Origin of the sequence: Breznakia blatticola, assembly GCF_004365815.1 — a bacterium.
Lineage (GTDB): Bacteria > Bacillota_I > Bacilli_A > Erysipelotrichales > Erysipelotrichaceae > Breznakia > Breznakia blatticola.
This window is the reverse complement of the sequence record NZ_SODD01000002.1, coordinates 1-57,671: the sequence shown is the minus strand read 5'-3', so window position 1 is coordinate 57,671 and position 57,671 is coordinate 1. Positions and strand designations below refer to the sequence as shown.

At 33.7% G+C, this 57,671-nt stretch carries 55 protein-coding genes (1 of these 55 running past the window's edge); 8 read left to right on the top strand and 47 right to left on the bottom strand.

The window, feature by feature from the left end; all coding sequences use genetic code 11:
- From EDD63_RS01075 to EDD63_RS00895, 37 genes are all read right to left on the bottom strand, one after another.
- On the bottom strand, positions 1 to 748 hold the 5' portion of the coding sequence (locus tag EDD63_RS01075; protein WP_279586072.1) for a TIM44-like domain-containing protein. 146 nt of this gene lie to the left of the window's left edge; only the first 748 of its 894 coding nucleotides appear in the window; the start codon lies at positions 746 to 748; its stop codon lies beyond the left edge, outside the window.
- A gap of 70 nt (positions 749 to 818) precedes the next feature.
- Complete coding sequence (locus tag EDD63_RS01070) at positions 819 to 1,664, bottom strand: LCP family protein (RefSeq protein ID WP_134167599.1); 846 nt, start codon at positions 1,662 to 1,664, stop codon at positions 819 to 821.
- Between the two features lie 3 nt (positions 1,665 to 1,667).
- Positions 1,668 to 1,976, bottom strand: a complete 309-nt coding sequence (gene trxA, locus EDD63_RS01065) for a thioredoxin (RefSeq protein ID WP_134167597.1) — start codon at positions 1,974 to 1,976, stop codon at positions 1,668 to 1,670.
- Entirely contained in the window at positions 1,973 to 2,809 is an 837-nt protein-coding gene (locus EDD63_RS01060) for an HAD family hydrolase (RefSeq protein WP_134167595.1), read from the bottom strand. The genes trxA and EDD63_RS01060 overlap by 4 nt, the downstream gene beginning before the upstream one ends.
- Before the next feature lie 94 nt (positions 2,810 to 2,903).
- Complete coding sequence (gene nagB, locus EDD63_RS01055) at positions 2,904 to 3,620, bottom strand: glucosamine-6-phosphate deaminase (protein ID WP_134167593.1); 717 nt, start codon at positions 3,618 to 3,620, stop codon at positions 2,904 to 2,906.
- Between the two features lie 89 nt (positions 3,621 to 3,709).
- Entirely contained in the window at positions 3,710 to 4,762 is a 1,053-nt protein-coding gene (locus tag EDD63_RS01050) for an HAAS signaling domain-containing protein (protein WP_134167591.1), read from the bottom strand.
- Complete coding sequence (locus EDD63_RS01045) at positions 4,743 to 5,087, bottom strand: PadR family transcriptional regulator (protein ID WP_134167589.1); 345 nt, start codon at positions 5,085 to 5,087, stop codon at positions 4,743 to 4,745. Before EDD63_RS01045 ends, EDD63_RS01050 begins: the two co-directional genes overlap by 20 nt.
- 110 nt (positions 5,088 to 5,197) lie before the next feature.
- A complete protein-coding gene (locus EDD63_RS01040) occupies positions 5,198 to 6,025 on the bottom strand; it encodes a tRNA 2-thiocytidine biosynthesis TtcA family protein (RefSeq protein ID WP_134167587.1) in 828 nt (275 codons plus the stop codon).
- Between the two features lie 7 nt (positions 6,026 to 6,032).
- The gene (gene murB, locus EDD63_RS01035; RefSeq protein WP_134167584.1) at positions 6,033 to 6,935 is read right to left on the bottom strand and encodes a UDP-N-acetylmuramate dehydrogenase; all 903 of its coding nucleotides are present in this window, start codon (positions 6,933 to 6,935) and stop codon (positions 6,033 to 6,035) included.
- Between the two features lie 145 nt (positions 6,936 to 7,080).
- Entirely contained in the window at positions 7,081 to 8,688 is a 1,608-nt protein-coding gene (locus EDD63_RS01030) for a glycosyl hydrolase (protein WP_134167582.1), read from the bottom strand.
- On the bottom strand, positions 8,675 to 12,559 hold the full coding sequence (locus EDD63_RS01025; protein WP_134167579.1) for a fibronectin type III domain-containing protein: 3,885 nt from the start codon (positions 12,557 to 12,559) through the stop codon (positions 8,675 to 8,677). The genes EDD63_RS01030 and EDD63_RS01025 overlap by 14 nt, the downstream gene beginning before the upstream one ends.
- A 345-nt stretch (positions 12,560 to 12,904) precedes the next feature.
- Positions 12,905 to 15,154: a hypothetical protein gene (locus tag EDD63_RS01020; RefSeq protein ID WP_134167577.1), complete on the bottom strand. Its 2,250-nt coding sequence runs from the start codon at positions 15,152 to 15,154 to the stop codon at positions 12,905 to 12,907.
- Positions 15,155 to 15,167: 13 nt separating this feature from the next.
- Positions 15,168 to 15,992 carry an ABC transporter ATP-binding protein gene (locus EDD63_RS01015; protein WP_166667498.1) on the bottom strand — a complete coding sequence of 275 codons (825 nt, stop codon included), beginning with the start codon at positions 15,990 to 15,992 and terminating at the stop codon, positions 15,168 to 15,170.
- Between the two features lie 37 nt (positions 15,993 to 16,029).
- Complete coding sequence (locus EDD63_RS01010) at positions 16,030 to 17,205, bottom strand: hypothetical protein (RefSeq protein ID WP_134167573.1); 1,176 nt, start codon at positions 17,203 to 17,205, stop codon at positions 16,030 to 16,032.
- A 275-nt stretch (positions 17,206 to 17,480) separates the two neighbouring features.
- The gene (locus EDD63_RS01005) at positions 17,481 to 18,365 is read right to left on the bottom strand and encodes an ROK family protein (RefSeq protein ID WP_134167571.1); all 885 of its coding nucleotides are present in this window, start codon (positions 18,363 to 18,365) and stop codon (positions 17,481 to 17,483) included.
- A gap of 100 nt (positions 18,366 to 18,465) precedes the next feature.
- Positions 18,466 to 18,666, bottom strand: coding sequence for a hypothetical protein (locus EDD63_RS01000; protein ID WP_134167569.1), 201 nt, complete (start codon positions 18,664 to 18,666; stop codon positions 18,466 to 18,468).
- A gap of 36 nt (positions 18,667 to 18,702) precedes the next feature.
- Positions 18,703 to 19,488, bottom strand: a complete 786-nt coding sequence (locus tag EDD63_RS00995) for a pseudouridine synthase (protein WP_134167567.1) — start codon at positions 19,486 to 19,488, stop codon at positions 18,703 to 18,705.
- Between the two features lie 295 nt (positions 19,489 to 19,783).
- Entirely contained in the window at positions 19,784 to 21,286 is a 1,503-nt protein-coding gene (locus EDD63_RS00990) for a phytoene desaturase family protein (protein ID WP_166667497.1), read from the bottom strand.
- On the bottom strand, positions 21,283 to 21,876 hold the full coding sequence (locus EDD63_RS00985) for a TetR/AcrR family transcriptional regulator (RefSeq protein WP_134167563.1): 594 nt from the start codon (positions 21,874 to 21,876) through the stop codon (positions 21,283 to 21,285). The genes EDD63_RS00990 and EDD63_RS00985 overlap by 4 nt, the downstream gene beginning before the upstream one ends.
- A gap of 267 nt (positions 21,877 to 22,143) precedes the next feature.
- Complete coding sequence (locus EDD63_RS00980) at positions 22,144 to 22,560, bottom strand: hypothetical protein (protein WP_134167561.1); 417 nt, start codon at positions 22,558 to 22,560, stop codon at positions 22,144 to 22,146.
- A gap of 489 nt (positions 22,561 to 23,049) precedes the next feature.
- Complete coding sequence (locus EDD63_RS00975; protein WP_279586073.1) at positions 23,050 to 24,525, bottom strand: recombinase family protein; 1,476 nt, start codon at positions 24,523 to 24,525, stop codon at positions 23,050 to 23,052.
- A gap of 216 nt (positions 24,526 to 24,741) precedes the next feature.
- Complete coding sequence (locus tag EDD63_RS00970; protein ID WP_134167557.1) at positions 24,742 to 25,539, bottom strand: S1 family peptidase; 798 nt, start codon at positions 25,537 to 25,539, stop codon at positions 24,742 to 24,744.
- A gap of 81 nt (positions 25,540 to 25,620) precedes the next feature.
- Positions 25,621 to 26,259 (bottom strand): hypothetical protein, encoded by a 639-nt coding sequence (locus EDD63_RS00965; protein WP_134167555.1) that lies wholly within the window; start codon positions 26,257 to 26,259, stop codon positions 25,621 to 25,623.
- Positions 26,260 to 26,527: 268 nt separating this feature from the next.
- Positions 26,528 to 28,135 carry a 23S rRNA (uracil(1939)-C(5))-methyltransferase RlmD gene (gene rlmD / locus EDD63_RS00960; RefSeq protein ID WP_134167552.1) on the bottom strand — a complete coding sequence of 536 codons (1,608 nt, stop codon included), beginning with the start codon at positions 28,133 to 28,135 and terminating at the stop codon, positions 26,528 to 26,530.
- The gene (locus tag EDD63_RS00955; protein ID WP_166667496.1) at positions 28,132 to 28,965 is read right to left on the bottom strand and encodes a YihY/virulence factor BrkB family protein; all 834 of its coding nucleotides are present in this window, start codon (positions 28,963 to 28,965) and stop codon (positions 28,132 to 28,134) included. Before EDD63_RS00955 ends, rlmD begins: the two co-directional genes overlap by 4 nt.
- A 43-nt stretch (positions 28,966 to 29,008) precedes the next feature.
- Complete coding sequence (locus EDD63_RS00950) at positions 29,009 to 29,398, bottom strand: Inorganic pyrophosphatase (RefSeq protein WP_424945036.1); 390 nt, start codon at positions 29,396 to 29,398, stop codon at positions 29,009 to 29,011.
- A 105-nt stretch (positions 29,399 to 29,503) separates the two neighbouring features.
- Positions 29,504 to 29,950 (bottom strand): thioredoxin domain-containing protein, encoded by a 447-nt coding sequence (locus EDD63_RS00945; RefSeq protein WP_134167548.1) that lies wholly within the window; start codon positions 29,948 to 29,950, stop codon positions 29,504 to 29,506.
- Complete coding sequence (locus tag EDD63_RS00940) at positions 29,947 to 31,080, bottom strand: glycerate kinase family protein (protein ID WP_134167546.1); 1,134 nt, start codon at positions 31,078 to 31,080, stop codon at positions 29,947 to 29,949. Before EDD63_RS00940 ends, EDD63_RS00945 begins: the two co-directional genes overlap by 4 nt.
- Positions 31,081 to 31,134: 54 nt before the next feature.
- Positions 31,135 to 32,085, bottom strand: coding sequence for a 3'-5' exoribonuclease YhaM family protein (locus EDD63_RS00935; RefSeq protein ID WP_134167544.1), 951 nt, complete (start codon positions 32,083 to 32,085; stop codon positions 31,135 to 31,137).
- Positions 32,072 to 34,060, bottom strand: coding sequence for a glycosyltransferase (locus EDD63_RS00930; protein WP_134167542.1), 1,989 nt, complete (start codon positions 34,058 to 34,060; stop codon positions 32,072 to 32,074). Before EDD63_RS00930 ends, EDD63_RS00935 begins: the two co-directional genes overlap by 14 nt.
- Positions 34,038 to 35,108, bottom strand: coding sequence for a lysylphosphatidylglycerol synthase transmembrane domain-containing protein (locus EDD63_RS00925; protein ID WP_134167540.1), 1,071 nt, complete (start codon positions 35,106 to 35,108; stop codon positions 34,038 to 34,040). The genes EDD63_RS00930 and EDD63_RS00925 overlap by 23 nt, the downstream gene beginning before the upstream one ends.
- Before the next feature lie 9 nt (positions 35,109 to 35,117).
- Entirely contained in the window at positions 35,118 to 36,125 is a 1,008-nt protein-coding gene (locus tag EDD63_RS00920; RefSeq protein ID WP_134167538.1) for an LTA glycolipid anchor biosynthesis glycosyltransferase, IagA/BgsA family, read from the bottom strand.
- Positions 36,126 to 36,188: 63 nt separating this feature from the next.
- Positions 36,189 to 37,208, bottom strand: coding sequence for an adenosine deaminase (gene add, locus EDD63_RS00915; protein WP_166667495.1), 1,020 nt, complete (start codon positions 37,206 to 37,208; stop codon positions 36,189 to 36,191).
- 108 nt (positions 37,209 to 37,316) lie between these two features.
- Positions 37,317 to 39,947 (bottom strand): bifunctional acetaldehyde-CoA/alcohol dehydrogenase, encoded by a 2,631-nt coding sequence (gene adhE / locus EDD63_RS00910; RefSeq protein WP_134167534.1) that lies wholly within the window; start codon positions 39,945 to 39,947, stop codon positions 37,317 to 37,319.
- Positions 39,948 to 40,146: 199 nt separating this feature from the next.
- On the bottom strand, positions 40,147 to 40,890 hold the full coding sequence (locus EDD63_RS00905) for an ABC transporter permease (protein WP_134167532.1): 744 nt from the start codon (positions 40,888 to 40,890) through the stop codon (positions 40,147 to 40,149).
- The gene (locus tag EDD63_RS00900) at positions 40,883 to 41,791 is read right to left on the bottom strand and encodes an ABC transporter ATP-binding protein (RefSeq protein ID WP_134167530.1); all 909 of its coding nucleotides are present in this window, start codon (positions 41,789 to 41,791) and stop codon (positions 40,883 to 40,885) included. The genes EDD63_RS00905 and EDD63_RS00900 overlap by 8 nt, the downstream gene beginning before the upstream one ends.
- A 122-nt stretch (positions 41,792 to 41,913) precedes the next feature.
- Positions 41,914 to 42,849: a LysR family transcriptional regulator gene (locus EDD63_RS00895; RefSeq protein ID WP_134167527.1), complete on the bottom strand. Its 936-nt coding sequence runs from the start codon at positions 42,847 to 42,849 to the stop codon at positions 41,914 to 41,916.
- 286 nt (positions 42,850 to 43,135) lie between these two features.
- Here EDD63_RS00895 and EDD63_RS00890 point away from each other — a divergent pair, with 286 nt between their 5' ends.
- The 7 genes from EDD63_RS00890 to EDD63_RS00860 all read left to right on the top strand — a co-directional run bounded on the left by EDD63_RS00890 (position 43,136) and on the right by EDD63_RS00860 (position 49,142).
- A complete protein-coding gene (locus EDD63_RS00890; protein WP_166667494.1) occupies positions 43,136 to 44,737 on the top strand; it encodes a DEAD/DEAH box helicase in 1,602 nt (533 codons plus the stop codon).
- Positions 44,738 to 44,827: 90 nt separating this feature from the next.
- Positions 44,828 to 45,367, top strand: a complete 540-nt coding sequence (locus EDD63_RS00885; protein WP_134167523.1) for a DJ-1/PfpI family protein — start codon at positions 44,828 to 44,830, stop codon at positions 45,365 to 45,367.
- A 132-nt stretch (positions 45,368 to 45,499) separates the two neighbouring features.
- Entirely contained in the window at positions 45,500 to 46,234 is a 735-nt protein-coding gene (locus EDD63_RS00880) for a sigma-70 family RNA polymerase sigma factor (RefSeq protein WP_134167521.1), read from the top strand.
- A complete protein-coding gene (locus EDD63_RS00875) occupies positions 46,231 to 46,989 on the top strand; it encodes an anti-sigma-I factor RsgI family protein (protein WP_134167519.1) in 759 nt (252 codons plus the stop codon). Before EDD63_RS00880 ends, EDD63_RS00875 begins: the two co-directional genes overlap by 4 nt.
- A gap of 73 nt (positions 46,990 to 47,062) precedes the next feature.
- Entirely contained in the window at positions 47,063 to 47,845 is a 783-nt protein-coding gene (locus EDD63_RS00870; protein ID WP_134167517.1) for an anti-sigma-I factor RsgI family protein, read from the top strand.
- 162 nt (positions 47,846 to 48,007) lie between these two features.
- Complete coding sequence (gene zupT / locus EDD63_RS00865) at positions 48,008 to 48,814, top strand: zinc transporter ZupT (protein ID WP_134167515.1); 807 nt, start codon at positions 48,008 to 48,010, stop codon at positions 48,812 to 48,814.
- 76 nt (positions 48,815 to 48,890) lie between these two features.
- Positions 48,891 to 49,142, top strand: a complete 252-nt coding sequence (locus tag EDD63_RS00860; protein WP_134167513.1) for a kinase to dihydroxyacetone kinase — start codon at positions 48,891 to 48,893, stop codon at positions 49,140 to 49,142.
- A gap of 52 nt (positions 49,143 to 49,194) precedes the next feature.
- On the opposite strand, the gene EDD63_RS00855 is transcribed toward EDD63_RS00860, so the two are convergent.
- From EDD63_RS00855 to EDD63_RS00820, 8 genes are all read right to left on the bottom strand, one after another.
- On the bottom strand, positions 49,195 to 49,734 hold the full coding sequence (locus EDD63_RS00855; protein WP_134167511.1) for an ECF transporter S component: 540 nt from the start codon (positions 49,732 to 49,734) through the stop codon (positions 49,195 to 49,197).
- 111 nt (positions 49,735 to 49,845) lie between these two features.
- Positions 49,846 to 50,136: a hypothetical protein gene (locus tag EDD63_RS00850; protein WP_134167509.1), complete on the bottom strand. Its 291-nt coding sequence runs from the start codon at positions 50,134 to 50,136 to the stop codon at positions 49,846 to 49,848.
- A gap of 17 nt (positions 50,137 to 50,153) precedes the next feature.
- Positions 50,154 to 50,831: an ABC transporter ATP-binding protein gene (locus EDD63_RS00845; protein ID WP_134167507.1), complete on the bottom strand. Its 678-nt coding sequence runs from the start codon at positions 50,829 to 50,831 to the stop codon at positions 50,154 to 50,156.
- 4 nt (positions 50,832 to 50,835) lie between these two features.
- Positions 50,836 to 52,233 (bottom strand): ABC transporter permease, encoded by a 1,398-nt coding sequence (locus EDD63_RS00840; RefSeq protein ID WP_134167505.1) that lies wholly within the window; start codon positions 52,231 to 52,233, stop codon positions 50,836 to 50,838.
- Between the two features lie 61 nt (positions 52,234 to 52,294).
- Positions 52,295 to 53,377 carry a sensor histidine kinase gene (locus EDD63_RS00835; protein WP_134167503.1) on the bottom strand — a complete coding sequence of 361 codons (1,083 nt, stop codon included), beginning with the start codon at positions 53,375 to 53,377 and terminating at the stop codon, positions 52,295 to 52,297.
- Positions 53,365 to 54,036: a response regulator transcription factor gene (locus EDD63_RS00830; RefSeq protein WP_134167501.1), complete on the bottom strand. Its 672-nt coding sequence runs from the start codon at positions 54,034 to 54,036 to the stop codon at positions 53,365 to 53,367. The genes EDD63_RS00835 and EDD63_RS00830 overlap by 13 nt, the downstream gene beginning before the upstream one ends.
- Before the next feature lie 119 nt (positions 54,037 to 54,155).
- Entirely contained in the window at positions 54,156 to 54,362 is a 207-nt protein-coding gene (locus EDD63_RS00825) for a hypothetical protein (protein ID WP_134167499.1), read from the bottom strand.
- Positions 54,356 to 54,802: a hypothetical protein gene (locus EDD63_RS00820; protein ID WP_134167497.1), complete on the bottom strand. Its 447-nt coding sequence runs from the start codon at positions 54,800 to 54,802 to the stop codon at positions 54,356 to 54,358. Before EDD63_RS00820 ends, EDD63_RS00825 begins: the two co-directional genes overlap by 7 nt.
- Positions 54,803 to 54,952: 150 nt before the next feature.
- Here EDD63_RS00820 and EDD63_RS00815 point away from each other — a divergent pair, with 150 nt between their 5' ends.
- Complete coding sequence (locus EDD63_RS00815) at positions 54,953 to 55,429, top strand: helix-turn-helix domain-containing protein (protein WP_134167495.1); 477 nt, start codon at positions 54,953 to 54,955, stop codon at positions 55,427 to 55,429.
- 63 nt (positions 55,430 to 55,492) lie between these two features.
- On the opposite strand, the gene EDD63_RS00810 is transcribed toward EDD63_RS00815, so the two are convergent.
- Positions 55,493 to 56,143 carry a nucleoside/nucleotide kinase family protein gene (locus EDD63_RS00810; protein WP_134167493.1) on the bottom strand — a complete coding sequence of 217 codons (651 nt, stop codon included), beginning with the start codon at positions 56,141 to 56,143 and terminating at the stop codon, positions 55,493 to 55,495.
- A 51-nt stretch (positions 56,144 to 56,194) separates the two neighbouring features.
- On the bottom strand, positions 56,195 to 57,586 hold the full coding sequence (locus tag EDD63_RS00805) for an alpha-amylase family glycosyl hydrolase (protein ID WP_134167491.1): 1,392 nt from the start codon (positions 57,584 to 57,586) through the stop codon (positions 56,195 to 56,197).
- Positions 57,587 to 57,671 lie beyond the last annotated feature (85 nt).

Sequence of the window (57,671 nt, the reverse complement as noted above, 5' to 3'; positions counted from 1 at the left end):
CTTTTGTTTTAACACCTGCTTTGCGAATAAACTCAAAGCGATAATAACGTTCTTCTAAGCGATTTGGATTTCCAAACAGAACTTTTCCTGTCGTATCATCAACTGTATAGTCCGTACAAAATGCATGTACTTGAACCGTTAAGACCTCTTGGTCTCCATCGACTCTAAAATCAGCGATTTTCACATCACGTACTTCTTGGTTATCCAACTTATTTGTAATTTGTTTTGCAATGTATTCTTCCATTTGTTTATTGTGCATATTAAATAGTGCATTACTTTCAAATGGACGAACCGTATGCCAGTGTTTTGCTTCCCACGCTTCTTGTAAAGTTACATATAACTCGCCAACCCATCCTCTAAATTTCTCAGCTGAGAAATTCGGATCAATTGCTTGTACTTTCGCAATTGCACTAGCTTCATCCACAGATGTTTGTTGTCTTTGATATGGATGTGACGATGTTCCTTGTACTTTACCTTTTCGCATCTGGTAAAGAAATAATGCAATTACCAAAAAGATGATAACTTGCCAAATCCCTCCACCAAAGAATGGAAACATAAAGAAACTGGAACCGCCACCGCCGCCACCGTAGCTTCCACCACCAGACCAGCCTCCGCCAGATCCGCCAGAACCACCGCCGCCAAAACCACCAGTGTTTCCAACTTCTGCATGAAGATTTGCGGTAAATAAAAATACGATTGTCACAGTAAGACCAAGTACCCAAAATATTTTCTTATTTTTCATTTTCATTGTTTAGTTCCTCTAACATGATTCTATTATAAACCGAAATGTGCGAAAACATCAAAAAAGTTGCAGGCTCTTATTCCTGCAACATTTCTTTTGTTTGTTCAAGCCATGTTTCATCTATATAGAAAAGCCATGATTCTTGTCCTGCATATGGCTCGTAAAATAAACCACCCACACCTTCAGCAACACTTTGATTTAAGCTAAATTCATGAAATGCCATATCTGCATATCCTGTAATATCCCACAAACCAAAGTCTGTATCCGATATTTTCGTGACATCTTGATAAAAGTTAAACATCTTTGGTACACCTGCACTTTTCACAGTCGATACCATAGCTTTAATCACTTCTTGTTGGCGTCCAGCTCTTGCAAAATCACTATCACTTTTTCTATGTCTAGCATAAGCTAACGCATTTTTACCATCCATATGTTCTTTGACACCTTCTGTGAAACAATAGCTATCTGCTTGATCGTTTTCATCTTGCTCGCAAAATGTTGCGGTTGGCGTCAAATCAATCCCATCAAGTGTATCCACTAAAGAAATCATCTTTGTGAAATCCACTTCTACATATTTATCTATTTTTATATCGAACAATAATTCTACTGTTTCGATAGTTCCCTCTATTCCTGCATATGCATGTGCATGATTTATTTTATCTTCACGTTCAACTGCTGGTATGTATACATATGAATCACGAGGAATGGAAATTAGATCCACTATTTTGTGATCCTTATTTACATGAGCAAGCAACAAGGAATCCGATCGTGAGACACTTTCTCCTTCTCTTGCATCAACTCCAACAATTAAAACATTAAGGTTTCCAGAAGTGGAAACCCTAACTTTATAAATTCCATACACGCATGCTACAAGAAGCAAGAAAACGATAAGTATTTTACCTATCCTTTTCATTACTTTCATATTTTATTTTCCTTTATTAATGAATTCGATTAATTGAGGTTTTGCTTGGAAACCTACAGTTGTCGCAAACTCTGTACCATTTTTAAATAATACTAATGTTGGAATTGACATAACATTATAGTTTTGCGCAATTGTTGGATCATTATCAACATTCAATTTGATAATTTTTACTTGATCTTGAAGTTCGTTTTGTACTTCTTCTAATACAGGTGTTTGCATTTTACATGGTCCACACCAGTCAGCATAAAAGTCAACTAATACTAATCCTTGTTCAATTTCTTTTTCAAAGTCACTACCTGATACAATTTTCATAATAATTCCTCCTCCTTATCATTGAAAAATTCTACGATTCCATCGCTATCATTACTCGCTGTTGTATAATTTGCGACATCTTTTACAATATCCATCGCATTGTCCATTGCCACTGAATATGTTACAACTTCCAACATTGACAAATCATTTTCACCATCGCCAAATACAACAACTTCATCTTCATTCCAATTGTTGATTTCCATCAACTTTTGTAACGCATGTCCTTTACTTACACCATCCGGCATAATTTCTAGCCACTCAGGTAAAGCACGACCCATCCAATAGTCATATTGGAATGTTTCGTCTTTTAATGTTTCCAATAAAGCTTCAATTTTATCGCTACGATTGTACACACAGATCTTATTAACTTTTTGTGTAACTTGATCAATTGAGTCAATAAAGAAGAACTCACGATTACGCATTCCCTCCATATTGCTATTTTGTGTAATATAGTATGATTCTTTGACACCCTCAGGCAACATAATAAAGACATCTTCATCCCCCATAATGAGGATTTCACAATGGTATTTTTGCAGGGTTCTTACAATTTCAGCAAGTTCTTCATCGTGCATTTTACGAATAATCTTATGACTATCATCTTTATAGTTATATAAAGCTACACCATTGGATTCAATAAGCATCCCGTTATGTTGCTCAAGTTGAATTGCTTCAGCTGCATCTTTCATACGACTTTTGGTTCTACCACTTGCCAATACAAGAGTGACACCTTTCTTCTCTGCAAGCCAATTCAATTTCTCTTTTGTTGGAATTGATACAATTTTATCACTTGTCAACAATGTACCATCCAAATCCATAACCACTGCTTTTACCATATTCGTATTATACCACCTATCATTATTTCATGCGAACGTAATGCCACAAAAGTTAATAAAAAAGGAAGTATTTTATAACTTCCCTAAACATATTTTATAATTTGCTTGCTGCTGCTTCATCAACAAATACGACACAGTCATCGTGTTTTTGTAAAATTGAAGCTGGCATATCTTCTGTGATTGGTCCATTTTTCATTGCAGCAACTGCATCAGCTTTTCCTTCACCTGTCGCAACAAGTAAGATTTTTTTCGCTTTCATGATTGTTGCAATACCCATTGTGATTGCTTTTTTAGGAACTAAGTCCATGTTTCCATCAAAGAAACGTGCATTATCTTCAATTGTTTTTTCTTGTAAATCGACAATGTGTGTTAATGAATCAAATGAAGTTCCTGGTTCATTAAATCCAATGTGTCCGTTACGTCCAATACCTAATACTTGGATATCTACTGAAACATCAGACATTGCTTTTTCATAAGCATCACAGTCGGCTTGTGTATCACCATAAGGTAGGTGTGTATTTGCTGGATTAATGTCAATGTGATCAAACAATTGTTTGTGCATAAATGTTTCGTAACTTTCTGGGTGATCTTTCGGAATCCCAACATATTCATCTAAGTTAAATGAACTTACATCTTTATAAGAAACATTTCCTGCTTTATAATCTGCGATCATTTCGTTGTATAATCCGATTGGACTTGAACCTGTTGCTAATCCTAAAACTGCATTTGGTTTATTTACAACAACATCTTTCATTACTTCATAAGCTTTTTTTGCTACTTCATTGCTATCTTTACATACGATAATTTTCATTTTCTTCATCCTCCACTATTTATGTATTGCATCCTTGCACAACAACTATAATATATTACTCATTTAAAAACAACCAACTGGCAAGAACTTTATGCAATTTGCTTATTTTTTGCACGATAGTACATGTATGTTTTAACAATTGCAATAGCAATACCTACACAAGCACCAATAATTGCAATCGTTGTGAAAACTAGGATAATCGAATTTTCAAACCCACGATTTCCAACACGCATAAATGCATTAAGATCTATATCATGTTTTGCAACATAGCTAAAAAATGTGTTACTAAAAATCTTAGGTTGTCCTAATATATATAGCCATGAAAATAATCCAACTACATGACTTATGATACTTACGATACAAACTTTGATATTCCAATGGCGATAGATTAGCTTCACAATAGATTCAACCATTGAGATTGCCATCATAATTACAAGCATGGGTACAAGTACACTAACAAATGATTTTGCAAATATTTCGGTTTGAAGTAAACCATCTTCATAAATTGCAACTTCGAAAGGTAAGTAATTACCAAAAATCAAAATCACAGCAACAATAAAGATCACACCAATAATTAATTCTGCAATAATATCTGCTAATGGAATAGACTTTGTTTTCTCTTTTGGAACTTCAGGTAAATCATCAACACTCCAATCCACTTCCCCTTTTTTTAGACTTGTTCTTTCATAAATAACAAATCCAACGGTTGTCCAAACTAATGCTTGTACAACTGCAGAAGCACTTAATCCAATCGCATGTCCAATAACTTTTTTAAAAACTAATGCTGCACTTAATGTTTGTTGATCAACAGCTAACACTTGGAAAACTCCTTGAATTGCACCAATGATTGCAAGTGCAATTGCCACAACTGGAATCACAATCTTCATAACATGAATATAGTCTTCATAGATTGCTGGTGATATTAAATATTTAGGTTTTTGTCGATACTCTTCAGCTAGTTTCGCAGGATTTCCCATGCTATACAGTACTTCTTTAATATTTTCGTCACTTGCATCATCTGCCAACATATCATAAATATTCGCTTCTAATTCTTTACACACATCTTCGCGTTCACTTTCTGGTAAACGTCGTACTACATCATACACATATCGTTCAATACGATTATTTTTCTTCTTGTTCATGAATAATTCCCTCCATACTTTGTTGCATCAAATTCCATTCGTTGACCAATTCTTGAAACAAGCGTTCTCCTTCACTACTGATCACATAGTATTTACGTGGTCGACTTTCACTTGTATCCCATTCATTTTGTAACACTCCTTGTTTGTCGAGTCTTCTTAAAAGTGGATACAGTGTATTTGCTTCAATCTCTATTCCTTTTTGTTTCAACGTTTGCAATAATTCATATCCGTATTGGGGTTTATGTAGACATCCCAATACTGCCATAATTAAACTTCCCCTACGTAATTCGGTAATATAACTTGCAAGTAAGTCTTTTGTACTCATAGTTTCACCTCACAATCACAGTATACTGTGTGACACACACTATTGTCAATAATACATTATTATAAATTTAAAATGAACACAAAAAAACTGCTAACAAAATTGCTAACAGTCTATTTATCATTATACGTATCTAGGAATGAAACTTCATGTTCATCATCATAATATGCAAGTACTTTATCTAGGTTTACATTACTCATACTATGAAAGATATTACTTTCAATGTATGGGTTACTTTGATGTAGTTCTTTAACCAATTGTTTCACTTCTTTTCTTTTACTACTATGCTCGTGATCCGCTTTTTCAATATCTTCCGTAAACCTGCATGCACATTGTAAGAACTCCATTCCTACATAATCTTTCCATGCAAGAATATCATCTTCTCTAACTAAATACAGTGGACGTATCAATTGCATCCCTTTAAAGTTTGTTGCGTGTAATTTTGGCATCATGGTACGCACTTCACCTGCATAAAACAGATTCATCAAAGTTGTTTCAATGACATCATCATAATGATGTCCCAATGCAATTTTATTGCATCCTAATTCTTTGGCAAAGCGATATAAATAGCCTCTACGCATTCTTGCACATAAGTAACATGGATTTTTCTCAATATGTTCGACAGACTCAAAAATCTTTGAATCAAAAATTTCAATTGGAATTTCTAAACGTTTCGCATTATGAACAATCATTTCTCTGTTTGCTGGTGAATACCCTGGATCCATCACTAAGTATTTTACTTCAAAAGGTATCGCACTAAAACGTGCTAAAAGTTGAAAGCACTTTGCCATAATCATGCTATCTTTTCCACCAGAAATACAAACTGCAATCACATCATGTTCTTCAATCAGTTTGTAATCACGTATTGCTTTCATAAATTTGGAAAAAACATCTTTACGATATGTTTTTAATAAACTATTATTCATCTCTTTTGCGTTCATAAAACTCCTATTTTAGTATTCGTACTTCTTCTTCTAAACATATTCCACTATGTTCTTTCACTGTTTTCTTAATGTGTTCAATTAGTTCAATGAACTCTTCATACGTTGCACCATCATGATTGACCACAAAACCTGCATGTTTATCTGATACCATCGCTCTTTTTAAGACAAAACCCTTTAAACCTGCTTCATCAATTAGTGCGCTAGCATATCCTCCAACGGGTCGTTTAAAAGTACTACCTGCACTTGGTTTATCTAATGGTTGTTTGCTTTGACGTTTTTCCCATAACTCATCCATACGTGCACGTATTGTATCTGCTTTTCCTGTTTCTAATTGAATCGAAATCTCTAAAACAATTTCAGGCGTACCACTCAAACGTGAGTGACGATAGGCAAATTCCATTTCTTCATTTGTATATTCATGAAAATTTCCGTCTTCATCAACCGTAATACATGTTGCAAGTACATCTTTTAGTTCTCCACCATAGGCTCCTGCATTCATAAAAGTCGCACCACCAACACTTGCTGGTATTCCATAGGCAAACTCTAAACCTGTAAGTACTTGATTATATGCGTACTCACAAACATCCCAAAGCATTGCACCTGCTTGTGCAAATACTTTTTGATTTTCATGCCAAATTTGATGCATATGTTTTTTCAAATAAATAATGATTCCATCATATCCATCATCACTCACTAATACATTACTTCCATTTCCTAAAATAAAATATGGAATATCACAAGCCTTTGCTTGTTGAATTAGCATTTTTACTTCCTCTTTTGAACGAGGTGCACAAAAAAATGTGGCATTTCCACCAATATGTAATGTTGTATATTCTTTTAAAGAAACTTGTTGTTCATAATCAAGATTATGTGCATCAAGATAGTTTTTAAATGTTTCTATTTGCATAATTTCATTCCTTATATATCGCTATCTTAATATAGATGATTTTCACTGTTTACGCAACGAAAAAGACTATTAATTCACATAACACGTATAATCACAAAAAAAGAATCAATACATTATAAATATATATGTACTGATTCTTGACGAATTAAAGTAATTCTCTTTTTCTTTTATATAATATGTATCCAACCAATAGCATACTACAACCCATTAATCCAACATAGAGTTCAAATTGAGTTGTATCTGCAGTCGATACTGATTTAGCATTTACATTATCATCTTTTGCAATTGCTGGTAGATTTATTTCATCTTGGATATCAGATGTAGAATGATCTTTATTTGGTTTTTGAGATTCTTGATCATCACTTGGTTTGTTTGGTTTATTTTCACTTGGTTCATCAACCTTTTTTACAGCTTTATATGCAAGTTGTAGACGGTTGCACATATCATCAATACGTACTTGCTCGCTAATTTCGACTTCCAAAGTAAAGGAAATTGCTTCTTGTAAGATCAACTCAAAATCACTAGTATTTACATAATTAGCATAATCGTCATTTGCTTTTAACTGCTGTGATTTTTCAATCCATGTCTCTAAATCTTTATAATATCCAATTTGGGTAAAATATGTATCACCTGTCATTGCACTACTATTTTTTGGATTACCTAACGATTTATAGAATTTACCTAGATTTGTGAGCGAACCATTTGCTTCATCATATAATGCAGTTGCTCCTCCTTGTTGGTCATTTATACCAAATGAGAACCATGCATATCGTTCCACATATGCTCTTTCATCCATACCACGAATTGTTGTTTCCATGTACTCTTTTGTATAACTTTCGTTTTCAAAGTTACCAGGACGATATCCACCCCAATCCGCAGCAAGGCTATATTCAGTTACCCATATTGGTTTTTTCCACTTTTCGTAAGCTTCATCAATTACCTCAAAAAGAAGATTGGCCATATTTGCATCTCCCCAATCAAAGTATACGTGAATTGGAATGAAATCAATCTCATCCATATCAATACCTTCTAAGTACTCTAAAAACCAAGCACTTTCCGTAGGTTTCCAAGTCACAACAGGAGCTCCAATGCGTAAGCCACTTTCCGTAAAATGATGTTGATATGCAATCGCTTCTTTGGGAGATAAATTTGCTTGGACTGCAAGATCTGGTTCATTAAATCCTAATACCGTATGATATGTACTAGACATTTCTTTCAACCACGTTTCACTACCTGTATAATTACTCCAAATCATTGGAATATAATCTAGCGTACTTGTTTCTGGCAAACTGGGTTCTTTATCCCAATTGTAATACCATGAAAGCTTTAAATCGTCTGGTTGTACACCTTTTGCGATTCCTAAACCTTTTTTTGAAACCGCAAAACTTCGTTGATTGGACAACAAGCGAAATGCATCATCACTAATTGCAATCACTTGAATCGTATGAACATTTACCTCAGTTGTATAATACTCAACTTTGTAGATATCTTTATCTTTATGAGGCAGTGTATCTACTAATGCACCATCAACATACACTTCATATGAGTCAATTGATAATTGTCCATCCTGCAAACCTTTAAAACTAATTTGAATAGGCCCAGCTGGCAACAATTGATCGACACTTGGTGTTATGATTGCTTCATGTTTCCATGCTTCTAAAGGATTGGTATCGTTTGTTTTTGCATGTACTTTACCAAATGGCAAAGTACATACAATACATAACACAATAAGTAGTAATTTAATCCTTTTCATGTTTTCTAATTCCTACGAATGCAATTAGTGCACCTAATAACATAACTCCATAGAAAATCACGTTTGTTTCATCACCTGTTTTTACTCCATCAGCTGCGATTGATGGTAGTTTTGTTGTATCTTTTGGATTTACAGGATCTTTTGGATCTACAGGGTCTTTTGGATCTACAGGGTCTTTTGGATCCACAGGTTTTGATGTATCTACAACTAATTGATCAATTGCCGCACGCAACACTGGTACCATTGCATCCACATCGGCTTGCACTGCCCAGTCTTCACCTTTTTCAATATATAGTTCATGTGCAGCAGTAAACGCTTCTTCAAATATTGCCCATGTTTCTGAAGTATATGTACCATTTATGGCTTTTGCTTCTTCATATACTTTTGCAAGTTCACTTAAATCTACATCACCTGCATCATTCATCGGTTGCGTACCTTCTACGGTAATGATTTTTCCATCTTTATGGCTGAATGTATTAGCAATTCCATCTTTGTAGTTTAAAAGGAATACACGACGCCATCCATATCCAAACGTATTTGTTTTTTCGTCAAACCCGCTACTTACTTCATCACCAACATTATTTACAATATGGTTGATTTTCTGTAGGACTCCGCCATCTTTCCATTCTTTAGCAAATGATTGCATACATGCATTTTCAATAAGTACACCCGGTTTGTTTGGAACTTCAATTCCACTATCCAATTGAATTTGCACCTCACTTGAATCATATGTTGGTCCTGTGAAAATAAATACATTATAAATACCTAAACCAACTGCATAGTGATTGTTTACTTTGTTAGCAACTTTATATGATGCATATCCATTGGTTGTTCCTTTGTGGTTCGTCCATGCATCTTGACTGATTGGATCATACGCCGTTTCGTTTTGATAGAAGTATGTCGCTCCATTTTCACCATTCCAAAGTGTCGTATACTTTTGGAAATGTTCATTGAATAGTGCATAACATGTTACATTATCACCGTTTACAATTAATCCATGATTTGATTCATTTCCATCCCATGCCACACCTGCACCGTGATCTGCACGCCAAATCCAGAAATGATCACCGATCACATGATCACTATTGATAATTAATGCATCATCAGCTTTCGTAAGTTGATCTGTAGTACCTCCAACACGGAAGAATAAATCAGCTAATAGTGTAGGTTGATCTTCATGACTTGTATGTTTTCCTTCTTCTCCAACAACTAACAGTGTTTTCGAATGTGCTCCTGCATCAAAAATAAGACCAGCAACTGTTAAATTATCAACATCTGCTAAACGCATAGCTCCATCTTCATTATCAGGAATAATTGACGCCATACCCGTACCTAATACAATTGTATCTTTCTTGTTTACTTCAATTACTTCTTCAGCATGATATACACCTGGTGTAAAAAATACATGGTTTCCACTTTCTAATTTTTCATTAATTGTACTTGCAGAATCACCTTCTTTTGCGACATAGAATTCATCGATTGAAACGATTTCTCCTTCACCCATATTATCTTTTTTCCAACTTGTTCCTTTGTATTCTTTTTTGATTGATGGAACAAATACTTTATATTCTCCATCATCATCTAAGAACAAGAATGGTTTTTCACGTATAATTGGCGTTTCACTAATATTCGTATCAACGCTTTGTGCAAGTTTTCCATCTGTCCCAATAAATGTATTTTGCCAGTTTGTATATCCATTTTGGTTCATCAATTCAACACCTTCATTAACACCATCACGTACCAAGTTTGGTGCGATTACACCTTGATAGAATGCATTTAGTGTAGTTCCAAACACATTTCCAGCCAGTTGTGTATTACGTGTATAGAATTGTTGTCCTGACCAAGTTCCTGCTGAATTTCCTTCGTTATCAACTCCAGTAATATAACTATCTGCAGTATATCCTCCACTTGCCCATCCATAGTTCCAGTCATAGTTCACTGGTCTTTCTGAATAGATTCGACGTAATGGTGCTGCCTGTGCAACTGCCCAGTTAAATGAACCAGGACGATACGAACCAAACGCGGATGTATTATCACTTGTTTTTATAATCGAAATATTTTCCATAGAGCGCCAGAAGTTACAAGTTGCATTATCCGCACTCAAGTATGATGGAATTTCAACATTTGTCAGTTTCACATCATATGGCGTTTTTCCTAGACCACCAATGTGTGTATAGAAACCTAATGCCATTGGTTTTGTATCAGTGTAATCACCAGGTTTGAAATATAGTGCATAACGATTTTCGTTAAACTGCGCATCTGCTTGAATATCATTTTGCTTAATAAATACTTCATTTACAACTTCATCAATCTTCTTTGCATCATCTGTTTCTGCAAAGAAGATCATATGCTCACCAAATAACGTTTTTTCAAGTGCACCATATGAATCCGACATGTCAGATGTTCCATTTTCATTTACTGCAACAACTTTGTAGTAGTTACTGTATTTATCTGCATTCGGTGTTTTGTCAACATAACTTGTTGAAGTTGAAGAACCAATATATGTATATCCATCTTTATCAAATGCACTTCTTGCTCTATATACTTCGTATGAAGTTGCACTATCAACTGCATTCCAAGTTACTTTCGTTTCATTTGAAGATTCTTTAGCTTGTACATTCGTCACATTTACAGGTCTTGGTCCATTTTTTGTTTGAACAGTTGTCGCAACTGATGCAAAATTGTCACTTTCATTATTGATTACAGTACGAACTTCAATGTTGTATTCCGTTCCTGCTTTAACTCCTTCAATCATAACCGATGTATCTGCAGTATTTACTGTGATTGTATCTAAACCAGTACCTAAATCTTTAGGTGTTACGATTACTTGATAACCAGAATAAATTGGTGAACTTTCAGGTTTATCAAAACTAACCGTAAATTTATCATGATTCACATCTTTGGCAACTAAATTATCTACTTTCTTTGGACGTATAACAGAATGAGCGATGAAACGATCGTTTTGTCCTGATACTGCTCCATCAACTATCATTTTCCCATTAATTACAGTAATCAATTTATTTGAGTCAGATGCATAGAATGATACTGTTCCATCACCATTTGGTTTAACAATTATCGATTCCCATCCACTAGCAGTATTACCATTAATTTGTTTTACTTCGCTTATACCTCCCGATTGCCAACGTAACGTTGAATTATTTTTTGAAATGAAGTTCATAACCTCATTACCATTGAACTCCCCATATACTGTATCAAAACGCATTGTATCAGGAATTAAATCATTTTCTTTTTCTCCATCTACCATTACAGGGTTGTTAAGTACACCATCAGAACGAACATATTTTTGTGTTTCTACGTGTTCGAAATACACACTAACATCATCATATTTATTCTTTACGATATAAAATGTCGCTGCGTTGTTAATATCTGTACTACCAACAACTAATGTTTCATTTTCAATCGCAAGGTATGCATTTGCATAAGTCTTAATACGTATAATATTTGTATCAACACTATCTGTTTCGATTTTAAAACCTTCCCAGCTTCCTGCATGAATTCCAGTTTGAAAACCTCCATTAGCTAACAAATTCGAACCATCCGCTTTCCAAACCTTGTTTGTTTCTGCATTTTGAAACTGAACGATTTGCAATTCTTCGTTTTCAATTATTTGAAATAATGCAGCTTTCTTTAAGTCATTACCTTCTTTTTCATCTTCTGTAGCCATAACTTTAGAACCATCATCATTTACAGTCAATATTTTTCCGCTATCAACTGAAACTAGATATGAGAAAGCATCATTTTGTTTGTAATCATCAAAATCAATCGTTGACTCTTTTTTTAACGCGCTCACTGGATTAACAAATGATACGAGTAAAAATACAGTCAAAAAACTTAACATAATTTTCTTCATTTTTTCCCTCTCTTATTTAAACATTCACACATTATTTTCTATTTTTTATCGAGGCCCTATTCGTAAAAAATAGATCTTATACATCGACTACGTCATAAAATTTGTATAAGTTTGTCTTCAATTCGATATCTTTTGAATACGCTTACATAATAGCAATATATTTTTTCGAAATCCTAAAATTGTCACTTTATAAAACAAAATAATGATTATGTAATTTGTCACGTAAAAAAAACAAAAGGGTAAAATACACCTTTTGTTCAATGTTTATGGTTGTTTTATTTAAATTTGCTTATACATTTTTTGAATTATTAACTTCGTACATATTCCTTACAAATGTATTTTTTGTTAAAGAGAATAGTTCTTTTGCGCTAGCTTAAATGAAATGATACGAATCAAAACATAAGCTATTAGATACATTCCTCCTATACCAAAAATCGATGTGTGAAGAATTATGTTTCCTGATAACAAATGAATTAAAGATATATATTGAAAACCTTCTAATCCTATCTGAGCAAGCATGAATGGAAGTAATACAAGAATAAACATAATAGTAATTGTATTTTTTCTACTTCGAAGAACTTGAGAAAACACTAAGACGATTTCAAGTACTGTAAATAAAACTAATAAACGAAATATTTGTAAATACAAGAAATTTATCAGTAAAGGCACTTGTAGATACATTGGATCGTAAATTTTCACTGTAGTATCTAATCGAAAAATCGATATAGTATCATTCAACCATCCACTCATCGGATACTTTAACACAAATAAAACAAAAGAGATACAAAACAGCAAGAATGCAATTATTAAACTCTCAAGATAACCAATACGTCTTTGCGTGTCTAACCTGCGTTTTTTTCCGTAGAGTGTTAGTTTATACAAATTTTCCTGTTTTGCACTTTTGTCAATTGAATATAGTCCTGAAAAAAGTAAGACAGCAATAAGTACAAACCATGTACCATACATCATATCTCTACTATATGTATTCAAAGAAAATACAGCTTGATACCCAGTTGGATATACAATTGTCGTTCCTATAATATTCGAGTAATCACTATAAAAATTCTCAAATGCTCGATTTTCCATTAAACTAAAAATATAAGCATCTTCTATTTGTTGAAATTCTTCATGAGTTAGTAAGCCCTTTTCATAATCTGAACTTGATTTTTGGAACATAATACTTTCGTTCTCAATTGCCGTTTTCTTTTCTTCAATTTTCTTTATCTTTTTGTTGGAAAGATTACCACCGTATATTTGATACTGTTCCTCTGCAGAAGAAAAATTCACTTGATTCATTTTATCGAAAAAACCATATGATATATACAGGCAAAAACAAATGGAAACAATTATAATAAATAAGCCTTTTCCATTAATAAACTGCTTATAGAATTCATGATTTTTCAGACTTACATGTTTTCCTCGTGTATTAGGTTTATGTCTTGTTATTGTTTTAGTAGAATTAATCCATCCTTTGCTATAGACATAAATAGCGCTCATTGTAACTACAAGAAGTATTATCATGCATAGTATAAAAATTTGCCATTCCTTCATTTGAATCCCAAACAGGCTTTGCATTCCAAATTCATTTATTAATGTTTCGAAATAAGCAAGATTAAAAATATTCCACTTTCTTAGTATGCTTAAACTTGAGTAATCAGACAAGGCTTGCAAAAAGAAAAACTCAAGCAAACAAAATAGACATATCACAATAGAGGTACGCAAATCACTTCTTAATAAGGATAGTAACAAGTAATACACACTAATAAATCCTATAATAAGAAAAATTTGCTTACCAACGCATAAAAATATACCTGCGAGTATTGATATATTATATGGTGATTCATAAAAAATGGGTATACTTTGTATATTTGCTAACATATCTGGCAAACCATATATAATTGAGTTTATAACAAGTAAGAATACACAAAATACAATTATAGTGGATATTGAAATACATGAAATCGCTAAAAACTTCGCTTTATATAACGAGAATTTTCCTTTTTTCGATAAATAACTTATTCCAGCTGTATTGGATTCTTGTTCAAAATTATTAAGTATATATATCGCATATATTGAAACGAAAACAGCTAAAACAAAAACAATATATTGTTTCGAACTCGCTTCTATTGCAAGATAGTTTACGATTTTAACATTATCCTTCTCTATATTTTCATACGATGCTTTGGTTTGTTGTTCTAAATCTGACTGTATAATTCCAGATTGATATTTCTCATAATTACCTATATTTTCAACATAATGCAATGCATCACTCACTAATATGTAAGCTTCTTCATCTGATATTCCATATCTATTGTTGACAGTATTTTCATTAGCACTAGTTGGAATTTCATTCTCGGAATTTGTTTGCAAACTATTTTGTAAATCTTTTTCTAGAGTAACAAGTTTTTGATATGTTTCTTCATATGATGGACTGTTTAGCAGCATTTCATTATACTGTTTGTGATATGAATATATATTCGTAGAAGAGCTTGTTGAAAATGCAAAAAAGATTAAAAAGACAACACATAAAATCAAACACATTAAAAAACTTTTCTTAGATATTATTTTTTTCAGTTCGTAGAATACTAATTTCATGAGTTTCTCTTTTCTAAGTTAAGTAATATAAGTATACTTCTTCCAAACTAGGAATCGCTTGTGTTTGTTTTGTAGCTTCTTCTTTTAAATAACGGATAAACATTCCTTCTCGCAATTTAGAAACACTTGATATTTTATACTTATTACGATACTCAGGTAAATCTGATTCATTAATCATTTTTTCATGTACATACGGTTTTATTGATTGAATAAGTTCTTCAGGTTTACCGTTTTTAACTACTTTTCCATCTCTAATCAGAATTATTGAATTTGCAATTGATTCAATATCTTGCATAACATGAGTTGCTATAATAACTATTCTCCCATCACTTATTTCGGAAATATAGTTCCGTAAATTGATTCTTTCAAACGGATCTAGTCCTGCAGTTGGTTCATCCAAAATAATAATTTTTGGATTAGATAAAAGTGCTTGTATGAACAAAAGTCTTTGTTTCATACCACCCGAATATGTTTTGATCTTTCTATGAATTACATTCTCAAGATTCACTCTCTTTACCAAACGGTTTATTTGTGTGGTCGCATCCTCTTTTAATAACCCCTTTAGAGTAGCTATATAATACAAAAATCTAATACCGGTAAAATCATCAAAACCATCAATATTTTGCGGCATCAATCCGATAGAGTTTTGATATTCTGTATATTTTTGATTTACTTCTTTTTCATTGAAAGTAATTGTTCCAGATGTTTGCTTAATTAATGTTGTAATGCAGTTAATCAATGTGCTTTTTCCAGATCCATTTGGACCGATCAATCCATATACACCATCTTCTAAATCTAAATTCACTTCATTCAATGCTTGAACATCTCCAAATTTCATGCTCACATTTTTTACTATCAACTTCATATACGATACTCTACTTTCCTAAATCGCGTAAATTGGTGAACTTACTATTTTCAATACGTAATTCTTTATATCCTACAATTCGATACGAACCGTCTGGTTGATACTCAGCAATTCCGAAAGTAAAAGTTGAATCAATAAATATATCACCTGTTCGATACTCTTTTGGTCTAGCAAAAGTATCTAAAATGTTTCCTTTGGAATCGAATAGTACATAATTCAAATTTCCAAGGGAATCTTCAATATAATCGCTGTAAATATACAATCCACTTTTTGGATCAGCAAACACATATCCCCAACTGTCTGATAATTTTACTTTATCCTTTGTTTTCGAGTCACAGTAAAATGTTTGATTTCCAATCATTTCAATTGTAAATTGCGAATTATAATACAAGAGCATCAAATCAACATCTCTTACAAATTTTAATTCTTTCTTTTCTATATTAATTTCAAATAATGCTGATGAGTAAAATTTATCAGCTTTTTTATAATTATTTGCATTTATGTAAATTTTACCTTCATTTGTGAATAAGTTATTAAAAATAGCAGTTTTTTGATTTTCTATCGTAGTCCATTCCCATGATTCTAAGTTAACTATTCCAATTTCTCCTCCACTCACATAAATCATATATCCCATTGTAAAATACGGTATAAAATCAATATTTTTAGATGATATTTCTTTCGTAAACACTTCTTTACGATTCTTACCATACATATCCATTTCAATCAAAATATAAGTATACATATCCGTTTCAACATCAAACTCTGCGTAGGTTTCATACAATTTATTGTTATAATAACTTAAATAGTCATAAGTCTCGCTAATAAAACTACTGCAGTTTTCTGGGTTATCAAAGTTACAATTTTTTGTTTTTTCTGAATTCACAATTTCAAATTCATCATTCTCACTATTATATTGAGAAAAAACTGATCCCTTGTAACCTCCTTCTTTGTCATTGAAACGATTTATAAAATAATAGCCATCCTTTGTTTGAACACCACTACTTATCATACTATTAAATGGCGTATCTAATGATTCATATGTACGTTCAAATCCCCAAATTGATGAGTCAACACTCGTTTTACTAATTTCATTTGTTTCCTTGCTTGATGAGCATGAAGTGCATATCAAAAGCATTACTGCCAGTATACATACACTCAACTTCTTTGTGATTACTTCTATTTTCATACAAAATCCATCCTTTTAACAATTTTAACACATTGCTTATATTATGTAAAAAACGAAGAGTTTCACATTGACGCTTTTATATTTTTTCTATTATACTCATTTTCATTTTTTAAAAAAACACAAGAGTATCTACAAAATAGTCTTCATATTTTAGTAAAAATTGCTTTATTTAAAAAAACGCTATCAACTATAATTAATAGATGATTTTATACTCTGAAACATAAAAAAAGTAATTCATCTATCTACTAACTCTTGTGAATTACTTTATGTTTTATTTAACAGACATAGTTCCTTACAAAAATTGCTGCACCTAGCAAATTTGCATCATTGTGAAATTTACAGGTTGTTATTGTTGGATGGAATGCTGACTTAAAATGAAAGGATACTTTATTGTTGTATACATCAAGTAATGTATCTAAAAACCATGGAGCTTCAGATATTCCACCCCCAATACAAATCACCTCTGGATTATACACAACATTTATTGCATGTAGACCCAATGTGATGTTTGCACACCACCACTCAACTGCTTGGATTGCATATGGATTTTTTGCAATAAATTGTTCGCTTACGTCTTTGCCGTATTTGACATCTTCATTATCAAGCGCATTATACTTTTGAATTAAACCTGGAACACCTGCGTGTTCAACTAATACTTCTATTTCATTTGTCTTCTCATTAATTCCAACAGGTAAGTTAGATAACTCTCCTGCTGCACCATCAAAACCAGTAATTACACCTCGATCATCACATAGACATCCACCAATGCCAGTTCCAATAATAAAGTATGCAGAACTTTTTGCACCTTTTCCATTTCCGATTTGCGATTCACAGTACCCTGCTGCTTTTGCATCATTAATCGTTGCTACTGGTTTTTGTAGACGTTTTGCAATCTCATTTGTGACATTGGTTTGATACATGATAATTGCATTACCACCAGCTTTAGTTGTTACTACTCCATCATCACTTAGCACACCAGGTGCACTAATACCTACCAAGCCATATTCACAATCGAATCCACTGCAAATATCATCATAAAACTCATCTGCACTTTTGCATGCTTTCGTTTCTTTTTTCCATGTATGAACCAGTTGATTATTGTCATCAACTAGACCATACTTTACAAAGGTTCCACCTATATCAATTGCTAATACATTCATTCATAATCTCCTTGTTTGTTTCACATATCATAGCAACAAATACGAAAAATGTCCTATAAATATAGGCAAATAAAACAAGATTGCTTCTTTGTGACAAAACTTACATCTCGTTTATTTTTTCATCGAGTAAAGCAACAGAAATTTGAAATGCTTCAACTCTACGCTTAGCAAGTGTAATTTGTGACTTATAACGTTTTTCTTCTTGCTTTGCTTCCAAGGTTTTAACAACCTCACTTGTTTTATGAATCAAAGAAAGTAATTGCTTCTTTGCTTCTTGTAATTGATCAATTGTATATTCCATAATTCTCCTTTCATTTGAAAAAAAGCCTTTTTGGCTTTATTTTTGTAATTGTTGATTCATGATATTTAGTTCATCTTCACTAAGATATCTCCACATACCTTCTGGTAAATTGGCAATTTTAATATTCATAATGCGTATACGTTGTAAGGCATCAACATGATATCCAAGTGCTGTACACATGCGACGAATCTGCCGATTCATCCCTTCACTAATAATTAGTGAAAATATATGTGTACTCAGTTGTTTTACTTTAGCAGGTTTTGTTGTTTGATGTGCATTCGTAACTGCATTATAAATCGTAACTCCACTTGCCATTTTATCTAAAAAATCCTTCTTTATTTTACGATTCACTTGCACAATATACTCTTTCTCATGCGCATGTTCTGAACGTAAAATTTTATTTACAATATCTCCATCATTGGTTAATAAAATCAAACCGGTTGTATCCTTATCCAACCTTCCAATTGGAAAAATTGGTGTTTCATAATTCATATAATCAACGATATTCGTTGCATCTTTTTTGTCTGTAGTACATGTGATTCCTTTTGGTTTATGTAAAGCGATATAAACAAGTTTACTAGTTGGTTGTATGATAGTTCCGTTAACTGTAACTTTTTGTGAATTTTGTACTTTACTTCCCATTGTTGCTGTAATTCCATCAATTTTTACAAGTCCTTGTTCAATTAATTTATCCGCTTCTCTACGCGAACAATATCCAGAACTACTAATATATTTATTCAAACGTATGGCATCTTTTATCTCATGTTGAATCAGTTTTTGATTAACTTGTTTTTCTTTTCCAAACTGTGTTGCATGCTTCATGAATCATCCTCTATATTTCATTCTTATGTATTATACCATTGAATATATTTGCTGCATACTATACAAGACTAAATAAGAATTTATTGTATTTATGTTGTTAGAATAATACTATTAAGGATCAAATAAAAACATCGTCTTTATACCATTATCAATATATGAAAATGATTTAAGACCATATAATGCACTATTCTTGATATCACAAGAAAATATCATACTTCAGCAACTATAATCGTAGATGATTTGATAACTTTGTTAAATTCCAGATAAGAAACTTCTTAGTTTTTTGTCAAGTAAACTATACTCGTTTTTCCTTATCCCAACCCCCTTGAAATACAGTATTTGTGTCTTTACAAAGGTGTTGAACCGCTGTTCTACTGGTAACCATTGCGGCAGGCATTCCGCCTGGTATCATTAGTCTTTGACCTGCAAAATATAGATTTTTAATATCTTTTGATTTAGATGGGGAAGTATTACTATTCGATTTTGGTTTCATAACCGACATCCATGAACCACGAAACGTCCCACAATACCGTTCATATGTTAACGGTGTTGCAATATCCCAAACTTCAACTTTACCCTTTATTTCTGATAAATTTTCTTCAAGAAGTTGAATGATGTTTTTCGCTAACTCTTCTTTCTTATCTTGATAAGTGCCTTCTAAATATAATTGCTTCCATCTATCATATGTATCTTCATACAACATGATAGTAATTGCTGTACAACCTTTAGGAGCATACCCCTCAAAGGTGGCATAATTATTCAAACTTATTGATGTATATGTCCTACCACAATATACAAAAGGTTCTTTGAGCGAAAGCACAATATTTGTTGGTAAATGACTCATATCTTGTTTTACACCTAAAGAAATAAAAGTACAATTTACAGGTATTATTTCATCCTTTAGTTTAGTTATCCAATCTTCACATAGAGGAGGATCAAACAATTGTTCAGTTGCTACTAAAGTATCGGACGTAACTATCACAGCATCAGCCATGTACAACTTATTACCAATACTTATACTGTTCACCTGTGCATCTACGACATTGATGCAACTAACTTTTTTTCCATACTCAATAACGCCACCAATGTTTTCAAATGTATTTGCCATATTTTGAACCATTTGTAATGAACCACCTTTTGGATACCCGCTGTCATATTCAGCTAAACCACCCAAAGTAAATATAAGTGAAGTCGCACTATATTCACCCATAGCTATGACTGATTTTAATAATTCGTGTATACCTTTATGTTTAAAACACCCAACGTATTCATCAATACTCATTTTTGATAACTTTGCCATAGTTTTTGCGGCTTTTACATACGCAAATAGTTGAGACAAAGGTATTGAAGTTTTATGATGAACTCTCACACCTTTTATATCAGTAATTGGCATAGTTGCTTTTTTTAGTGCTCGAATATCCTTTATAAGCTGACATATAGCTTTTTCATCTTGTGGAGATATTTCTAATAAGTGTTTTTTCAGTTTATCCGTATCTCTGTATAATGCTATTTTTTCTTCTCCATTTACATATGTAAGAAATGGATCTCGATTAAATATAGGGTTATTTTCTTGTAAAGCACCTAGAGAATACCACAATTTGTTTAACTCAGTTTTTTCGCTTGACCCCACTAACCAATGCATTCCACCTTCAAAATAGTATCCTTTACGTTTCCAACCAGTAGCATTACCTCCTGGCATAGTGTGAGTTTCAAAAATTGTCACATCAAATCCACTTTGACGTGCAAAAATACCAGCTGATAAACCAGCAATTCCCGCGCCGATAATAATTACTTTCATAATAACGTTTTCTCCTTTGCACGGATAATATCTACAATCCATTCTGAATCTGGTAATTGCATATTCTCATTTAATGCATACATTTGTATTATTCCTTGTAAAGCTGTCCAAAACGTCGTCGCTAAACTTAAGGGATCACCTTGGCGTATTGTCCCCTCTTGCTGTCCCCTCACGATAATAGGCATCGTCTCTTCATAAAAATTAATGCTCGATGCTATTTTTTTTGCCTCCTCTGGTATCCCCTCATTGTATATAGCATTTCCCATCAGAAGAAACATCTTCGCGGTAAACATAGAATTTTTTGCATAACTTAACGTTTGTTTTGCACATGTTTCAAAAAATAACAAAGGATTAACATCGTCGATTTCAGAAAGTACTTGTTTCGGTCCCAATACACCCATTTTTATTAATTCAATATATAATCGTTCTTTCGATTCAAAATAGTGAAAGAGCAGTCCAACACTCATATTCATTTCATCAGCTATATCTTTAACCTTCGTTGCTGAATACCCTTTTCGAATGAATAAATCTAAAGAAACAAGTAAAATATCTTTATATCGTTGTTCTTTTTGTTCCTGTCTTGTTTTCATAAGCGCTCCCATTTCATTAATAATCCATTCATTGAATATATGTTCAATGAATCCATGTTAGCATGATAATCATAAAACTTCAATCTTCTTTTGCCAAAAACGTTTATGAACTCTCAATCTCTTAACTTAAAGCATTTGATAATTAGCTATTCATCTATATTAGTAAAAAATTCTACATTCCGCTGTTCTTATAGTATTTTGCGATTATAAATCAAAAAAAGACTGAAATTAATCGGTCCCTTTGATATAGCAAATAGTGACTTTGTATTATAATCCTTCTAAATAATCACAATACTCTATTTCTTCCACCCATCCATCTTTCCATATTTGATATGTATTATCATTATACATTTGCATAATATATGCTTTCCACTTACTAGGAGATGAAAAGAATTTGAAATGAAGGTGATTATATTTTTTGCACAAACTAATAAGATTCTCTTCCGACAAACCTAGAGAAAATTTATCAGTAAAAGAAAAATATGAAAATATGCAATTATATGCTTTAGACTGTAGTACCCAAACAATGTTATTACCTGAGACATTTGGAAAATAATTTAGTTCTTTTATTTTCGCAAACAAATCTATATAAGTTGCATCATCATTCATTCGACAGATTAACGTATGATTACTCATATCATCAGCTAAACACACACTATCTCTATTTATAATAATTTCTAACATTATTTTCCTTCCTTCGACATTACAACAGCATTTTCAACATATACCAAGCTACAGAATTGGATGCCTAGAAAATTCTGTTGAACCGATTACGTGGTCATTCCTTTTTCATTTGAAATAGGTTTTATCGATAATCTATTCGTGAACTGATTTTTGTAAAAAGAATAGATTAATTTAATTACATCGAAGCTATAACCATTAAGTTCCAACCCTCCAAAAGTAATCAAAGACTGTTTATCTGTATTCTTCCTCTTATTTCTCAATCCTTGTCATCAACACCACACTCTCATCGTGTCCGTTTTTGTCCCACACCATTGAATCACCTTTTTCATAGGTTTTCTTGGTTGTAAATCTTCTTTTACCATCCTCTGCGTCAACCTCTACAAGGTCTGATTCATACGGATTCGATGTTTGAAAAAAACTGGTATTTTGAAGTCTATGCGTTTTACAATACGCCCTGTCTTATCAAAGTCCTCAAACATTTCAACTCTATCAATGTACTTTTGAAAAATCTGTTTTCTCTTGGTCTGTGATTTTTCGCCAATGTAAAATGATGTTTGAGATTTCTTTGACAGCGTCCGCATAAGATGCTGTTGATTTTATTTCCTTTCGGATCTTTGCATCCAATTTCTTGATTTCCTCTTTCACAACAAGAAGTTCATCATATTTCATATCATACATCGGGTCTTCGTGATGAAGTGCATCCCTACGCTTGCTAATCATTTCAATTTCTCTAATTCTTTGCCTTTGGGTATCCTGTAAACCTTTCATTTCCTGCTCTTGCTTGTCAGTGTCGACTTTTGTATTCATCTTATCTTTCATTTCTTCTATAAAGTTATCGTTGTTGAAAGCATCTATCAACGCATCAAAGACTTCCATATCAACCCTATCTTGAGCTGGCTGTTTACTGAACGTACATAGTTGTCCATCTACAGACTTTCTATGTTTGCAAACATAGCGAAACTCGTCTTTATAATATCCTGTTCCATCTTTCTTCTTACACCTTGTCACATTACCGTACATAGATGCTCCACAGGCTGGACATTTCAGTATTGTTGATAAAAGGTGTGCATGGTCTAGGCTGTACTTCTTTTCAAAGGCAACACCTGTCTTTTGCCTTTTCTCATGTACCGAATTCCACATCTCTTCTGATATTATCGCCTCATGTAAGCCGTCATATAGGCTATATTCTTCTTGCTTTACAGTATGATATTTATCTCGTTGTCCTTTTATTTTCTCTGTCTTTCTACGCTCATATGCTATCTTGCCCATATAAACTGGATTATCTAAAACTTGTTTGACAAAGCTATCAGTAAACAATTCATACTTGTTATTCTTGTATGGCTTTCTTCGATACCCTCTGTCATTCATATATTTAGCAGTGCTCGCCAGCCCCTTGTTTTGATTCAGAAAAAGGTCATATATCATGCGGACATGTTCAGCTGCTTCTTCATTGATTTTTAACATCTTTCCTTTTTCATCTTTCATCTGAACAAGCGAGTAACCATATGGCGGTTGACCGCCGTTCCAGAGTCCTTTTGATGCCTTCATTTTTCTACCAGCCATAGTTTGTACGACAATGTTATTTCTTTCCATTTCCGAAATTGCCCCGAGAAGAGTCATGATAAATTTCCCCATCTTTGATGTGTCAATATTATCTTCCACACAAATTAAATCCACGCCATAGTCCTGTATCTTTTCAAAAACTTCAAGAATATCTCTTGTATTTCTACCAAAACGACTAAGTTTAAATACAATGATGTAATCAACTTTTTCACCTGCTTCAATGTACTCAATCATCCGTTTAAACTCTTCACGTCCCTCAATGGATTTTCCAGACTGCCCCTCATCTGAGAAATATCTTATTACATCAATATCATTAAACTCTGCCTGAGCTTCACATCTCTTTTTTTGAGCCTCTAACGAATATCCATCAACCTGCATATTAGTACTAACACGAGTATATATGTATGCTTTCTTTTCATTTATTTCACCTTTTTCTGTTCACGTGGTTTGTCCCACAATTAGAACAGAAGATACTGAAATATTCAATATAAAGCCTGATAAATCAGGAGATAATTTAAAATTCCTCCGCATAATGCAGAGGAATTTTAAATTTTTACCAGTTCTACAAACTGGTCTTTTATAGAACTAATAATTAGGTACTTTACCTCTGTTTATTAGTTAGTTATTCGTTGGCATACTATCAATTAGTTCTTTAATTGCTGTTGCCTTATAAACTATTCCCAATCCTAAAACTTCTTCTGTCAACAATTGGGTTCCTGTGTTTATAGATTTCAGTTTGTTGTTGCGTATCATTGTAGATGATACAATTCCCAACAATTTTATATCATTTTTTCCTAAAACAATCTGACCGTTTCTTATGTTTTCGTATGTTAAATCAATATAAACTGGACTTCCGCTTGAACCAGGAAATACTTGAGCATCGATTATGAAGATTTCATTTCCATTGTAATTAATCTTTGGATGACTCGCAATCAATCCTGTTCGAATTAGCGGAAGATTGTTTTTTATATCGTACCTGTTATCTGGATATCCCACAAAGTATACATTTTCTGCAACCGATAGCTCTGGTTCATCAAAAGTTGCGAGCATATCGTAAGAAACGGCTTTAAAGTAAAGTTGTTCTGGCATAATTACAAAAAGTCCTGTACACTCTAATACTGCTATGTCAACATCAGGGTTGGGATGAGGTACAACATTTTCTTTTAAGTTTTTTATTGGTAATCGTAATATGTTTCCCAAATCAGCCTCATTACCTTTCATCTTAGTAAAAGCAATTGCTATGGAATCAGTACCAAATAAGACATGCTTATTAGAGACTAAGTACAATTTATATTTGTCAGTTCCCACTGGTCTTTGTAGCAGAAATCCTGTTCCGATTGATAACAAATTACTTTCTTCATCCATGCATTCAATTCTTAGGGTTGTATACAAAAGTTGTTCATAAATATTACTCATTTCTGCTATCTCCTTATCTCAATCTTATAAATCAAATTTATTCAATTATATGATAAAAAAACAGAAAAGGCTAGAGTAATCCTACTCATATTCTCTGCAATCCTCATCACCATCAATTAAATCTACAATATCTTGCAATGAAGCGCTTACCGCTCTACCTTTGAGCTTTTTCTCAGCGTTTTGCTTCTCACGCAAGACAGCCTGTCTTTTAACTTCCTGCTTGCGTTTTATTTCCTCAGTATTCACTGTTGAATTGCTATCTGTATCAGGCAATTCTACAAGCGTAGGAGCCTCATAAGGCGTTTCTAACGCCTCATTGGTCATTTCTGCCGATTCATTTTCACCGCTTAAAAACGCATTACAGCGCTCTCTAAGGGCTTCGTATTTCTCCCAGTCCATCTCATCAGCTTCATCAAAATATGTTTCACCGTTTGACTTACACCAATCGTGAAATTCTATCTTGGATTCCTCTTGTTTAGGTTCAATCTCTACTCCATTTTTCACAGGCTCAACTTTTGTAGGCTTCGGCTGTTCTTTTGGTGCTTTTGCTTTTATTACATCTCGCAAAGCATCCAATCCATACGCTGTACCCAGTTTATAAGAACGACCTAACAATTTACGATTTGGTAATTTACAGCCCTCTGGTGCATTGATTGTATCCAGCAATTCATAGGTGAAATACTCACCATATTTCTTACTTGTCTTTCGGGTAGCATCCACACCATTTACTTATCTAATCAAGTTGTTTTCGATTCAACATACTCTGGTATGGTTATGATGGATAGTTCTAGGTTTGACAATTGTCTTGTTAGAAAAGTTGAAGAGGGTCACTCTGGATTTAGAATGGATACACCCGACACCAAAGGCATTAAAGTTAACTAATCGGAAACGACTATACAAGCCATTTAAGAACACAAAAAGCCGTAGATGAGGATTTACTCACCTACGGCTTTTTACATTCCCTAAAACGCATTTTACAGCGTCAAATCTATTCAGACATCTTCTTCCAGTCATTTATCATTTCAAAATGTTCTAGTGCTGCTTTGATTGCCTCTTTTTTATTTTCTGGACACAAAGGAACTTTTGCATCTTTCTTTTTTGACTTATTATAATTTTCTCTTTTTGCCAATCCACATTCATCTTTCACTTGACCGATATATAATGAACTGACTTTCAATCCATAATGCTCCAATACCCACGATTTGATTTCTTCATAGGTTGCATCTCTAAAATGTGTAGATGGCTTATCTTCTGGCTCATAAGAGAGTTTAACGTGTTCCTCGATATCTTTGTGGGACAAAAGAACAACCGTCTCAATATGCGCAGTTTGACTAAACATATCAACTGGTGTGATTTTTGTTATAGCATACGTTTCTTGTAATATTGCAAGGTTTTTTGCAAGTGTTGCAGGATTACATGATACATAGACAATATTTTGAATATCACTTTTCATAATACAATCTAACATCACATCATCTAACCCACTACGTGGAGGATCTACTACGAGTGTATCAATTGGTTGTTTAGCAGATAATTTAACCAATTCTGTACCTGCATCTCCAACCATGAATTTTGTATTTTTAATATCATTTCTTTGTGCATTACGTTTCGCATTTTGAATCGCTTCTGGAATGCTTTCGATTCCAATTACTTTTTTTGCTTTATTTGCTAGTAAAAGTGACATCATTCCTACACCGCAATACGCCTCAACAATGCATTCTTGATTATCTGCAACTGCATTTACAACAACATCATATAAACGACTTGCTTGTGCAGTGTTTAACTGAAAGAAACTACGTGGTGATAAGGTTGCATAGATATCTTTAAAATGGAAGTTTAAGAATTTCACACCACCTAAATGAATCATTTCTTTACCAAATATATTTGTTGTTTTCTTTGTGCGATTTTCACTAAAATATAAAGAAACCACTTCTTCAATATTCATAATTTGATCAATACAATCCTTGGAAATATCATTTTTTCCACCGACGATCGTTACTTGTACTTTGCTTTCCAATATACGCATAACTAAATAACGCAATCCATCTTTATTTGCATTTTCATATGCTTTATAGTGATGTGCATTTAGTATTTTTACAATCTCGCGTTTAATCACATCCAGTCGTTTTTGGTGAATGATACAATGATCAATTCTCACAAAACGATTGGAGTTTGATCCATACATTCCAATAACCAATTTATCATTTTTCATTGCGAATGGAAGTTTGAGTGCATTTCGATAATGCAGTGGACTAGTTGAAGCAATTACATCATCAACTAAACTTGGATCAATCTTCGCATATTTCATTAAGGTTTCCTGTAGCAGTTTTTTCTTGTATTCCAATTGTGTAGGATATGCAACTTGCATAAATGTACATGCTCCACATTCTTTAAAACTGCGACACTCTGGTTGTACGCGAAAAGGACTTGGATACAGTACTTTTTTTACTTCTCCAAAGCTATAGTTTGGTTTTCTTTCTGTGATTTGATATTCAATAACTTCTTCAGGCAGTGTATACGGAATAAAGATAGGTTTCTTTTTTTCAAAGGCAATTCCTTCTCCGTTAATACCGATTTTCTTAATTGTTGTTTTCATCGTTTTGCGATTCCTTTTATCTTTGATTTTACTTGTGCTTCAATTTTTAATAATCTCTCATATAATTTTGGATGTTTATATTCTTGCGTTTCATAACTCTCACCAAAGACCAAATTAATGCAATACCCTAAATAGATCACACTTGATAGCACATAAATCGCCATCACACTGATAATTAAAGTTGCCATTGGTCCATAAATACTTTGGTATGAAGTAAAGTATTCAATAATGGTTTGAAATAAGCGACTGAGTAATAATAACACAATCGATGTTGTAATCGCACCTTCTAATCCAAATAGAATGGGATGTTTTACAAAAGTTAATACGCGATACAAAATATAAAACAACAACACCATTAGCATAAAAGATACCCAACCACTACTAAAACCTATGATTCCTGATAAAAAGCTCACACCAACAACAATTGCAATTAGTCCTAAAAAGACAATATATGCTTTGATACGAATGATAAATTTAGGTAGATTGATTTCTTCTTTCTCTGCAGTGATTAACATAAATGAGTAAACACTGCGACTTGCTAGATGTAAAGCAGCAACAAGCGAAACAATAAATGAACTAATATTTGGATAGTTTTGATCCATGATGTAATCAACAAATCCTTCAATAAACGTTTCAGGGATAAAACTGTATAGGAAATTCAATAAGACTTGAATATCTAACACACCTTGGTTAAATAACATTACCAAAACAATTAGAATTGGAAGTAATGCTAACAGTAGACTAAATGCAAGAGAATAACGAAAAAGGCTTCCTTCGAAGCTCGTAAATTCAAGCAATACATTTCTACTTTTTTTGATAAAATTTCTCATACATTCATTATACCATAGCAAGCAAAAGAAAAAGGGCTTGTAACTACGAGTTACTTGCCCACTCTGGCACTTCATTTCCACGTCTTAATAGAACTGTCTTTTGGTGTTCTGTTTGATTTAACATCATTAAGATCGCTTCGATTTCTTCTTCTGTACAACCAACGACTAATTTTGCTTCACAATCGCGTTTAAGAATGTCAGCTCCAACTATAATTCCTTGAATTCCTTTTGACATACTTCCTTTAAAAACACGAATTTCGCGAAGTCCATCGCCTCCAGTATCTTCCAATATTCCATAATTTACAGGGTAAATTAGATTTCTGTATTTTGGATGTGCACTGTCTTTAGCACGGTGTACAACAAGTTTGCTTGACAAATAAATTGTATCTAACTTTTGCCAAAACAAAGCGCTATTTTCAAATTCTTTCATCATACGTTTGCTCTTCCTTTTTTTACAATATACGTACATTCTAACATAAAAAAATGTCAATAGTTACATTTTTGACATTTTTTTCATCCTTTTTGAAAACTTTTTCATTTATTTCTTTTTATCCAGTTGATATTCCACAACTAGATCATCAAAATCATCAAGTGTAACTTCACCAGTTACCGTTTCTTTTAATTCATCACCGTTCACAATAAGCGTTGCTGGTGTCCCAGTAAACTTACCATCTAACATTTCTTGCACTTCAACCCAAGCACCTTTTGGATCTTCTTCATTTGTGAAGTTTAACTCATATACGGTTACATTGTGTTCCAATAAATAAGGAATAATTGTATCTTCTTTATAGATTTTACAGTGTGAACATGTTGTTTGAGATAATACCACCATTGCATCGCCTTCAGCAAATGAATGATTTTTAAACTGTTCAAAAGTAATTTCTTCAAGTTTCCCTTGAGATGTATCACGTTCATAATCTTTACTTGATGAACATCCACTCAATACAAGGAATGTACAAGTAAGAATTGCGATTAATTTTTTCATTTTCTAGCCTCCCAATAATCTATGGTTTTTATAATACTATAAACACAAGAATACAACTTTTCTTTTGCTTGCGCAAGTGCACTTGCAAAACTCATTGCACGATCTGATGTGCTATAAATACCAATGAATCCAAGTTCATATAATGTTTCATAATCTTTACCAAGTGCTCCACTGACACAGATGCACGGTTTATTGTAGTCATTAGCAACACCTACAACGCCTGCTGGTACTTTTCCAAACATCGTTTGATAATCACTTTGGCCTTCACCAGTAATCACAAGATCTGCTTCTTGTATTTGTTTGTCGATAGTTGTATACGTTCGTAATAGTTGAAATCCGCTTTCAAAATGGGCATGAACTAGTGCAAGTGCACCACCAATACCACCAGCTGCTCCACTTCCTTCAAAACTTGAAATATCATAGCCAAGTTTATGCCAAACATTTGCATAGCTTGTCATATCTCGATCAATCTTTTTGATCTGGTTTGGAAATAAGCCTTTTTGTTTTCCAAAAGTATACGTTGCTCCATGTTCACCAACCAATGTATTTTTTACATCACAGGCTGCAATAACTTCAATTCCTTCAAGTGCATCAAACTTACGCAAATCAATGCGTGCAACTTGTCCTAATGATTTTGCACTACTTTTTAAGTACTCGCGTTTATCATTGTAAAACTTTGCACCTAAAGCCGTTAACATTCCCATACCACCATCATTGGTTGAACTTCCACCAAGGGCAAGAATAATTTTCTTTACGCCTCGACCTTTCGCATCAAGCATGAGTTGTCCAACACCATAACTTGTTGTATATAGAGGTTTTCTTTCACTACGTTCACGCATATTTAAACCGATGACACTTGCTACTTCAATAACTGCAGTATTACCTTGATCAATTAAACCATAACTCGCATCGATATTTTGAAAGTATGCATCACGCGCTTGGACTTGTACATACACTCCATTACACGCACTAACAAAAGCATCCACACTACCTTCACCACCATCACCCATCGTGAAGCAATTAACTTCATGGTGTTTTGATATTGCTTGGATAGCATGCTTTACGGTTTCATTAGCTTGATTTGAACTCATACATCCTTTAAAGGAATCCATAGCGACTACAATTTTCATGAAAACATTATAACATAAAGAAAAGATGCGTCATGCATCTTCACTTATTTTTCATTATTTATTTTTTGCTTTGTATAATTGACGGTTTTCCATCGCAAAGATTCTTGGAGTGAAAGTTCCTGGTTCGACACGATCTAGTGCTTTTTCCATGGTATTCATCTTCGCATCAATGTTATCTACCATATTTAAGATTTCCGCTTCTGGAATCATTGGTAATACAGGAGAACCAAATTCATAAGCACCATGATGACTTAATACCATATGACGTAATAACGTCACTTCCTCTGTTTGGTCTAACTCAAGACGACGCGCAATTTCATAAATCTTTGCTTGCATAATTGAGATATGTCCAAGCAATTTCCCTTCGGTTGTATATTCAATAATTACCGGTCCACTTAATTCAACAATCTTTCCAATATCATGCATTAAGATTCCACTAATTAATAAATCTTCATCTAATAAAGGATATTGTGAACACATATATTTTCCTAGTTCCAACATTCCAAGTACATGTGTTGCAAGTCCTCCCACAAAGTTATGGTGATTTTTACTTGCTGCTGGATATACATAGAAATCATCTTCACATTCATCAAGTAATCCTTTTACAACCTTACGGTATACTGGATTTTTCAATGAATCGATATACGTTTGTACTTTATATTTCAATTCTTGCTTACTAAATGTTGATGAACGAACATAGTTACTGATATCTTCAGTATTTTGATCCAACACTTCAATTGCCGCAATACGAATTTGCAGTTGATTGTTGTGTAATAAGATATCTGCTTTAAATTTACAGATCATCCCTGCTTTATATTTATCTAATTCTGGTTCACTTACATTCCAGTACTTTGCATCCATGTCTCCTGTACTATCTTGTAGTTGAAATGATAAATAAGGTGCTCCTTTATTTGTCACTCCTTTACTTACTTGGAAAATCATCAGTTTAATTTCAACGCGATCTCCACTACGTAAGTCTTTAATTTGTTTGTTATTCAGAACCATGCAATTCCCTCTTTTCTAATTCTCTAAGTATATCATCGTAATTGAATCCTTTTCTAAGTAAATACTGAATGATTCGATTTACGAGTTCTTTATCACTATATTTTCTTGCATATGTACGATGTGCTTTATCATACGCATTACTCAATGCAACATTTTCCTTTAAAGCATCTTCATCAAAATCAAGTTCTTCAACAACTTCATTTGCTTGTGTAAACGTAAATCCATTTTTGATTAACTTGTTTTTGATCATATCCTTTTTCTCTTTTAAAGAACGGTTACGGATACTATCTTGATACTTACGTGCAAGTACTTTTGCTTTTGCAAGTTCATCATCTTCGGTAATCATTTGCAAATGTTGCTCGATCATTTCATAAGGAATTCCTTTAGCACGAAGTTGACGAATCAATTTCTTCTTACTCAAACTACTTCCATAACGCTCTACGTACATTAATGTATACACTTCATCGTTAATATATCCTTTAGATTCTAAAGTTTCTACTAAGCGATTGATTTGATCAATACCTAAAGGATCTTCTTCATTGACCAAGAAGTCATACATTTCTTTACGCGTACGATCTTTAACCCGAATCTTACGTAAACAAGCACGATATGCAAGTAAGTATTTTTCTTTCTTTTTCAACATCAAGAATAATGAATACTCAATGAATCCATCTTTACGTAGTTGGAACGTTACATAATCATCAAGTGATACAAGTAAGTTCACTTCATCCTGGCTTTTTTCATTGATTAAGCGTAGTCGCATACAATCATCACTTGTTCTAACATTTTCAATACTGTAACTATCTTCATAATCACGAATCACTTCTTTGTATACAGATTCTACATGCTTTGCGAATTGTTCCACATCATATTTTTCTACAACTTTTTGACATGCTTCCTTAAATGCTACACGCTTTTCTACTGCCAAACTAAAGAAATCATCAACTTTTTTAGCGAACTCTTTACCATCTTCAAAATAGAAACCAGTTTTATTTTCATAAACAAGTTCATCAAGTACTTCATCGTGTCTAGCAAATACTGGCAGTCCTGCAGCAAGTGCTTCAATAAAAGTCATTCCTTGTGTTTCACTAAGTGAAGGTGAGACAAATGCATCTGCTAAGGCATAGTATGTTGGCATCATTTCACTTGGTTGTTTATCTGTGAAAATAATACGATCTTCAATACCTAGTTTTTTTGCTTGTTTGATTAAATCATCAAGACTTGGTCCACCACCAACAACCATCATTTTTACATTTGGATCACTTACGTATTGAAATCCATCAACGATGATATCAATATCTTTTTCTTGTGCGACACGACCAATATACGAAATCAGTTTTGTGTTTGCATCAAGTTTATATGTTTCTTTTAATTGTTGCACCGCTTGCATATCCACATTTTCTCTTTTGAATGCTTCAAGATCAAGGCCTGTAGGAATAATATGAATTGGACGACTTACCCCATAACGACGAAGTGCCTCTTCTGTTTTCATACTCGGTGCAATTACAGCCCCTACAGAATCGCCCAAATAGCGGATGACACCTGATAATAAACGTTTGGTTACATCATCTAGACTTTTTAAATTAAAACGGTTTACGTAGTGTGTATAGTCCTCATACATCGTGTGGTATGTATACACCACAGGAATTTGTAGTTGATGTGCCACAATTCGACCAAATACACTAACCGTAAATTCTTGTTGGACGTGAATGACATCTAAGTTCAATCCTGCGATTTCATCACGAATGGCACGACTATATGGAGTTCCAAGTTTATATCCATATAGTTTTTTGATTTCTAATCCAGGTAAACGATATACATGATCTTCACTTGTATCGGAACTAAATCCCTTATGACTAGTGATGATATACACTTCATGTCCTAAATCTTCCAATCCTTTTTTTAGTGTAACAACACTACTTACAACTCCATTGATATCCGGAGTATATGTATCAGTAAAGATCGCTATTTTCATGATAATCCTCCTTCGTGATTACACTTACTTTTTGCTTATCGTATTTGCGTTTTAAAATAATGAAACACATACCACCAACTAACATAATTAAATGATATGTCGCAAATCGCCATAAGATCATAATACTATTTGCTTCAACTCCACTAAATAATGTAGAGAAAATTAAAATAAATGCTGCTTCTGTTCCACCACTTGCCCCTGGCACTGGTAAAAAAGCATTGGCAATCATTACAAATGCACTCATCGTGATGACATCAAATAACATGCCTATGTTTACATCTAATTTCATTAGATATGCAATAAATAATGGAAGTGCATATAGCAGTGTTAAACGTAATACATTTAATGCAACGCACTTAATTACCATTTTTTTCTTATGTTTAATTTCTTGAATTTCTTTCGTGAATTGATTTAAGGAAACATTCCACTTTGCAAGTGTTTCTTCTGGATGTTTTACGATGTGTAATTTACCTAGTAAACGAACCACAAATCCACTTAGACGTGTATACGCTTTAGGAAATTTTGCCATCGTATAAAGAAAAACAATGACTGCACTATTGATCAAATATCCAATCAGTACCAAAATAAAAAAAGATGATTGCTCAGTAAAATAATACGTAAAGCGTAATACCATTAATACCGTTGTATAGGCAACCATCACACTTTGATAAATAATAAAATCAATCCACAACAAACTTAATCCACTACTCATCTTTAGACCTTGTTGTTTCAAGATGTAAGCTTGTGCAAACTGTCCACCCGATGCACTTGGTGTAATTCCGCTAAAAAACGCCCCAACAAAAGCCACAGCAAGTCCATCTTTATATCGATAGCTGTGTTTGTAGGTTTTTCCGATGATTTTATATATCCACCCAATAATAAAATTATACGAGAGACCATACATAAAAATTACGATGATAGCAACAATACTAAGATTGGCTAACATTCCTAGTACTTCTCGATAATGATCTTTTAAGGCAAACCACAAACCAAAGGCAGTTAACCCTAAAATGAGTAGAAAATTTATTGCATAACTCTGTTTTTTCATATGCACCTATTATTTCATTAATACTTTTTCATAGACTAAAGCTAGTTGTTTTCCAATTTCTGGAATACTTCGTGTCAGCGCAGTTTGACGACCTGCTTCTTTTGTGGATGGAAGACTTTGTTCTACCACACCAGTGATCAACTGACAAAACTCTTCTACACTATTTCCTTTATAACAGTTTTCTTTATCCACTAACCATGGATCAAAAACTGGAATATCACGAACAATAACATTTTGGTAACTTGCTAATGCTTCAAGCACAACAATCCCTTCGGTTTCTTCCTTACTAGGAAAGAAAAAGGCATTTGCACCACTATATGCACCTTCAATAATTGGTCCCTTTACATATCCAGGGAATAATAAGTTTGGAATATCATTTTCACTTACCACTTCACGAATATGTTTTGGCACCGTATATAAAGGCGTATATCCAAACCAAATAAATGTATATTCAGGTAGACGTTTTGCAGCTTCCACAAAATCCAAAATTCCTTTTCGATCGAAATATAGACCTACCCCAATTACAACTTTTTGATCTTCTTTTAAACTGAAGTATTTACGGAATGCCTTTACCTTTTCTTCATTATAGTTAAATCGGTGAATATCAATTCCATTGCTTACCGCTTCAATTGGTTGTGTTAATCCATATCCTTCTAAGATTCGTTTTGAATATGGGGTTGGTGTAAGAATGTAATCTCCTTGCGAATATACGTTCATAATAATCTTTTTAAAAATTGGTGCGATTTGATTACTTAAAACAAACGAGTCACGAAAATCCTCTTCTGTACTATGGGCATGAACCACTACTTTCTTCCCTGCTTTTTCCGCTTTTGAAATTAAGCGTGAAGAGTTAATCATATATGTGTTTACGTGAAGAATGTCATAATTTTCATCTGTAGGGTCCGTTGTATAGTCAATACCTTGACTTTCAAGGGCAGCCATTTGATGTTTCATTGCACGACCAATTCCACTAGTTTTAATCATTTTTTCATTTTCAAAATATAGTAATATCCTCATAGAATCTCCATTTTCCTATCTATTATACCATGTTGGCAATCGTAACCCTAGAAAAAACAGTCATTACGCTGACTGTTCTAAACTTTGATATGCAAGTTGTACTTTTTCTAATAGACGTGCACGTGTATTTTCATCCATAAATCCAGCTTCGATTGTATCAATTGTGATTTTCATTGCCATGTTTACATCAACTGGAAATGCTTCATTTAACTTCTCAAATTCTCTTGTTAGGTTGGTATGAGAAACCGTTCGATTATCCGTATTAATGGATACTAGAATTTCATCATTCATAAACTCTTTGATTGGATATTCTTTTAGTGAAGCAATTGCTTTGGTTTGCAAGTTACTTGTTGGACACATTTCCACCATCACTTTTTGCGAGCGTGCAAAACGTTTTATCTCATCATATGAAGACATTGCAAGTCCATGACCAATTCGTTTGGCCCCTAACACAATCGAATCCATGACATTCACTTCATTTCCTGTTTCTCCTGCGTGTAACGTAAATGGAATTTTAAGTGCATACATCTTTTCGATTTGTTCACTAAAGCCAATCGTTGGATATGCATGCTCATCTCCAGCCAAATCCATAGCCACATTGTGTCGACGACGAATCTCTTTTACTGCTTGAATGACTTTATCATGTGTTTCTTTACTTTCATGACGCATCAAACAAACAATTAAACTACTCTCGATACCTAATTGTTGCTTTGCTTGTTTCATTCCCTGTAATACTGCTTGAATTGCTTTTTTGATTGTCAGTCCTTTTTCTAAATGAAAGGTTGGCGCAAAACGCAGTTCCATGTAACATACATTTTCTTTAGCACCTTGACTTAGTACATCCACGGTTGCACGTTTTAATGCATCCTGACTTTGTAGGTGTTTCAAGATGAAATCAAACTTTTCTAAATATGTCTTTAAGTCTGGACACTGATCATCCACACTAACTAAATTTTCTACTTCTTCTTTTGATAAGGCAAAAGATGGATCTTGTTCTTTTGCGAGTTGTTCAAGTAGTTCTACAGATACTGAACCATCTAAATGACAGTGCAATTCTGCTTTCATTATCGTATTAAAATCCATAAACATATCCTTTCGTTATTTTATGGCTAATTATAGTATATTTCCTTGTATGAAGCAAACAAAAAAGGAGGTTCATCAAATACTGATGATACCTCCAGGAAATATGGTCTATTTTGTACCGTTGTAAGCTTTTACTAAGATAGCTTCCATATCTTCAACAAGTGGAAGTCTTGGGTTAGCAGGCGTACATTGGTCTTCATAAGCAAGCATTGCCATTTCATGAACTGAATCCATCCATGCTTTTTCGTCAACACCTTGTGCTTTGAAGTTGTTAGCAATTCCAACTTCTGCAAGTAAAGCTTCAACAGCTTGTGCTAATTTTTCAACACCATCTGCTGTATCTTTTACATCTAAACCGATTAAACGTGCGATTTCAGCATATTGTTCATCAGCTTTGTAGTAGTTGTATTTTGGCCATAAAGATAATTTTGATGGTTTTGTTCCATTGTAACGAATTACATATGGAAGTAAGATTGCGTTCGTACGTCCGTGAGGTACGTGGTGAACTCCACCAATCTTGTGAGCCATAGAGTGACACATTCCTAAGAATGCATTTGCGAATGCCATACCAGCCATTGCTGATGCATTGTGCATTTTTTCTCTAGCTTCAGGATCGTTTTTACCATTTTTAACAGCTCTTGGTAAGAATTTGAATACTGCTTGGATAGCTTGTGTAGCAAGTCCATTTGTGTAGTCACTTCCTAATACTGCAACTAATGCTTCAAGGGCGTGAGTAAGAACGTCCATACCTGTGTCAGCTGTAACTGATGCAGGTAATCCCATTGTGAATGCTGGGTCAATGATTGCCACGTTTGGTGTTAATGCATAGTCAGCTAATGGGTATTTTTTGTTGTTTGCTTTGTCAGAAATAACCGCAAATGGAGTTACCTCAGAACCTGTACCACTTGTAGTTGGCACACAAACTAAACGAGCTTTTTGTCCTAATTTAGGGTATTGGAATGCACGTTTACGAATATCCATGAATTTTTGTTTTAAGTCAAAGAAGTTTGTTTCTGGTGCTTCATAGAATAACCACATACCTTTTGCAGCATCCATTGGAGAACCACCACCAAGTGCAACGATTACATCTGGTTGGAATGAACGCATGATTTCAACACCTTTGTTAACTGTTGTAATATCTGGATCAGGTTCAACATCACAGAACAATTGTACTTTTACATTATTGTCACGAGCCATCAATTGTTTTGTTACTTTATCTACGTATCCTAAGTCAACCATTGCTTTATCTGTAACGATCATTACACGGTTAACATCTTCCATGTCTCTTAGGTATTCGATTGAATCTCTTTCAAAGTAAATTTTTGAAGGTACTTTAAACCATTGCATATTGTTTTTACGTCTCCCTACTTTTTTCACGTTAATTAAGTTAAGTGGTCCTACGTTATCTCCTACAGAGTTACGTCCATAAGATCCACAACCAAGTGTTAATGAAGGAATGAATGCATTATATACGTTACCGATTCCTCCAAAAGTAGATGGAGAGTTCCAAATAACACGGATCGCTTTTACACGTTTACCGAATTCTACTGATAATTCTTCATCGGCTGTGTGAATTGCAGCAGAGTGTCCTAAACCGTTGAATTCTAACATTTGTTCTGATTTAGTGATTCCATCTTCAGTGTTGTTTGCTTTAATGAATGCTAATACTGGAGATAATTTTTCACGAGTTAATGGTTCTTTAACCCCAACTTCTTTACATTCAGCACAAATGATGTTTGTGTCTTCTGGCACTTTGAATCCAGCTTGTTCAGCAATCCAGTATGCAGATTTACCAACTACATTTGCATTTAATCTAGCTTGATCAGCTTCTGCAGGTGAGTTTACACCAAACATGAATGCTTCTAACATTGCTTTTTCTTTTGGTGTAGCAAAGTATGCATGGTAAGATTTGAATTCTTTTTTCACTTCTTCGTATACTTCTTTGTCAACGATAGCAGCTTGTTCTGAGGCACAGATCATTCCGTTATCGAATGCTTTAGATAATACGATATCAGCTGTCGCTTGTTTTAAATTTGCATCTTTAGCAATGTATGCTGGAACGTTTCCTGCTCCAACTCCTAATGCTGGTTTCCCACATGAGTAAGCAGCACGAACCATTGCGTTACCACCAGTTGCTAGAATTGTTGAAATTCCATCGTGGTTCATTAATGCATTTGTTCCTTCCATTGAAGGTGTGTCAATCCATTGAATACAGTTTTCTGGAGCTCCTGCTGCAACTGCTGCATCATATACAACTTTTGCTGCTTGTTGAGAACAACGGTTTGCACTTGGGTGGAACGAGAATACAATTGGGTTTCTTGTTTTTAAACAAATTAATGATTTAAAGATTGCTGTACTTGTTGGGTTTGTTGTTGGAACGATTCCACAAACAACTCCTACTGGGTCAGCGATTTCTACAATCCCTGCTTCATCATCTCTAGCAATAACACCTACAGTTTTTAAATCACGCATGTAGTTAATAACGTGTTCACAAGCGAATAGGTTTTTTGTTGCTTTATCTTCAAATACACCACGACCAGTTTCTTGGATAGCTGCTTCAGCTAATACCCCGTGTTGGTCAAGTGCTGCAACACTTGCTTTTGCAACGATGTAGTCAACTTGTTCTTGATCAAGAAGTCTAAATTCATCTAATGCTTTTAACCCTTTGTCAACTAATGTGTTAACCTCTTTTTGAGCTGGGCTAATTTCTACTTTTTCTACTTTTTCTACTTTAGCCATATTTCCTCCTGCACCTAGTTGTGAAAAGTTTCACTTATTTTGGTTGAGCCTATATTACCACAACAATATCGTTGTTGCAAGTCCAAATGTGAACAATTTCACAAAAATTATACTATATATGAATGAAAAGGGTTTCATATAAGATTTTATATAGTAAAAAAGTAGCCATATTTTACTATAGCTACTTACTAAACTCAGATTAAATATCTTTTTTCTGCATTGCGATTGCACCAACAACGTTGTATCCAACAATACCAACGAGTGCACTAAGCATCATAGTTGGTAATTCTTTTGCATCAAGTGCAAAACTTGAAATATTTGCAATTGTTGAGTATGGTGTTAAATCAATTGATACCACATAATTAATTGCTGCATATACTAGTCCTGAAAACAAGACAATACAAACTAGAATTGTTATCGAACCAGCACTACTGCGTAATAACATACATAATCCAATAACAAGTGCAATAAAGTTCATTACAAAATATAGGTACAATAACATTTCAATTACAATATTTCCTACATTTCCAAAACTAATTCCGTTAAACATAATTAGTGAACCAACGGCTAAAACAACAAACATCCATACGATGTAAATAAATGAAGCGAATACATTTACGATAAATTTTGACATTGGAATGATCGTTTTATTAGTTACATTGCTAGCGATATTTTTAATATATCCGCTACTGAAATCAACATTCGTAAATATAATTGCTCCAATCGCCATAATCATTGCAAATGACGAATCACTTCTAGTCAGTTGAAACATTTTCTCGATTGTAATATTACTTTCAGTTAATCCATCATACACTCCATATTCTAGAGCCATTGATAGAGAAAATACTGCCATTGCCGCAAAAAATGCAATTGCAAGTCCGACAAAATAGAAACTCTTTTGACGAAAGAGACGGTAAAGATCCATCTTAATCATTTTAAACATAGTTTGCTCCTCCCATCATGTTAATAAACATTGTTTCAATGTCTTCATCTTGTGTACGAATACTTGAAACTTCAATTCCTGCTTGTACAAGCGCAGTGTTGATTTTTCCAGGATTTGCATCCTTATCAAACACGAAGAATGTTTGTTTATCTTGACGGAAATCTTCAATTCCAAAGTCCATCAATACTTTTTTCGCTTCGACTTCCTTATCTACTTCAATCACAATTGCTGTGTGTGATAGTGTATGTAATTCTTCTGTTGTCACTTCACGAATTAATTTACCTGAAGCAATAACTCCAAAACGGTTGGCAATCTTACTTAACTCTTCCAAGATGTGACTTGAAACAATAATTGTAATTCCACGTTGTTGTAACTTTAAAAATAAATCACGAAGTTCAACAATTCCTTGTGGATCCAAACCATTAATTGGTTCATCTAGTAAAATAAGTTCTGGATCATTGACTAATGTCATCGCAACACCAAGTCGTTGTTTCATCCCTAAAGAAAAATTCTTCGCTTTTTTGTTTGCCGCATTTTGCAAACCAACAAGTTCTAATAATTCCTTAATTTTCTTATCACTATTTTCAATGCCTAGCATTAAGCATTTCATCTTAATATTGTCATAGGCATTCATAGCTGGATATAATCCAGGATTTTCAATTAATACCCCAATTTTCTTACGTGCTTGTTTTAAATCTGTACTACCAAACAATTCCATCTCACCACTTGTTGGGCTAACAAGATTGGCAATCATTTTCAATGTAGTTGTCTTACCAGCACCATTTCGTCCGATAAAACCATAGATTTCTCCACGTTTCACATGCATATTGATGTGATCAACTACATTACGTCTACCATAAGTTTTTGTTAAACTTTTCGTTCTTACTATGTAATCGCTCATAAATTCTCCTAACTGTATTAAATTACTAATACAATAATATAACTCTCTTAATTTTATGTCAATAGCTTTTTTGAAAAACATAGAAAAACCACTAATTTCATCTGAATCAGTGGTCATTTTATTTATCTAAATTTTATTTCAGCAACGCGTTTTTGTTCGTCCAATACACATTCAATAAAGCGTTTATCTAGTAGTGATAGTTGATATCCTTGCGGATAAATAATTGCATCACGATAAACGAGTTCAACACCAACGCATGATCGTTGTACTAAATTATGCTTTTCCAAAATCTTCTTTGGAATTGGTGAAGCCCACATATAGGAACTCGTGATTGTTTCAAGTAAATCAAATTGATTATACCGTTCATATACATAAATACGTTTACGTTGTGTATCTTCTCCTGCATTATTCATATATTCAACATTTAAATATGGAACTGCATTATCACCATGCACAATTTCTAAATATGGTGTTAACATTTTTTGTTTAATCTTATCCTCTTTAGCTAGTGGGTGATCTTTTGAGAAAGTTAAATATAATTTAAACTTCCATAATGATTCCATGTCCAATTTACGATTACGTATATAATCTGTGAAATATTTCTCATGAAATACTTGATAACGAATGATTCCTAAATGAAAAGTTCCATCTGCAACTGTGGTAATTGTTTTTACCGAGTTTGTTTCCTGCATATTGAAATCAATTCCTCGATCCATATTTACCTGACTTACAAAGTCCGTAAATGCTTGGGCAATGTAACTCCCTCTTGGAATCGAAACATCAAAGAGTTCTACATTGGAACGTTTTTTTGCAGATAAGCTTTTTATCTTTTCAATTTGAGATAATACGCTTTTAGCATAAGTTAAAAACTCTGCCCCTTCTTTTGTTGGAAACATCCCCTTACTCGACCGTTCAAAGATTTGATATCCAAGTTGATCTTCCAATTCTTTAATCGCCTTACTAAGGTTTGGTTGTGCCATGTATAGATTCTCAGCGGCATGTGTAATTGATCCACTTTCTGCTACTTCTAGCGCGTAAGTAAATAACATCGTATTCATAGCATATCCTCCCTTCAATTAACTTTATCTTATAGTTATAGTGCATAAACTGTCAAATAAAATCCATGATTAATTTATTTTACAATCAAAAAATATTCTAACGTATATATAATTTTTCGCAATAATAACATCTAAAAAATACACAATTTAGAAATATATTCTTCCTTATATTCAAAATAGTTCATAAAACACCCATAAATAAGCGACTTTTCAAAGTATTTCTTGCTATTTTTCACATTCACATATATAATTAGCAAATTGCGCAAGCAAAGAAAGTATGGGACAAATGAGCAAATTTAACGAACTATTAAAAAACGAACAATTATTACACGCAATTAGCGAGCAAGGATATCAAGAACCAACCGAAATTCAAACAAAAGCAATTCCGCTTGTGTTAGCTGGTCATGATATTATTGCCAAATCAAATACAGGTACAGGAAAGACAGCATCTTTTGGTCTTCCATTGATTCAACAAATCAGTGAGAAGCAAATGAAACAAGTTTTGGTTGTTTGTCCAACTAGAGAGCTTGCATTACAAGTCGAAGAAGAACTTCGTAAATTCTGTAAATACATCGAAGGAATTAAACTCGTAAGTGTATTTGGAGGTGTACCAATCGACCGCCAAATCCGCGCGATTAAAAAAGGTGTCCAAATCATTGTTGGTACACCAGGAAGACTAAATGATCACATTCGTCGTAAAACAATTAAATTACACGACTGCGATTGTGTGGTTTTAGATGAAGCAGATGAAATGTTGAACATGGGATTCCGTGAAGATATTGAATTTATCTTAAGTAAGGCAAAACCTGAACACCAAACCATTTTATTTAGTGCTACAATGCCAAAACCAATCCGTCAAATCGCTGTAACGTATTTGAAGGATCCTGTAGAAATCGAAATTAAAAGTAAACACAAAACCGTAGATGCCATTCAACAAATATTCTACGATATCCCACGTGGCGAGAAAAAGCGTGAAGTCTTACAAACCTTACTTAGTTACTATAATCCTAAGTTATGTGTAATCTTCTGTAACACGAAAGCTGGAGTTGATGATTTAGTGGAATCCTTAAGCAAATCCGATCACAAAGCACATGCATTACATGGTGATATTAAACAAGAACGTCGTACGAAAATTATGAATAACTTCAAAAATGCAAAACAATGTATTTTGGTTGCTACGGATATTGCAGCACGTGGAATTGATGTGAACAATATCGATTTAGTTGTAAATTACGATTTACCACAAGATAATGAAATTTATGTGCACCGTATTGGACGTACCGGTCGTGCTGGTAAAAATGGACAAGCGATTACATTAGTGCAAGGAAATCGTCAATTTAACCAATTAAAAGGATTGATGAAATTCACTAAAGCGGAAATTACACGTCAAGAAATCCCAACAAAAGTGGATATTGATGCCATTCGCAAAGAGAAACTTAAACAAGAAATCGTGAGTATTGCAAAAACAATGAGTGAAACAGCAATTGATTTTGAATTAATTAATGAGCTATATGCAGAAGGCTTAGGTCATCAAGGCATTATCGCTGCATTACTTGCAATGATTACAAATACAGTGGATGCACCTGTAGCTAGTACAACTATGCCACAAATGCAAAAAATCAAACGTCCAGTCCTAAAGGGTGGAATTGATATTAAACTATCAATTGGTAAAAACAGTCGAGTGACACCAAAGCAAATTGAAGATGCGATCTTAATTAGTACACAAGCGGAATCAAGCCAAATTGGTAAAATTGATTTACGTAATAAATACTGCATTGTAAATGTTGATAAGAAAATTGCAAAACAAGCAGTAAGCCAGTTAGATGGTGCATCAATCAACAAACGTACAATAAATGCTCGCTTCTATAAAAAAGAAATGATTAACTAAACTTGGGAAACCAAGTTTTTTTCTTTAGTCAGCAGATGCATTTTCCCTACCAAAACGTGCTATACTAAGCTTGCTTAGGAGGAACATAACATGAAAGTTTTAACAATTATGAGTAATGGTTTCGAAGAACTTGAAGCGGTTGGAACAATTGCCCTACTTAGACGTTCTGGATTGGAAGTAGATATTGCCTCATTGCACGGCACAGAAGCAACTGGACGTTTTGATATTACCGTTTCAAAAACCCAATCATTAAAAGATGTAGATTATACAACATACGATATGTTGTTTTTGCCTGGCGGTCCCCACTGGAAAGAACTTGAAGACAGTAAAGAAGTAACAAATATCATTGACTACTTTATGAAACATGATAAATATGTTGCCGCAATTTGTGCTGCACCAACAATCCTTGGTCGTCTTGGTTACTTAAAAAACAAGTATTACACATGTTTTACAAGTATGAACGAAGACTTTGGTGGTACGTATGTAGATACATATACAGCAATTGATGGAAAGATTATTACTGGACGTAGTGCTGCAGCAGTTATCGACTTTGGTTTTCTAATTATCAAAACCTTACAAGGTGATGCACAGGAACAAAAAATCAAAGCAGAAATATATTACGACAAATAAAACCTTGAGGAATGCAAATTCCTCTTTTTTTACCCCATTTTTACAATATTTCATACGTATACTATAGGTAGAAGGAATATCTATTTACCATTTCTAGTTGTTGTACTATGATGAGTCTATAGAGGATGATACATGAAACAAATGCGCGTTGATAACACAATTGAAAAACAAGTAAAAGCCGCAAAGTATAACCCACTTCTTGCTGATGCATTAATCAAACAATATAAACCGTTTATAGCTACGATAACTAGTGAGGTATGTAAACGGCATGTTGTTTATGGTGTTGATGATGAACTAAGTTTTGCAATGTTGGGTTTTTATCATGCCATAAATTCGTATGAATCTGATAAAGGTACGTTCCTAAATTATGCAGCACGAGTTATGAAACACAAAGTTATCGATTATCTTCGTAGCGAGAAAAAACATACACTTATATCTTTAGATGAAAGTGATGAAGAAAATCAAACCTTGTTAGATCATATTCCATCTAACACGTATCGATATACCATTCCAGCAACAACAGCAATTCAAGCAGAACTGATCGAGTTCCAACAAGAACTACAAAGTTTTTCTTTGCAACTAACAGATATTGCAAAACAGGCTCCAAAACAAACACGGACACTTGAAGCATGTAGACAAATTATATATGTTGCAATAGAAAAGCCTTCATTAATTATGCAACTCAAAGAATCCAAACGTTTACCAATAAAAGATATCTTGCAACTTATAAACATTGATAGGAAAATTATCGAACGTCATCGAAGTTATATCATTGCATTATTAATTATCTATTCAAATGGATACGAGTTTATGCGTGAACATTTACACAAAATTACAAAACCAAAAACGAAAGGAGTGATTTCATGAAATACGTAGTAATAGAAGTACATGAAAGCTACGTTGTCGTTCTTGACCAAGAAGGTACATTTAGTCTAGCTTTAAATTTCAATTATCAACTTGGTGATCAAATTGATGCAATCATTCCTTATGAAGATATCACAACACAAGAAGTAGTGACACACAAAAGACGAAAGTGGATTCCTCGGTTTGCTGTTCTTAGTGTATGTATTGCACTTATACTTTTCATCATTCCAACCTTTAATACACCAGTTGCTGCTGCAAGTATTTGGTTGAGTTACAATCCTGAATACCGTATCGATATTGATACAGATGGAAATATACTTGAAATAGAAGGGTTGAATCCAGATGCTGTAGAAGCACTAGAAAGTATGAACTGTAAACACAAAACTTACATTGATTTTGCCAATGCAATTATTGATTATGGAATGCAAAATGATACATTAGTCGACGGAAAAACCATCGAGGTATATATTGATACAGATGACCAGAAACTATACGATAGTATTAGTAATAACCTTGAATTAAACTTAAAGGAGAAGTTATGTCATAAAGAAATCGATTATGAAATTGAACACATCTCTAAAAAACATGAACGCAAGCAAGAACAACATCAAAACCAAGGAAATCCTAGTACGACTCCTGATGAACACCAACAACAACAACAAAATAATAATAGGCAACAAAATAACAAGCAACACAATACCCAAGAAGAAACACATGAACAAAAACGCGAGCAAGAAAAGAAACAACATAATAAGTAATTTTTCGTTTTGACCCCACTTATTTGTTTTGCATTACGTAAGGTATAGTGACCAAACAAAGGGGGTTCATCAAATGAAACGAATAAAATATGTATGCGCAGCTTTACTTATGTTTGCAATGTGCATCGGTTGTAGTGCAATCACCAGCACCCCAACAAGTAGTGGTACCATCTTATTAAAAACACTACCATCTGTAGAATTACAAGTGGATCAAGATGGTAAAGTTGTCCAAATAAAGCCAAAAGATCAAAAGGCAAAAGCAGTAGTTAAGGATATTACTTATGAAGATCGTACAGCAACGACAGTACTCACTTCGCTACTGACTAAGTACCATGAACAAGGATATCTTGAAGGCGTAGATGCAAATGATGTACAAGTCACATTTAAAGGAAATTGTTTTGATGGGACATACAAAAAAGAACTACAAACCCATCTACACAAACATGTAAATGCATTGCACAATGAAAATTGTATCTATCCAAACCAAACACAAACAACTAGCACTCCAAGTATCGATACAACAAATCAACAAACAACACCGATTATGCAACATCAACAACATGAAAACTGTCCAATGAATTGTTGTAATCCTAACTGCGATGGTACAGGTTTACACAAAGCGGATTGTGTCTACAATCCAAACTATCAACAAGTAAATACAAACACAAGTACAAAACAAACAACACCTATGTATAACCACCATCAACAGCATGCAAATTGTCCAGCAAATTGCTGCAATCCAAACTGTGATGGAACTGCTAGACATAATGAAGACTGTATTTACTACAACCAACAAAATACAAATCAACACCATCAAAATGGACAAGGAAATCGCCACCACGGCAACAGACACTAAGCAAGCTTGACGCTTGCTTTTTATTACGTGCATGTTTCTTTAGCATTCTTCTAAACTATGATTAAATATATATATAAAGTTATAAGAGTTGACCACCCCCTATCAAAGTGATAGTATTGGATTAAGTTAGATATAACTAACTTTTAGAAGAGGAGAATATACATGAGTAACGTAATGATTGCATTTATGCTTACAGCAATTGCTGGTTTATGTACTGGTATTGGAAGCTGTATCGCCTTTTTTGCAAAACGCACAAATAAAAAATTCTTATCATTTTCTCTTGGGTTCTCTGCTGGAGTCATGGTTTATGTATCCATGATTGAGATATTTGCAAGTGCGCAACATACACTCATTGGTGAACTTGGTGAAAAACTTGGAAGTTGGGTTACCGTCATTTCCTTTTTCGTGGGAATGTTTGTAATCGCTATTATCGATAAACTGGTACCAAGTGAAGAAAATCCACATGAACCAAAAGAAGTTGATTTTCAATTAGAAACAAAGGTTGAACGAGATAAAAAGAAATTGCATCGCATGGGAGTGATGACCGCTTTAGCTATTGGAATTCACAACTTTCCTGAAGGACTTGCAACCTTTGTATCTGCTTTACAAGATCCAACGCTTGCAATCCCCATTGTCGTAGCAATCGCAATCCACAATATTCCCGAAGGAATTGCAGTATCTGCACCAATTTATTATGCGACAGGTTCAAAAGCTACAGCATTTAAATATTCATTCTTATCCGGATTAGCAGAGCCTATTGGGGCTTTAGTTGGTTGGTTAGTATTAATGCCGATTATGAATGATGTTGTCTTTGGTTGTATTTTTGCCGGAGTTGCCGGAATTATGGTATTCATCTCATTTGATGAATTACTACCAGCTGCCAGAGAATATGGAGAACATCATATTTCCATTTATGGATTAATTCTTGGAATGATCGTAATGGCAGTAAGTTTATTACTCTTTTTATAGAATGAGCATCACTGATGCTTTTTCTTTTGACTATTGAGTAAAAACAAACCATAATAAAACAAAGGAAGGTATATGTATGACAGAATTTAGATATGATACACAATTACTCATTGAAGGACATGAGTTAAATGAAGATGTGATATTTGATTATATTTCAAATAACTTCAAAGGAGATAGTTTATTAGCCGTCGGAGATGATGAACTTATCAAAATCCACTATCATACGAATGAACCTTGGGATGTGCTTAAGTATTGCGCAACGCTTGGTGAAATCTATGATATCGTAGTTGAAGATATGGACCGTCAATCAAGAGGTTTAAAAGGATAAAGAAAAGATGTAAATCACTACAACGCGTAGAAGATTTACATCTTTTTATTTATTAGGCTTGATTAAGTGCTTGTTTAATTCTTGGTAATACAAGTAGAGCTACAACTCCACCAAGTAATGCTGTAAACAATTGTGGTAATGCAAACATTGTAGAGACTACAGTTGCTTGTGGTTCGGGTAATGCAAGTATAATTGGTACTGCAATTTTTACTACTCCAATATATAAAACAACAAACTTAGCAATTGCACCTAAAACACAGGCAACAATGTATGACACATATAGGCTAGACATCTTGCGATTCCCCACAAAATACCATACAAGAATTAATGCGAGATTTCCTAGTGCCACAAATGGAATGATCGACCAAAGTGGACCAATACCAACAAGCCTAGCCATAATTGGTGAGATAAGAGCAACACTCATTCCCGAGAATACACCACACGTCATAACTGAAATAATTAGTAACATATTTACTAAACTACCTGTTATTAGGGTATTTCCTAAAGGTGCTGTTGCTGCTTGCACAACAACTAATAACGCAACAAACACAGCGGTTTGCGTAATCCATAAAATCTTTTTATTCTGAATCATATTTCTCCTTAAACACATATATGTATGTGTAATATCTAGTAAACAAGTCTAAATTATACATGAATTTATAACTTTTTGTGGAAAAATACTCTACATTTTGTATTTAATAATTTATTGTACAGATTTGCGATACATCTGAAATCGTTGAATTCCTTTGTAACATACCCATGCAAGTCCACATAGTAAAACTGCTATAACTATGGCAAACAAGATTTGTGAAATCCCTTGTATATGGATACTAGCAAATTGAAATGGTTGGTCTGTAATTCCGATCATATTCGTGATGGATACACCCAAAATTCCTATTGCTGCAACTACTATCATAATTGCACCTATACCTAATCCACCATATACAACAATTGCTAAAAGTGCAATCCAACATTTTTTAATCACTTGATTCATGTTCTTCCTCCAATTCATTACATTTTATTCTGATGCTTGATAAATGATAGTTTTCCACCATTGAGACCCCATAATTCATCAACATCAGACGCAACTTTTCTTGCGTGTGTAACAATTATGACACATTTTTTTTGTTCATGCGCAAGTTTTTTTAATTCATTCATAATAACATCTTGTGTTTCATGATCCAAATTTCCAGTTGGTTCATCCGCAATCACAACATCTGGATCGTGCGAAATTGCACGTGCAATCCCAACTCGTTGCTGCTCTCCTCCAGATAATTTCAAAACTTTACGCTTTGCCATTTCTTTAGTCACGCCAACGCTTGCAAGTAGTTCAAGTGCACGAGATTTAATATTTCCTTTGCATCCACTAATTTGCATAGCAAGTTCTATATTTTCTAATGCTGTTGCATTTGTTAGTAAATTATACCCTTGAAAAATCACACCGATTTTTCTTGCTCGATAATCATCTCGATTACATGTAGCAACATCTTGTCCTTGAAAAGTAATACGACCCTCTCGACAAATATCAAGTCCAGAAATCAAAGACAACAGTGTACTTTTTCCTGCTCCTGATTTACCCATGATTCCATACACTTTACCATTTTCAAATGCAATATGAATATTTCGTAATACTTGCTTAGTTGTTCCTGCATATGTATAACAAACATCATTAAGTTCTAATACACTCATTCTATCAATTCCTTTCAACAAGAATCTTCATCGGTTCGTATCTTGTTATATACATGATTCCACTCAAACTAGATATAGTTGCTAATCCTAAAGCAACCAACATGATATAAAGTATTGCTTGTTCATCCATTGCTATATGAACTTGAGAGAGTGCTGGTTGTTCTTCTTGTTCACTAAAAGCACCACCTACTTGTTGCATTTCACCAGACATTTGTGCTTCATTAGCAATTTCAATTTGCTTTTCAAGTAATGTGTCTGCTACGGGTTGAGCAACAACATTTCCAATTCCTAACCCAACCAATAAACAAATACTTGTGATAATCAGTGATTCAAATAGAAAGGAAATACTTATTTTAGATTTTCGCATTCCCATCGCACGTAATACTCCAATTTCATATTTTCTTTCACGTATACTCATTGTCGAAAGTACACTTAGGATAATTGCCCCCATGACTAAGATGACAATAAGAAATGTGCTTGTAATACTCGACATTTCCTCAACTGGACCAACTACACTTTGGTAACCAGCTTCATCCGTAGTTACTTTGTAATACTCAGGCAATCCTTTTTGTTTTAATTCTTTTTGAAATGCCTTCAAGTCGCTTGGATTTTTTAATGTATAAATTGCAGTTAATGCACGATTATCATTATCTAGTATCCCAGTATCCAAAATCGTATCCATATTCACAAAAACCTCATTGTGTCGGTTGTTCCATGGTAAAGGAAACTGTTCTTCCTCACTTGGATAATCTGAAGCGTGATCTGTAAAGATACCACTAATTTTCAACGTATATGTTTTTGGATTTTGTCCCATATCTTGCAGCTTAAGTGAATCTCCAACCTTTAGTTTGTTTAGCGTGGCTAGCTGTTCACTAATCATACATTCACCAGTATTTATCGGATACTTTCCTGATGTTAGTTTTCGTGTTTCGGATACAAACTCATCACTTATATCTTTACGACTTGATGCGATAAGTGTCATATTTGGCATCGCAATTTCTTCAGTTGGTGATGGATTTTGATTACTGCCAAATGCTCCACTTGTACTTGTATCTGGTGCATTTTCCTCATCTAAAACATGAATGTCTTTAATATGTGCAGATATTTTCGCATCAAAACTACTCTCTAGTAAATACTCAGATTCAGCAAAATCAATCGACTGTTTTGTTGTAATATAGGAAACACTACTCACTGAAGAAGTCGCAAGTTTATCATAATCTAAGTCAATCGCTACTTTTGAACCAAATCTACTTTTATAATCATCAATAATGGAAGCACTTGTTCGATTAATTACAATTGCAACTACGCTAGTTGCGATAAGTAACAAAATCATAAATGCCATCATTATATTTCTTCCCTTGTTTCGACCAAGGTTTTTTATTGCATGTGTGAATATATACATGAATATCTCCTTTCAATTATTTGCAGTTTAGCATAGTCATTGTTAACTGAACGTTAACACTTTATACTGCTGGAAAGGATAGATAAAAAGTAGATCCTTCTTGTTCCTTACTTTCTACATATGCAAATCCACTACATAAATCACAAACATGTCGCACCAAACTAAGACCAATTCCATACCCATCTTGATTTAATTCATTTACGCGATAGCTATGTTGGAAAATTTGATCTTGTTTTTTTGTAGGAATTCCCACACCTTGATCTTTTACTATGACAATTACACAATCATATTCGCGTTTTACTTCAATTGAAACTTTTTGATTACTTCCATATTTAATTGCATTATCAACTAAATTACTAATTGCTCGAAATAACCAACGATGTTTTCCCCAAACATCACATATATCCTGTTCATCAAAGGAAAATGCTATCTTTGGATATACACGTCTATACTGATCACAAACCTCTGCACAAACTAAAGATACATCCACAATCCCCATTGTTACATACTCTTTTGATTCACTTAAAGTTAACACATCATCAATACTACTTGATAAATCATCGAGTTTCTTTTGATACTCTTTATGATTTGTCGCTTCCAACTCCGTTTTAAGAATCGCAAGTGTATTTTTTTGTTCATGTGATAAATAAGAGTATAGTTTTTGTTGGTCATAAAGTTGTTCATCAAAACTCTTTTTTAGTAATCGAACGGTTTCTTGTAGCATTGGATGATCTACTTCAGTTTCATATTCACGATACTTTAAATGCTGTGCTAGTTGATATGCTTCTTTATCGTGTAACCTTCTCATATATAGCCAAAACTGTGTAGAGACAATAAACAAAAACACGATACATGTCATTCCATACGGTACAAGAGAAGCAAACACTTGATTTTGAATGTGACTTTGATATTTTTGAATTGGAATCATTCGTGAATCTTGGATGGTTATATCCGTTTTATCAATTATAGAGCTTGCTAATTCTTCACTTGATAGTTGATATAAAATACCACTTTGATTTGAAGCACTTTTATCAACATCTTGATATACAACATATATGGCAAGAATTAACACACAGGTAATACTTAATGAAAATAGTGCAATTGCGAATGCACTTTTTCTTCGATGTTTTATTAATCTACGCATAACTTATACCCTTTCCCTCGTATATTAATAAGCATTTCCGTTTTGGCACAATCAGCAAGTTTTTTTCTTAGCCTTGCAAGATGTACACGCAAAACTGATGAAAATGGATCATACATATCATCATAAATATGTTCAGCAATTTGTTCGCTAGATACAACATTTGGATACTGCATAGCAATATATTCTAATACATCAAATTCTTTAGCAGACAAATGAACTTCTTTCTCATCAATCAGTACTTGTCTAGACAGTGGATTTACTTGTAATCTACCAATTGAAATCACCGGATTTACTCTTCCATGGAAACGACGAATCACTGCATGAATTCTTGCACGTAATTCCAATAAATCAAATGGTTTAATTACATAATCATCAGCTCCCAAATCCAATCCTAATGCACGCTGTTCTATTTCATCTCTTGCACTTATTATAATCACTGGACTTTCTATTAATTCATCTCGTAAATATCGCAAGATATCTAAGCCATCTTTATCTGGTAAATTTAAATCAAGAAGAATCACATCATAATCATTTACACAAGCAAGCATTTCCCCCTGGTTTCCCGTATATGCTACATCAACAACAAATCCAGATGTTTCCAGCCCTATTTTTAATGAATCAGCAAGTTGTTTTGTATCCTCAATCAACAGTATTTTCATGATAGCCCCCTCTTGTATCATTTTATAGACACTTTGATATATTATATAATATTTTTTGTTAACTGAATGTTAACTCAAATAAAAAAATCCGAAGCTATACAATAACCTCGGACTACTTACTAATTTACTGGTCTTGTGATTAGAGAAATAATTCCTGCCACCACAAGTAATGGAATTGCTACATACATCAAACCACCAATGATTGCACCAATAAAAAGTAGTGGCATAAAAAAGATAAATAATACGATCTTTGTAACTGACCAAGTGGCTTTCACTGCTACCCATATAATTCGACTAAAAATAATTAAAAATAAAAATGTTAACATACTTCTTCACCTACCTTACTATCCCACGCATCTAAATCTTGCATAATCACTTGGATCTTTTCGATGGCTTGTTCAACTTGTAAACGTGCATCACTGATTTTTGATTGGACCATCCAATCTGCGATAATTCCATCGAAGAAGAAATCAGCAAAAGTTAGAAAACTACCAATATGAATGCCAAAATCTTCAGGAATGCTAAGATCTAACAATTCTTTTTGAAAGCATTGTAATTCATATTTTGCTTGTTCCATATACTCGCTAGCATCATCAAATCTTGAGTGTTTCATCATCCCTGATATAAGACCACCACCAAGCATATCAAATAGTCCCCAAGAACTTGCACTTTCTAGTTGTTTAAGCGCACTCTCTAAACTAGTAAGTGCTCTATTTCCGGCATCTTTAGCTTCCTTGATTTCTCTTTTTAACTCTGGATTTGTCATGTATATAATCAATCCCCTCCAAACAATACCTTGTTTTGATATACAAATAGTCTATAATGAATACAAAAGAAGAGAAACTTTCAATTGTAGTTATTAGCGCATTCTAACACTTTCACAAAAACGTATTAGAGTGTGTCTAGTGGAGGGATTATGGGACAACGTTCAATCAAAGAGAATAAAAATTACTACTTTCAAAGTCGTGAGAAAGCAAACCTTACACGTGAAGTAGCTGCAGACACATTAGGAATATCAAAAAGTCGTTTAGAAAAAATAGAATATGATAAATCATTGCCATATCCTGAAGAAGCTAAGGCAATGGCAACATGTTATAAAAATCCATCATTATGCAATTATTATTGTTCACATGATTGTGAAATAGGTAAAGATCAAGTTGCTGAAATTAAAGAGAAATCATTATCACAGATATCGCTTGAAATGCTATCGACACTTAATGAACTATCAAACAATAAAGAACGTTTTATCAATATCGTTGCTGATGAAGTGATCTCACACGATGAGATGGAAGATTTTAACACGATTAAAGAAAACCTACACAAAATGTCACTTATTGTAGATTCCTTGAACTTATGGATAGAGAAAACTTCAATTGCTAACGAAGACAACTAAAAAAGCAAAAGTATGAGATGCAAATTATTTGCTATAATTCCTCTTTTTCGTGTATGCATTTAGTTATAATGAAGCGACATGCTTGGGATTTTGTTGTATTTGGAGTTTTACCGTTGGTTGTATTTGCTTTATCTTAATTATTGCATCAACGTGATTCCAAGCTTGTTCTATCATTAAAAATGGGTGTGTTTGCGCATCCCACCAAGCTGCAAATTCTTCAACTTCTTTTCGAGTTGTACCATTACTTTGATTTGCAAGATCACGTGAAATAACACGATTACGTGCAACGACTTCATCTGCGTATACACAAATGGTGTATTCTGCAAATTGCTTAAGTGTTTTTCTACACACTGACATACCCTCAATAAGTAATGGTTTCTTTCCATCGGCAAAGATACATCCTGGTCGGTGATGTGTATGCCACGCATTTGGCTTAAACCGTACACTTTTACTTGCCTGCCACGGCTTTATTATCTCACGTACACACATCTCACTCCAGGTGATTGGATCTGCATGCCATGTTAAATCATCGCTAGCAACAATACTAGCTTCCAGGTGACTAGCAAGCATGGCAGTAAGTGTGCTTTTACCTGAACCAGCTAGTCCATCAATCAAAACCAGTGGCCGCTCACCTGTTTTCTTGATCAGTGAGACAAATGCTTCAATGGAAATATCTTTCCATTTATTGTCATCAATGTTTTGTATATTTTTCATTTTGATTATCCTTATTTAAAAAGCACACCCTTTCGATGTGCTTTACATATGTTACTTTACTTTAAATATATATGAATCGAAAGCAGATAACTTCAATATGTTTCCCATTGGTTTTGTTGTTTTAACATTTGATAAAATAATCGATTGAATGTCTGGAATTTCAATTTCACAATCATTCTCTCCCAAATTCACAACTACAAGATATCGATTATGATCATCAAATCTTGCATATTGAATAACCTGGTCAGCAATCACATCGGCAAACACAATATCACCATAAATAAAGGTCATGTTTGATTTTTTTAAATGAATGATTTTTTTATAATAATGCCAAACAGAATTTGGATCACTCATTTGTTGCTTTACGTTGATACGTTTGTAATTTGGATTTAAAAGCATGCTCGGTTTTGCACTGCTAAAGCCCGCATTCTTTGTGTCGTCCCACTGCATTACTGTTCGCATGTTATCTCGTGAAGTCATAAACAGTTTTCTTAAAAACTTTTCACGTTGTGGTAATGGTGTTGCTTCATACTGACCTTTTGCTTGCACATCTTCCAATTGATCAATCGAAGTAAATGGATAGTTTTCCATACCAATTTCTTCACCCTGATAAATAAACATGGTTCCCCACATACCATACATTAACGTTGCAAGTGCCTTTGCTGATTGTTGTGGATATTTCACATTTCCATAGTTTGAAACCAAACGATTGAAATCGTGATTATTCCAATACAACGGATACCATGCTTTCTTTATCAAGGATACTTGCCAGTGTTCAAGTGTTTCTTTTAATTCTTTCACATTGGTTTTTAATTCTGTTAAAGAGGATGCTTCGTTGATGTTATTACACCACATATGATCGAAAGTAAAGGTTACATCCAACTCATTACGATCGAATGCACAATACTTTAAAACATCTTCAACACTGGGGTCTCCTCCCACTTCTCCCACAGCAAACGCATTGTTGGGTTCTAAGACTTCTTCATGAAATTCTTTTATATATTCATGAACTCGTGGTAAATTGGAAAACTTTGACCAGTCGGAGACAAATTCTGTATCACTTTCTAATGTCGAATCTTTATAGCTAGTATCTTTTGCAATATGTGCAATTGCATCAATTCGAAAACCATCTACACCTAATTCTAACCACCATGATGCGATTTGATATAATGCTGTGCGAAGTTTGCGATTTGACCAGTTTAAATCTGGCATTTTCTTTGAGAATAATTTTAAATAGTATTCTTTATCATTTAGTTTTTCCCAAGCGCTTCCACCAAAGAAACTTCCCCAGTTATTTGGCGGTTTGCCTGCTTTACCTTCTTTAAGAATATAGTAGTCTCGATACATACTATTTGAATGTTTTTTTACATTCACAAACCATTCATGCTCATCTGATGTATGGTTTAAGACCAAGTCCACAATAATTCGAATATCTAATGTCATTAAGTTAAGAATCCATTAACCAAGCAAAATTCATCGATGAAGTGAATTTTGCTTGGTTTTTTTGTTGTCTTCTAAAAGTTGTGTT

Excerpts from the sequence above, each read along its gene's own strand:
- EDD63_RS01070 (WP_134167599.1), bottom strand. The coding sequence starts at position 1,664 with ATGAAAGTAATGAAAAGGATAGGTAAAATACTTATCGTTTTCTTGCTT.
- trxA (WP_134167597.1), bottom strand. The coding sequence starts at position 1,976 with ATGAAAATTGTATCAGGTAGTGACTTTGAAAAAGAAATTGAACAAGGA.
- EDD63_RS01060 (WP_134167595.1), bottom strand. The coding sequence starts at position 2,809 with ATGGTAAAAGCAGTGGTTATGGATTTGGATGGTACATTGTTGACAAGT.
- nagB (WP_134167593.1), bottom strand. The coding sequence starts at position 3,620 with ATGAAAATTATCGTATGTAAAGATAGCAATGAAGTAGCAAAAAAAGCT.
- EDD63_RS01050 (WP_134167591.1), bottom strand. The coding sequence starts at position 4,762 with ATGAACAAGAAGAAAAATAATCGTATTGAACGATATGTGTATGATGTA.
- EDD63_RS01045 (WP_134167589.1), bottom strand. The coding sequence starts at position 5,087 with ATGAGTACAAAAGACTTACTTGCAAGTTATATTACCGAATTACGTAGG.
- EDD63_RS01040 (WP_134167587.1), bottom strand. The coding sequence starts at position 6,025 with ATGAACGCAAAAGAGATGAATAATAGTTTATTAAAAACATATCGTAAA.
- murB (WP_134167584.1), bottom strand. The coding sequence starts at position 6,935 with ATGCAAATAGAAACATTTAAAAACTATCTTGATGCACATAATCTTGAT.
- EDD63_RS01030 (WP_134167582.1), bottom strand. The coding sequence starts at position 8,688 with ATGAAAAGGATTAAATTACTACTTATTGTGTTATGTATTGTATGTACT.
- EDD63_RS01025 (WP_134167579.1), bottom strand. The coding sequence starts at position 12,559 with ATGAAGAAAATTATGTTAAGTTTTTTGACTGTATTTTTACTCGTATCA.
- EDD63_RS01020 (WP_134167577.1), bottom strand. The coding sequence starts at position 15,154 with ATGAAATTAGTATTCTACGAACTGAAAAAAATAATATCTAAGAAAAGT.
- EDD63_RS01015 (WP_166667498.1), bottom strand. The coding sequence starts at position 15,992 with ATGAAATTTGGAGATGTTCAAGCATTGAATGAAGTGAATTTAGATTTA.
- EDD63_RS01010 (WP_134167573.1), bottom strand. The coding sequence starts at position 17,205 with ATGAAAATAGAAGTAATCACAAAGAAGTTGAGTGTATGTATACTGGCA.
- EDD63_RS01005 (WP_134167571.1), bottom strand. The coding sequence starts at position 18,365 with ATGAATGTATTAGCAATTGATATAGGTGGAACCTTTGTAAAGTATGGT.
- EDD63_RS01000 (WP_134167569.1), bottom strand. The coding sequence starts at position 18,666 with ATGGAATATACAATTGATCAATTACAAGAAGCAAAGAAGCAATTACTT.
- EDD63_RS00995 (WP_134167567.1), bottom strand. The coding sequence starts at position 19,488 with ATGAAGCATGCAACACAGTTTGGAAAAGAAAAACAAGTTAATCAAAAA.
- EDD63_RS00990 (WP_166667497.1), bottom strand. The coding sequence starts at position 21,286 with ATGAAAGTAATTATTATCGGCGCGGGAATTGCTGGTTTATCAGCTGGT.
- EDD63_RS00985 (WP_134167563.1), bottom strand. The coding sequence starts at position 21,876 with ATGAAAACAAGACAGGAACAAAAAGAACAACGATATAAAGATATTTTA.
- EDD63_RS00980 (WP_134167561.1), bottom strand. The coding sequence starts at position 22,560 with ATGTTAGAAATTATTATAAATAGAGATAGTGTGTGTTTAGCTGATGAT.
- EDD63_RS00970 (WP_134167557.1), bottom strand. The coding sequence starts at position 25,539 with ATGAGTAATATTTATGAACAACTTTTGTATACAACCCTAAGAATTGAA.
- rlmD (WP_134167552.1), bottom strand. The coding sequence starts at position 28,135 with ATGAAAACAACAATTAAGAAAATCGGTATTAACGGAGAAGGAATTGCC.
- EDD63_RS00955 (WP_166667496.1), bottom strand. The coding sequence starts at position 28,965 with ATGAGAAATTTTATCAAAAAAAGTAGAAATGTATTGCTTGAATTTACG.
- EDD63_RS00950 (WP_424945036.1), bottom strand. The coding sequence starts at position 29,398 with ATGATGAAAGAATTTGAAAATAGCGCTTTGTTTTGGCAAAAGTTAGAT.
- EDD63_RS00945 (WP_134167548.1), bottom strand. The coding sequence starts at position 29,950 with ATGAAAAAATTAATCGCAATTCTTACTTGTACATTCCTTGTATTGAGT.
- EDD63_RS00940 (WP_134167546.1), bottom strand. The coding sequence starts at position 31,080 with ATGAAAATTGTAGTCGCTATGGATTCCTTTAAAGGATGTATGAGTTCA.
- EDD63_RS00935 (WP_134167544.1), bottom strand. The coding sequence starts at position 32,085 with ATGGTTCTGAATAACAAACAAATTAAAGACTTACGTAGTGGAGATCGC.
- EDD63_RS00930 (WP_134167542.1), bottom strand. The coding sequence starts at position 34,060 with ATGAAAATAGCGATCTTTACTGATACATATACTCCGGATATCAATGGA.
- EDD63_RS00925 (WP_134167540.1), bottom strand. The coding sequence starts at position 35,108 with ATGAAAAAACAGAGTTATGCAATAAATTTTCTACTCATTTTAGGGTTA.
- EDD63_RS00920 (WP_134167538.1), bottom strand. The coding sequence starts at position 36,125 with ATGAGGATATTACTATATTTTGAAAATGAAAAAATGATTAAAACTAGT.
- add (WP_166667495.1), bottom strand. The coding sequence starts at position 37,208 with ATGGATTTTAATACGATAATGAAAGCAGAATTGCACTGTCATTTAGAT.
- adhE (WP_134167534.1), bottom strand. The coding sequence starts at position 39,947 with ATGGCTAAAGTAGAAAAAGTAGAAAAAGTAGAAATTAGCCCAGCTCAA.
- EDD63_RS00905 (WP_134167532.1), bottom strand. The coding sequence starts at position 40,890 with ATGTTTAAAATGATTAAGATGGATCTTTACCGTCTCTTTCGTCAAAAG.
- EDD63_RS00900 (WP_134167530.1), bottom strand. The coding sequence starts at position 41,791 with ATGAGCGATTACATAGTAAGAACGAAAAGTTTAACAAAAACTTATGGT.
- EDD63_RS00895 (WP_134167527.1), bottom strand. The coding sequence starts at position 42,849 with ATGAATACGATGTTATTTACTTACGCGCTAGAAGTAGCAGAAAGTGGA.
- EDD63_RS00890 (WP_166667494.1), top strand. The coding sequence starts at position 43,136 with ATGAGCAAATTTAACGAACTATTAAAAAACGAACAATTATTACACGCA.
- EDD63_RS00885 (WP_134167523.1), top strand. The coding sequence starts at position 44,828 with ATGAAAGTTTTAACAATTATGAGTAATGGTTTCGAAGAACTTGAAGCG.
- EDD63_RS00880 (WP_134167521.1), top strand. The coding sequence starts at position 45,500 with ATGAAACAAATGCGCGTTGATAACACAATTGAAAAACAAGTAAAAGCC.
- EDD63_RS00875 (WP_134167519.1), top strand. The coding sequence starts at position 46,231 with ATGAAATACGTAGTAATAGAAGTACATGAAAGCTACGTTGTCGTTCTT.
- EDD63_RS00870 (WP_134167517.1), top strand. The coding sequence starts at position 47,063 with ATGAAACGAATAAAATATGTATGCGCAGCTTTACTTATGTTTGCAATG.
- zupT (WP_134167515.1), top strand. The coding sequence starts at position 48,008 with ATGAGTAACGTAATGATTGCATTTATGCTTACAGCAATTGCTGGTTTA.
- EDD63_RS00860 (WP_134167513.1), top strand. The coding sequence starts at position 48,891 with ATGACAGAATTTAGATATGATACACAATTACTCATTGAAGGACATGAG.
- EDD63_RS00855 (WP_134167511.1), bottom strand. The coding sequence starts at position 49,734 with ATGATTCAGAATAAAAAGATTTTATGGATTACGCAAACCGCTGTGTTT.
- EDD63_RS00850 (WP_134167509.1), bottom strand. The coding sequence starts at position 50,136 with ATGAATCAAGTGATTAAAAAATGTTGGATTGCACTTTTAGCAATTGTT.
- EDD63_RS00845 (WP_134167507.1), bottom strand. The coding sequence starts at position 50,831 with ATGAGTGTATTAGAACTTAATGATGTTTGTTATACATATGCAGGAACA.
- EDD63_RS00840 (WP_134167505.1), bottom strand. The coding sequence starts at position 52,233 with ATGTATATATTCACACATGCAATAAAAAACCTTGGTCGAAACAAGGGA.
- EDD63_RS00835 (WP_134167503.1), bottom strand. The coding sequence starts at position 53,377 with ATGCGTAGATTAATAAAACATCGAAGAAAAAGTGCATTCGCAATTGCA.
- EDD63_RS00830 (WP_134167501.1), bottom strand. The coding sequence starts at position 54,036 with ATGAAAATACTGTTGATTGAGGATACAAAACAACTTGCTGATTCATTA.
- EDD63_RS00825 (WP_134167499.1), bottom strand. The coding sequence starts at position 54,362 with ATGTTAACATTTTTATTTTTAATTATTTTTAGTCGAATTATATGGGTA.
- EDD63_RS00820 (WP_134167497.1), bottom strand. The coding sequence starts at position 54,802 with ATGACAAATCCAGAGTTAAAAAGAGAAATCAAGGAAGCTAAAGATGCC.
- EDD63_RS00815 (WP_134167495.1), top strand. The coding sequence starts at position 54,953 with ATGGGACAACGTTCAATCAAAGAGAATAAAAATTACTACTTTCAAAGT.
- EDD63_RS00810 (WP_134167493.1), bottom strand. The coding sequence starts at position 56,143 with ATGAAAAATATACAAAACATTGATGACAATAAATGGAAAGATATTTCC.
- EDD63_RS00805 (WP_134167491.1), bottom strand. The coding sequence starts at position 57,586 with ATGACATTAGATATTCGAATTATTGTGGACTTGGTCTTAAACCATACA.